This is a genomic window from Actinoplanes oryzae, assembly GCF_030757795.1.
Lineage (GTDB): Bacteria > Actinomycetota > Actinomycetes > Mycobacteriales > Micromonosporaceae > Actinoplanes.
Genome location: NZ_JAUQWH010000027.1, coordinates 1 through 55,285, shown reverse-complemented (window position 1 = coordinate 55,285; position 55,285 = coordinate 1). Strand labels below are relative to the sequence as shown.

Here is a 55,285-nt window from a genome sequence, read left to right as displayed (position 1 = left end):
ATCGCGGCATCCATCAACGCGTCCAGCGACGACTGGCCGATGGCCTTCAGCATCTGGGTCTGCGCCTCGGCATCCGGGCCGATATGGCGATGGGCGAAACTCATGTGGCGGCTCCCGGGGCAGGGGGTCAGCGGTCAACCCTCCCCCTCTGTCATACCCAGCACGCGCACTCCAGAGTCGCCTCACCCCGCGCAGTCCTTTTGCCTGAGAGGTTCCGGGGAGGATTTGCCCCTTCGGCGCCGCTTCGTGACGAGCGGTCTCTCCCGCGTGGGTGGTTCGGCTGACCCCAACCTACCAGTGATCATGACGCGGACCCCTATTCGTAGGCTGTGGTGTGTGACCTACTCCGCGGCCCAGAACCGCTACGACACCATGACCTACCGCCGCGCCGGGCGCAGCGGCCTCCAGCTGCCCGCCCTCTCCCTCGGCCTCTGGCACAACTTCGGCGACAACAAGCCCTTCGACACCCAGCGCGCCATCGTCCGCCGCGCCTTCGACCTCGGCGTCACCCACTTCGACCTGGCCAACAACTACGGCCCGCCCTACGGCAGCGCCGAAACCAACTTCGGCCGTCTCCTGAGCACCGACCTCAAGCCCTACCGCGACGAACTCGTCATCTCCAGCAAGGCCGGCTACGACATGTGGCCCGGCCCCTACGGCGACCGCGGCAGCCGCAAATACCTCATCAGCAGCCTCGACCAGTCCCTGCAGCGCCTCGGCCTCGACTACGTCGACATCTTCTACCACCACCGCCCCGACCCCGACACCCCCGTCGAGGAGACGATGGGCGCCCTCGACGCCATCGTCCGCAGCGGCAAAGCCCTCTACGTCGGCCTCTCCAACTACACCTCCGCACAGACCGCCGAAGCCGCCCGCGTCCTCGCCGAGCTGGGCACCCCCCTGCTCATCCACCAGCCCTCCTACTCGATCCTCAACCGCTGGACCGAACGCGACAACCTCCTCGACACCCTCGAGACCGCCGGCGCCGGCTGCATCGCCTTCAGCCCCCTGCAGCAGGGCCTGCTCACCGACCGCTACCTCAACGGCATCCCCGAAGACAGCCGCATCCGCACCAGCCGCTTCCTCAACGAGGACGCCCTCGACGCCACGACCCTCGCCCGCCTCCACTCGCTCAACGACATCGCCAAGCGCCGCGGTCAGAGCCTCGCCCAGATGGCTCTCGCCTGGGCACTGCGCGACCCCCGCATGACCAGCCTCATCATCGGCGCCAGCAGCGTCGCCCAGCTCGAGAACAACGTCCTCGCCCTGCAGACCCTGCGCCTGTCCCAGAGCGAGCTCGACGAGATCGACGCCACCGTCCTCGACCTGTGACGGAGCTCCTCCCCAGGCACACGATCCTCGCGGTCGCGGTCGGAAGCCGACCACGACCGCGAGGCGTCCACGCCGCGACCGCAACGCCAGCGGATCGAAGCGCTGCTGACCCCCGTACGAGAAAATTGCCGGGCTCGTCGGCGAAGCCGTCGTGTTGAGGAATTGGTGCCGGAGGCACACCCCCTCAGGCATCCTAGGAACCTAGGCGGTGAGACTCCAGGCAGGGTCGCGGTTTACGCTTGTCCCATGTTCACCCGCGAGCGCGAGCTCGACGACGCTCCCGCCGTCCCGCTGAGCCGGCCGCACCGCGCCGTCGTCGTCGCCGGGACGCTCACGGAGCTGGCCGGGCCCGAGAGCGGCCTGGTCGAGCTGCCGTTGCGCCTCTGGTGGAACCCGCAGCGCACCTTCGACCTCGGGCAGCACACCATGCTGCTCTGGATGTACGAGAACGTGCTGCGCGAGGCCATCCGCGTCGGCGAGCTGCGCGACCATCTGCACGGGCCCACGCTCGTGCGGGTGTGGCCCGAGCTGAATCTTCCCCGGGCCGTGCGCCGGGCGTGGGAGGAGCGGCACCCGGCGCTGCGGCGGGCCGTCACCCGGGCCGCGGCCTGACGCCGTAGCCCTCGAGGACAGACCGACCCGCGGGCCGGCGACGATCCTGTCACCCACGTCGAGGTCCTGGTGTATCGCGCGGAACTGGCGACGCCCGACCGCGGCGGAAAGGCCGGCCCGCGCCGGGCGCATCGCGCTGACCAGGGATGAGACCGCCAGATCGGCACCGGCGCCGGCGGCCGCCGCAGACCTCACGGCGGCACTGACATCGATGGACATGGAATGAAACACAGTCTTAACAAATGACCGGCAGAGTCTTGCTCATTGACGGACGCCAATGTCCGTCGCGTGGGGAGGACGCACGTGAGAAGAGCAGTCGCGCTGGCCGGCGCCGCCGCGCTGGCCGCGGGAGGCCTGACGGCCACCGCCACGGCCGCCCAGGCCGCACCGGACCCGTCGCCGAGGGCCGCCGCGGAACGGGCCCTGGACACGCACGCCGCCGCCGTGCGCGGGTCGGCCCGGGACGCGTACCAGGTCTACAGCAGCAAGAAGGACGCGAAGGGCGGCGTCACCCGCTACACGCGCACCTACGACGGCCTGCGGGTGTACGGCGGTGACATCGTCATCCGCACGCGCGCGGACGGCACGTACGCCGGCAGTTCGGTCGGCCTGGCCAAGCCCCTGAGCCTGAACACCACCCCCGCGGTCGGCGCGGCCGCGACTGCCCGCACCGCCACGGCCACCTTCAAGGGCAAGCTCACCTCCACCGGTACGCCGGAGCTGTTCGTCGACGCGAGCAGCGGCACCGGCCGGCTCTCCTGGGAGACGGTCGTCACCGGATGGCAGCCCGACGGGCAGACGCCGTCGCGGTACCACGTCATCACGGACGCGCGCACCGGCACGGTCGTCGGCACCTACGACGAGATCGAGAACATCGCCGGCACGGGCAACAGCATCTACTCGGGTCAGGTGGCCGTCGAGTCGACCACCGCGGCGACGGGCTTCGCACTGGTCGACCCGACGCGCGGCAACGGCACGACCTGCGACCTCAACAACCGCACCTCCGGTACGTGCACCACGTTCACCGACGCCGACAACACCTGGGGCACGGGCGCCCCCTCCGACCGGGCGTCGGCGGCCGTGGACGCGCACTTCGGGGCGGCGGTGACGTTCGACTACTTCAAGAACGTGCACGGGCGCAACGGCATCTTCGGCGACGGGCGGGGCGTGCCGTCGCGGGTGCACTACGGCAACGCGTACGTGAACGCCTTCTGGGACGGCGCCCAGATGACCTACGGCGACGGCAGCGGCAACGCCAAGCCGCTCGTCGCCCTGGACGTCGCCGGGCACGAGATGTCGCACGGCGTCACCGAGAACGTGGTGCCGGGCGGGCTCACGTACTCCGGGGAGTCCGGCGGCCTCAACGAGGCGACCAGCGACATCTTCGGCTCGATGGTCGAGTTCTACGCGGACAGCACCGGCGACCCGGGCGACTACGACATCGGCGAGAAGATCGACATCAACGGCAACGGCACCCCGCTGCGCTACATGTACGACCCGGCGCTCGACGGCGACTCGCACGGCTGCTGGTCGACGAGCACCCGCAGCGTGGACGTGCACTACTCGTCCGGCGTGGCGAACCACTTCTTCTTCGACCTCGCCGAGGGCAGCGGCGCGACGGCGTACGGGACCTCGCCGGTCTGCGGCACCGCCGACCCGGTCACCGGCATCGGCCGCGAGAAGGCCGCGAAGATCTGGTTCCGGGCGCTGGACAGCTACTTCGTGTCGAACACCAGCTACGTCAACACCACGACGCCCGGCAACACGGCCCGCGCCTACACCCTGGCGGCAGCCACCGACCTGTACGGCCTCTGCGGCGCCGAGTACCGCGCGGTGCAGGCCGCGTGGACCGCGGTCAACGTGGCCGGCACGGACGAGAACTGCTCCTCCACCGGCAACGACTTCTCCGTCGCCCTGTCGGAGTCCTCGGTCGCCATCGCCCCGGGCACCTCGGCCACGGTGACGCTGTCCACCGAGCTGACGAGCGGCGAGGCCGAGCCGGTCACCTTCACCGCCACGGGCGTCCCCGCGGGTGTCACTGTCACCTTCGAGCCCTCGACGGTTCCGGCCGGCGAGTCCACAACGGTCACCGTCACCGCGAGCGACACGGCCGGCTCGGGCTCCGCCCAGGTCACGCTCAAAGCCACCACCCCGTCGGTGAGCCACGCCAAGGCGCTGACCGTCGGCGTCAGCAGCGCCCCGGGCTGCTCGGGCAGCGTCAGCCCCGGCCTGGCGATCCTCGACAACACCACCGTCGACAGCGACCTCGTCATCACCGGCTGCGGGGCCACCCCCTCCGCCACGAGCATCGTCGACGTCCAGATCCTCCACACCTACATCGGTGACCTGGTCGTCAGCCTGATCGCCCCGGACGGCACGGCCTACGTGCTGCAGAGCCGCTCGGGCGGCTCGGCCGACAACATCGACAAGGAGTTCCCGCTCAACCTCTCCTCGGAGGCCGCCAACGGCACCTGGAAGCTCCGCGTCCAGGACGCCGCCAACCTCGACACCGGCACGCTGACCAGCTGGTCGCTGACCCTCTGACGAATTCCGGTGGGCCCCGCCGCCCGGTGGGGCCTACCCTCCTGCTGTGGACCAGGCTCTGCTTCTGACGGGTACGGTCGGCGCCGGCAAGACCACCGTCGCGGACGCCCTCGGTGACCTCCTCGCCGACCGCTCCGTCCCGCACGCCGTCCTCGACATCGACCGTCTCCGCCACTCGTGGCCCAGCCCGCCCGGCGACCCCTTCCGCCACGAGCTGGCCGTGGCGAACGTGGCCGCGGTGACCCGCAACTTCGGGACCGCCGACCGGCTCGTGCTGGCCGGGGTGGTCGAGAGCCACGGGGAGCGGGCGGACTACGCGCGGGCTGTGGGCGTACCCCTGCGGGTCTGTCGCCTGGATGTCGATCTTGCCGTGGTGCGGGACCGGCTGACCGCCCGCCACCGCCTCGACGCCGGCCTGCGCCGGCACCTCGCCCGCGCCGCCGAGCTCGACGCCGTCCTGACCCGCGCGGCGGTCGAGGACTTCGTGGTCGAGGCGGGCGACGCGCCGCCGGACGAGATCGCCCGCCGTGTCGCGGCCGCCGCCGGCTGGTGAGGTGACAGGGTGGCCGGATGACTGCCCTGAGCACGGAGACATCGACAGCGATCGGCCGGATGAGCGTGGCGGCGGCGGAGCTCGAGGAGCTGCTGGCCTGGATCGGCGGGACGGCCGCCGGCGATCCGCTGCCGGCCGCCCGTGCGGCCGTCCGCCGTGGCCCGGACGACCTGGTCCACGCCGTCGAGGCCGCCACCACGCAGCTGACGATCGCCCGCTCCTACCTCCGGCGCCTGGTCCGGGACGGCATCGACCCGGGTCCGGCCGCCTTCGCCGACGCCGCCGGCATGCTGGCGCGCTGCCACGGCTGGATGCTCACCCTGATCGAGTCAGTGCACGAAGACGATCTTGCCGCGAGCATGGCGGGTGCCGCTGAGGGCGTGGGCGGCCGCCGCCTCTGACAGCGCACGCCCGCCCGCCTGACGCCCCGCCCCTGAGGCCCGCCCGGCCTGAGGCCCACGTCACCGTGGCCCGCCCGCCTGACGCCCCGCCCCTGAGGCCCGCCCGGCCTGAGGCCCACGTCACCGTGGCCGCCCCTCGGTCTCCCCGCCCTGACGCCTGGCTGCCCTTCTCCAGCTGCCTTGCTGCTTTGCCGCCCTTGTCCGGCCGCAGTCCCGCGCAGCTCCCCTCGCCCACGTCAGACGAAGAGTCCACGCAAAGCTCCAACCCGCGCCCCGCCCGAAGGCGCCAAGCAAAATCGCAGAGCCCCACATCGCACCGGGCGCAACGGTCCCCGCAACTCCTCTGCGCCGCGCCGAGCAACTGGGTAACGACTGCGCCATCTCGGAGCCGCGCCGGGCGAAGTCCCAGGGCCGCGCCGGGCGACATCTCCGAGCGGGCCCGGGCGACATCTCCGAGCCGGCCCGGGCGACATCTCCGAGCCGGCCCGGGCGACATCTCCGAGCGGGCCTGGCAAGGCGAGGCGGCCGGGGCCTCTCGCGGGCCGCGCCGGGCGCCCCGACTACGCCGACCTGGCTCCCGGGGTCAGGGCGTTTCGCGGGCGGCGTCGGGCGGGGGCTGCTGCATCCACCACTCGGTGAACTGCCGGGCCTGGCCGTTGGTGTCGAGGCGCAGCACCCACATGTTGTGGAAGATCTGGGAGAGGTCGGTGTAGACCGTGCGCGCCGCCACGACGGCCACTTCGTCGGTGACGATGACGGGGTGCCAGTCGAAGGTGGTCGAGCCCGGGTCGTCCTTGCGTTGCAGCCAGCACTTGACGATCTCGTCGCGGCCGAGCCACGGCTTGGCCCACGGCTCGGTGAAGTAGGCGGCGTCCTCGGCGAAGAGGCCCCCGATGTCGTCGGGATCGTTGGACTCCCAGGCCGCCCGGTAGCTGGTCACCCAGCCGGTGACCGCATCGAGACTGGTCATGGTTCCTCCTTCGCCGCCCCCATCATGTCACTCCTTCGACCGGCGGGGATCATTCCGCGTGTAGCGCCCCTCCCCCGACGCGCCGGGATCCGGTGCCGTCGCGGGCGCGCGTGTACTCGCTGCTGATCACTGCGCGGCGTAGTGCGCCAGCTCGACCAGGTTGCCGTCCGGGTCGCGCACGTAGACGCCGGCGATCGGGCCCCGCGCGCCCGTGCGCTCCACCGGCCCGGTCGATCGAGGCGACCGCACGGACCGGGCGGCCCGGGACGGCGAGCTCGGTCATGCGTGGGCCTGCCGCTCGAACTCGGTCAGCGTGCCGTTCCAGAGGATGTCGTTGACCTGGGTGAACAGGATGGCGGTCAGGTCCTCGCCGGGGTCGTTGAACCAGGTGGTGCCCGAGCCGCCCGACCACCCATACTGCCCGACGTGGCCGAGGTCACCCGCCGCGATGACGACGGCCAGGCCGAAGCCCCAGCCCGCGCCCGACAGCAGGGCGCCGGCGCCGGTGATCTGGTCGGGCGTCAGCTGGTTGGACGTCATCAGCTCGACGGATTTCTCCGACAGGATGCGGGTGCCGCCGTGCACGCCCTTGCGCAGAAGCATGCGGGCGAACGTGTGGTATTCGTCGACAGTGGACACGAGGCCGCCGGATCCGGACGGGAAGACGGGCGGCTCGGTCCAGGTTTCCGGGGCGGACCCCGGGACCTCGACCATCGTGCCGCTCTCCTGGTCGGTCCCGTAGAGCGGCGGGAGCCCCCGGGCCCGGCCGGCGGGCAGCGTGAAGCCCGTCTCGCGCAGGCCGAGCGGGTCGAGCAGCCACTCGCGGAAGACCTCGCCGAGCGGCTTGCCGGCCGCGCGGGCGAGCAGGACGCCGAGGACGTCGGATCCCGTGTTGTACTGCCACCTCTCCCCCGGCTGGTACATCAGCGGGACGGCACCGAAGCGGCGGATCCACTCGTCGGGCGTCAACGGGCTGGGCGGATAGGGCGGCCCCGAGACGATCTCCCGCTCGCGCAGCTCCGCCAGCACCGGCCACGGCGGGTTGTAGACCGGCTCGGTCACCATGCCGGAGCCCATCCGGAAGGTCAGCAGGTCCGCCACGGTCAGGGGCCGGGCGAGCGGGACCGTGTCGTCGAGCGGCCCGTCGGGGCGGGCGAGGACCCGCTGGCCGGCCAGCTCGGGGAGCAGCTTGTGGACCGGCTCCTCGAGGTCGAGCACGTCGGCCTCGACCAGGGTCATGGTGAGGGCCGCGAGCAGCGGCTTGGTCAGCGACGCGATGCGGAAGACCGTGTCGCGGCGCATCGGCTCGGCGCCGCCGAACGCGGTGGTGCCGACGGCGTCGACCCGGACATCGTCGCCGCGGGCGACGAGCGCGACGGCTCCTGGGAGCTCGCCCCGCTCGACGCGTGCGGTCAGAACCTCGTGCAGCGTCATGGGGACACCTTGCCAGCCCCCACCGACAGAAATCAGAAACCCGCGACGACCGTCTTCCCGATTGCGGACCCCGCCTCCACCACGGCGTGGGCTTTCCGCAGGTTCTCGGCGTTGATGCCGTCGTACCGGGCCGTCAGAGTGGTCCGCAGCACACCCTTGTCGACCAGTGCGGCGACTTCGCCGAGGAGATCGTGCTGGGCGTTGTCCGCCGGGCCGTACAGGGCGGCCGTGAACATCAGCTCCCAGTGGAACGCGATGCTCTTCGACTTCAGGGGCAGCAGTTCGAGACCTTCCGGCTCGTCGATCGCGACGATCGCACCGTACGGGCGGAGGATCTTGGCGTACGTCTCGATCATGTCCCGGGTGTGCGGGGAGAAGACGTAGTCGACGCCGTCCGGCAGCGCCTCGACGAGGTCGTCGTGGCCGATGACCCGGTGCGCACCCTGGTCCAGCGCCCACTGCCGCGACTCGGGGCGCGACGCGGTGGCCACGATCTCCAGCTTCGTCAGCCTCCGGGCGAGCTGGATGAGGATCGAGCCCACGCCGCCGGCGCCGCCCATGACGAGCAGGGTGCCCGTACTCTCCGCAGTCAGCCGGAGGCGGTCGAAGAGCGACTCCCACGCGGTGATCGCCGTCAACGGCAGCGCGGCGGCCTCGGCGAAGTCGAGCGTGACCGGCTTGGGACCCGCGATGCGCTCGTCCACGAGGTGCAACTCGGCGTTGGTGCCGGGGCGGGCGATGCTCCCCGCGTACCAGACCTCGTCGCCGGGACGGAAGAGCGTGACGGCGCTGCCGACCTGCTCCACGACGCCGGCCGCGTCGAACCCGAGGATCCGGGGCTCGTCGCCGGGGTCACCGCCCGCCCGGACCTTGACGTCCACGGGGTTGACGGAGACCGCTTTCACGCGTACGAGCAGATCGTGCTCGCCCGGCGCCGGAACCGGAATCTCGAGGTCGACCAGCGACTCGGGCTCGGCGATCGGGAGGGACTTGCGGTAGCCCACCGCTTTCATGAGTTCAGCCATGCCGGGGACGGTATTTCGGTGACCCTAGTTACCGTCAATGGCCACTGGTTCCCTTTGGGTACTACGGTGCGACCATGACGACCACCTCCTGCGGCCGGGTCCACGACGTCTACGACGCCTCCTGCCCGTGCCGGCAGATGCTGGATCTGCTGGCCAACAAGTGGAGCGCCCTCGCCCTGGGCGCCCTCGAGGACGGCCCGCGCCGCTTCGGCGAGCTGCGCACGCGACTCGACGGGGTGAGCCCGAAAGTGCTCACCGCCACACTCCGGCGCCTGGAGGAGCACGGCCTGATCGACCGTACGGTGTTCCCGGCCGTCCCGCTGCACGTCGAATACTCGCTGACCCCGCTCGGCCGCGACGCCTGCGAGCCGCTCGCCCTGCTGCGCCGGTGGGTCGTCGACAACATCGAGCGGTTCCCTGCGGAGAAAGTGTCGGACCCCGGGGCTAGCGTGCTCGTGTGACCAAGGAATGGCGGCATGTGCCCGCCCCGGCCCGCCCGATCGCGGCGGCCACGGTGGCGGCGGTGGCGGCTGCCCGGCAGCAGGACCGGGCGGCGCTGACCGAGGCGGTGGCCGGGCTCACCGCGCAGGACCAGGCCCCGACCGGCCTGATCCTCGGCACGGCCGTGCGGGTGCTCCTGGAGGCGCGGCATCCCGACGGGCTGGACGCCGACGACGTACGCGAGGTGTTGTCGAGCAGCGTGCGCGCCGCCGCCGCGTGGTGTCCCGAGGTGGACCCGCAGGTGACGCTCTTCCTGCTCGCCAACGCCCTGCAGGTGTGGGACGACGACGGCTCCCCGCCGCCGAAGCCGGACGCGCTGGCGCTGCACGCCGCGCTGCTCATCAACCACCTGACGGTTGGCGAGAAGCCGGAGGAGGTGCTCACCGCGGCCTTGACCGAGATCGAGCGCGCACAACTGAACGACTGACCCGCGGCGGGCGCACGACCGGGCCTCCGGCCGACGCCGACTGCCGACGCCCCCACCAGCCTGCGATGCGCCGCGCGCAGCCGACGCCACGAGCCTGCGATGCGCCGCGCGCAGCCGACGCCACGAGCCTGCGATGCGCCGCGCGTGTCCGGCGCCGACTGCGATGCCCCGCGCGAGCGACACCGCGCGCCGGCGAACTGCGTGCGAGCGGCACCCGCCGACGACCGCCCACCGCCGTCGCCCCTCACCGCCGTCGCCCCTCACCGCCGTCGCCCCTCACCGCCGTCGCCCCTCACCGCCGTCGCCCCTCACCGCCGTCGCCCCTCACTGCCGGCACCACGCGCCGTTTGACGAAAAGCGCGGGGGACACTTCGGGTCAGGCGGGGGTTCGGGTGCGGAAGGCTCGGCGGTAGTCGTGCGGGCTCGTGCCGACGATGCGTTTGAAGCGGTCGCGGAAGGCGGTCGGCGAGCCGAACCCGACCGTGGCGCCGATCCGGTCGACGCCGTCCGCGGTGGTTTCGAGCAGGTGCTGGGCGTGGCGGACGCGGGCGCGGTGCAGCCACTGCAGCGGAGTCGTGCCGGTGTGCTCGCGGAAGCGGCGGTTCAGCGTGCGCGTGCTCATGCCCGCCCGCGCCGCGATCTCCGCCGTGGTCAGGTCGCGGCCGGCGCTCTTGTCGAGCCAGCGCAGCAGCGGTTCGAGTTCGGAGCCGCGCGGGGCGGGCGGGCGTTCCGGCACGATGAACTGCGCCTGGCCGCCGTCGCGTTCCAGCGGCATCACGGACAGCCGGGCGGCGTCCGCGGCGACGGCCGAGCCGAAGTCGCGGCGGATCAGGTGCAGGCACAGGTCGAGGCCGGCGGCGGCGCCGGCCGAGGTCAGGATCTGCCCGGTGTCGACGTAGAGGACGTCCGGGTCGACGTCGATCGCCGGGTAGCGCTCGGCGAGCCCGGCCGCGGCGAGCCAGTGCGTGGTCGCCCGGCGCCCGTCCAGCAGACCGGCGGCGGCGAGGACGAACGCGCCGGCGCAGATGGACGCGATCCGGGTGCCGCGCGCCGCGGCGGCTCGCAGCCCGGCCACGACCTCCCCGGGTACGTCACCACCGACGTCCGCGATCCCCGGCACGATGATCGTGTCCGCCGTCGCCAGCGCGTCGAGGCGCCACCGGGCCCGCACCGTGAAGGCGCCCGCATCGACCTCCCCGGCCGGGGCGCAGACGCGTACCTCGTAAGCGGGTGACCCGTCGGCGAGCCGGGTCCGGCCGAAGACCTCCAGGGGCGTCGACAGGTCGAAGGCGATGACGCCGTCGAGTGCGAGCACGGCCACGATGTGCATGACGTCGCACTGTAGGCCTCCCGGCGTGGCCGTCCGCACGGGGTGGCGGGAATCCGTTGACATGTGGCATTCCGGCCACTGTCCGGTGGCGGCGGACGTCCCTACGGTCGTCAGGCGTGACGAAAGTGCTTCTCTCCCTGCACGTCCTCGCGGCCATCGTGGCGATCGGCCCGGTGACCGTGGCGGCCAGCATGTTCCCGGGCTTGCTCAAGCGCGATCCGGACCGCACGGTGCTGCGGGTGCTGCACCGGATCTGCCGGGTGTACGCGGCGCTCGGCCTGCTGGTGCCTGTTCTGGGGCTCGCGACGGCCAGTGCGCTCGGCGTGCTCACCGACGCATGGCTGCTCGTGTCGGTCGCGCTGACCGGGGTGGCCGCTGTGCTGCTGGTGGGCGTGGTGCTGCCCCGGCAGGCCGCGGCCCTGGTCACACCGGACAGGAACGCGGCGCGCCGGCTGGGCATGGTCACCGGCGTCTTCAATGTGCTGTGGGCTGCGGTCGTCGTCCTGATGATCGTGCGGCCCGGCTCCACGACGGGGGCCTGACGTGCGGGTTCTCCGGAGCGCCGCGGCGGTCGAGCTGGCGTCGCTGGTCCTGCTGCTGCTCAACCTCGCGACCGTGCACTGGCCGGTGGTGGCGACGCTGCTGGGGCCCGTACACGGATGCGCTTATCTGGTCGTGATCGGTGCCACCGTGCGCGAGTCCCGGAGCGTGTCCACCCGGTTGCTCGCCGTCATCCCCGGGGTCGGCGGGTGGCTCGTCGTGCGCCGGACGGGAAAACGGCACACCGCAGATGTATCGACGGACGCCATCAGTCGTTGAGCCCCACGGGTGACGGCACCCGCCGGCGCCCGAGAGCCGCTCGACAGGAGTCCGCCATGGCCAAGCAACGACCGGCGCCGTCCGGAGGCAAGGCGGCGACCCGGGGCCGGCAGAACGCCGCGCCTGCCACCCCGGGGCCGCGCCGTCCCGTCTCCGGCCGCGCCGCCGATCCGCGCCCGATCCCCGCGCCGTTCCTCAACCATCCGTCCGAGACCGAGACCGAGCCTGCACCTGAGGCCGTACCTGAGGCCGCAGTCCGGCCCGTACTTGAGGCCACGCCCGAGCCCGTACTCGAGGCCGCGCCCGAGCCCGTACTCGAGCCCGCACCCGGACCCGAAGCGCCGGAGGACACCGCGCCAGCGCCCGCCGCCACCCCGCCGAAGCCCCGGCCCACGCCGAAGAACCGGGCAGCCGGCTGGCCCGCCTCACCCGGCCGGCGGCCCGCCAACCAGCGCGGCGTCGCCAAGGTTCCCGCCCCGCCCACACCGCGGCCGCAGATCGTCGGCCTCGCGCTGCAGCCGATGGTGCACGTCGCGGAGATGGCCGCGGCCGTCGCCTTCTACGAGGCGTTCGGCGGGGAGCTCGTCCACGGCGACCGCGACGGCGAGTGGGTGCTCATGCAGGTGGGGACGGCCCAGATCGGCCTGGTCGTGCGCCCGCCCGATCCCACCCGCGGCGAGAGCACCGTGGAACTCAACTTCTCGGCGACCATGCCCCTCGACCGCCTGGAGCGCATGCTGCGCGAGCGCAACGTGACGATCGTGGAGACCAAGACCGACCCCGACCTGGGTACGCGGCTGCACGTCGAGACGCCCGACGGGATGCCCGTCAAGATCCACCACGTGGAGCCGGATCCGCTGGTGTGACCGCCAGGCCCGCCCGGTGCGCCGCGGCCGGCACGGCCAGGCGGAGGATCAGCAGTCCGAGCAGGGCGCCGGCCGTGTTCGCGATGAGGTCGTTGACGTCGATCGTGCGCCGGCTGCCCAGCGTCAGGCCCAGCACGAGCTGGGTCAGCTCGATCACCGCGCTGGCCGTCACGGCCCGCCAGGCGATCGCGGCGTACCCGTCGCAGCGGCGCGAGAGCAGCGGGCCGAGCACGCCGAACGGCAGGAACATGATGACGTTGAGCACGAAGCTGGGCGCGTCCACGTCGCCCGGGATCCAGTGGACCATCTCCGAGAAGGGCTCCGCCGCCCAGTAGGACGGCGGGTGCGGGCGGATCGGGAAGATCGTGATCATGATGACCGCCGCCGCGTAGAGCAGGGAGATGGTGCCGAGAACGAGCCGCCGCATGGTGACTCGATTCTGCCCTGCTGTCGCGGGGACCACATACTTGCAGGCAATAAAAGTTTGCACGCCCTGCAAAAATCACCGTACGGTGTGATCGTGTCCCAGCAGACCGCGCCGCCGGGCCGGCGCGACCGGAAGAAGCAGCAGACGCGGCAGGCGCTGATCGCCGCCGCGCTGCGCCTCGTCGACCAGCGCGGGCTCGACCACGTCACCGTCGAGGCCATCGCCGAGGCGGCCGACGTGTCGCCCCGCACGTTCTTCAACTACTTCGCCAGCAAGGACGAGGCGATCACCGGCGACCAGTTCGTCGACGACCAGGAGACCCGCGACCGCTTCCTCGCGGTGCCACGCGAAGTGCCCACGGTGCGAGCGTTGCTGATCGCGGCGGAGCCCGGCCTCGCCGCGATGGAGGCCGACCACGAGCTCTGGCTGCTGCGGTTCCGGGTCATGGAGGCCAACCCGTCGCTGGTCGCCGGGCTGCTGGGCCGGTCCGCGGCGGTGGAGCGCGACCTCGTGACGGCCATCGCGCAGCGGCTCGGCATCAGCCCCGAGGACACGTACCCCCAGTTGACCGCCGCCGTGGCCGGCGCCGCCCTGCGGACCGCGCTCATGCGCTGGGCGGCGTCCGGCGGCGCGCTGCACCTGACCGACCTGGCGCGAGAGGCCTTCGAGGTGCTCGCCCGCGGACTCGCCGACCCCACCCCTACCCCCGAGGAAAACCGATGACCCTGGACGAAACCGCCAAGGTGGACACCGCCGACGCGGCATCCTCCGGCCGCATGACGCCGCGCGAGGTCGTGCAAGCGCTGTCGGGCCTGATGCTCGGCATGTTCGTGAGCATCCTGGCCTCGACGATCGTCTCCAACGCCCTGCCGCGCATCATCGCCGACCTGAACGGCTCGCAGTCCGTCTACACCTGGATCGTCACGACCGAGCTGCTGGCCATGACGGCGACCGTGCCGCTGTGGGGCAAGATGGCCGACCTCTACAGCAAGAAGCTGCTGATCCAGCTCTCGCTCGGCCTCTTCGTCGGCGGCTCGCTCATCGCCGGCTTCGCGCCCAACGTGGAGCTGCTCATCGTCAGCCGCATCCTGCAGGGCGTCGGCGCGGGCGGCATGACGGCCCTGGCGACGATCGTCATGGCCGCGATGATCCCGCCCCGGGAGATGGGCCGCTACTCGGGCATCTTCGGCGCGGTCTTCGGCGTCGCCACGATCGCCGGCCCGCTGATCGGCGGCGTCATCGTGGACACCTCGTGGCTGGGCTGGCGCTGGTGCTTCTTCATCGGCGTGCCGTTCTCGCTGGCCGCGATCCTCCTGCTGCAGCGCACGCTGCACCTCCCCTCCGTACGCAAGGAAGTCAGCATCGACTGGCTCGGCGCCTTCCTCATCACGGCCGGCGTCAGCGACCTGCTGATCTGGTCGACGCTCGCGGGCAACCACTTCGACTGGGCGTCCTGGGAGACGGCGGCCTTCGTGGCCGGCGGCATCGTCCTGCTCGCGCTCGCCGTGCTCGTCGAGTCGAAGGCCAAGGAGCCGATCATCCCGCTCGGCATCTTCCGCAACCGCACGGTCACGCTGACGATCGTCGCCAGCGCCCTGGTCGGCGTGGCGATGTTCGGCGGCACGGTGTTCCTCAGCCAGTACTTCCAGATCGCCCTCGGCAAGTCCCCGACCGTCGCCGGCCTCATGAGCCTGCCGATGATCTTCGGCCTCCTGGTCTCCTCGACCGTCGCCGGCGCGCTGATCACCAAGACCGGCCGCTGGAAGATCTACCTGGTCGCCGGCGCGATCGTGATGACCGCCGGCATGCTGCTGCTGAGCACCATCGGCGCCGGCACGAGCGTGCTGATGCTGTCGATCTGGATGCTGATCCTCGGCGCCGGCGTCGGCATGCTCATGCAGAACCTCGTCCTGGCCGCCCAGAACGACGTTCCCGCCGCCGAGCTGGGCGCCGCCACCTCGACGATCACGTTCTTCCGCAGCATGGGCGGCACGATCGGGGTGAGCGCGCTGGGTGCCGTACTCGCCGGGAAGGTCTCGTCCCTCTTCGCCGAGAAGTTCCCGCAGGCCGCCACCACCGGAGGCACGCAGGAGGTTCCCGACGTCTCCGCCCTGCCGGAGCCGGTGCGCGCCATCGTGGCCGACATCTACGCGCAGGCGACGTCGGAGCTCTTCCTCATCGGCGCGCCGATCGCCGCGCTGGCCGTGATCGCGGTCCTGTTCATCAAGGAGAAGCCGCTGCACACGCTCAGCGGCGAGGAGCGCCGCGCCCGCGAGGCCGCCGCGCCCATGCACTGACCGGTGCCGGCTCGATCGGGCGCTCCCGCCAGGCGGGGGCGCCCGCTCATTTTCCGGTACGGGATCCGCTCGCGGCAACGGCCGGATCCCTGTGCCGGGTGTGTCCTCGTGGCTCGCGGCAACGGGCGCACGAGGGCCGGGTCAGCTGGGGCGAAGGCCCACGGACGTGCGCGGGGCCGGCGGCTCGGCGCAGCCGAGCAGCCCGACGAGTCCCGAGATCCACAGCTGCCGGTAGACGGTCGGGCTGGGGTGACTGACCACCAGCTTGACCCCGGAGGCGGCCGCCGCGTGGAAGCAGGCGACCAGGATGCCGATGCCGATGCTGTCGATCAGCATCACCCGTTGGAGGTCGAGGTCTATCCGCACCGGCGTCTGCGTGGTCAGGACGTCGTTGACGGCGTCGCGCATGACGTGGGCGTTGTCCAGATCGATCTCACCGCTCGGCGCGATCTCGACGGTGCCATCGGCCAATTGGCGAGTGGTGATCGGCAGATACACGGCTGCCCTCTTCCTGGCGTCGTGCGGGCGACGCCGAACGTTCTGCGGGAGTCTGCTGCGCCGCCGGCCATCACCGGCACACCCAGCCCGGAGCCTCACCAAGGCGCCGGCCGACGTCGCGTCCTGACAACATTCCGCTGGTCTGCAAGTTACGCCAGGTAGGCGCGGAACGCCAGAGTAGTTCATATGGCCGGAATGTGCTGGATCGGTCACCGAGAGGCCCGGACATTGACGCGGCCTCCGCCCCTAAGAATACTCAGAGTATGCGCAGGAGTGCCCTAAGAGATGACTGACGTTCACCTGAGAGCGGCGGCAGCACCGGCCGAGGCGAGCATTGCGAGCGTTGATCTCGACGATACGCGGTACTTGCTGAGGAGGTTCTTCTATCCGCTATCCGTGGGCGTACCCGAAGGTGCGCACAATTTCCGGTTCCGGTTCGATGTGATCCAACTCGGACCGCTGACGGTCGGCCAGCTCGGCTTCGGCGCGCCCGTGACGCTCGGCTCGGGCGAACTGCACGCCTACCACCTGACCATTCCGGTGGCCGGGCAGGTCCGCTCGTACCAGTCGGGCAACCGCGTGCTCACCGACGTCGACCAGGCGGCGATCTTCCACCCGGACGCGCCCGTCCACACCCTGCACGACCGGAACTCGTGCGAGCTCGACGTCAAGATCGAACAGGCCGCCCTGGAGAACGAGCTGTCGACCCTTCTCGGTCACCGGATCGAGGGACCCCTCGACCTGCCCGCCTTCACGGATCTCAAGTCCGGTCCGATGCGCAGCTGGATCCGCATGATCCGCCTGCTGCGGGGCGAGATCCGGCACGGCGGCAGCCTCGTGCACGAGCCGCTGATCGCCGAGCAGTTGCGGCGCAGCATCATGAACGGCCTGCTGCTCGCCCTGCCGCACCGTTACACCGATGCCCTGACCGCGCCCGTCACCCCGGGTCCGTCCCGCGCCGTCCAGCGCGCGGTCGACGCCATACACGACGAGCCGGAGCGGCCGTACACAGTGGGCGAGATCGCGGAGATCGCGGGCGTGAGCGTGCGGTCCCTGCAGGAGGGCTTCCGCCGGCACCTGGACTGCGCACCCATGACCTACCTGCAACAGGTACGTCTCACCCGCGCGCACGAGGCCCTCCTGCGCGAGGATCCGGCGCGGACCACCGTGGCGGCCGTCGCGCACCGGTGGGGATTCGCTCACCTGGGACGGTTCGCGTCGGCCTACCGCGCCCGGTACGGAATGTCCCCTTCGGACACCCTGCGCAACCGCTGACCCGGGGACCGTTCCGCAGGGTCAGCGGTTCGCCGTCACATTCCGTTGTCACCGTGGATCGCTCGGCGTCGCCGGGGCGCTCGCTCTCGCCTCGTCATGCGTCTTGGCGCAGCCCGCTCGGTATCGCCGCGTCATGCGCCCTCGCGCAGCCGCCGGCGGCGTTCGCCCTGCTCGTTCGCTCAGGTCAATGCGCCAGCGCGAGCCAATCGCCGGGTTCGCGGCGCCGCTGTCACTCGCCGGAGTCCTGACGCAACCGCTACTCGCCGCGAGCCCCGGCGCGACCGCTACTCGCCGCGGTCGCGGCACAACCGCTACTCGCCGGGGTCGCGGCACATCCGCTACTCGCCGGGGTCGCGGCGCCGCCGTGGGCGCGGGAAGTCGTCGACCGGGGGCGTGCCGGGCGGACCGGCGAAGAGGCTTCCCCGCGGCGGCACCCAGTCCCGCCAGAGGCCGAGCCGCATCGGCACGGAGATCGCCACACCGTCGCCGGCGCCCCGCAGGGCACGCAGGTATTCGAGGACACGTACCGCCGCCACTCCGCCGTCGCGGGCGAGCGCCGACAACACCTCGGTGTCCTCGTCGGGCCCGGCGCCACGCCGTTCCAGCACCATGGCGAGGCCGGTGAGTAGCCGTACCACCTCGCTCGCGTCGCGCTCCGCGTCGGTCAGGTCGCTCATCGTGAACCACCCGGCCCCGCCGGAGTGCCACGCCACACACCGCAGCGATCGCTCATCTCTCGTCACGTTCCCCTCGCCACCGTGTGCGTGATCCCCGCCGGACACCCACACAGGTGACACCGCAGAAATGTATTCGTCCGGCTACTCAGCGTCCATCCGCTGCGCGCGGTGGTTGTCCGAATCGCGCTCGCGCGGCGCCGAACGGCATGAACGCCCGTTTTGCGTACGCGTGGGAAACGGCATGGAGATGGGTTCGCGTTGAGATCCACCCGGACGGGGTAAGCGAGAGAGGAAAGGCACAAGAATCGATCGAAGCCCGCGGGCATCCATCTTGGAGGAGCCATGACCGAGGAGATCCGGCCTCCGCTGGAGGAGTCACAGGAAGTGGCGGACGCCATCGAGGACGATGTGGCGGTCGACGCCTTCATCACCGGCGGCGGTCCCGACTCGGACACCCCGCAGTTCATCGAGCCCGGCGACCGGCCCGAGATCCGCACGGGCGCCGACCAGCCCTGGGAGCCGGTCGACCTGGCGGAGGCCGAGGGCCGGGACCCCACCCCCGAAAACATCGAGCGAGCCCGCGAAGAGCTCGACCGCGACGGCCCCGCCGCCATCGAGCGCACCGTCCCCTGATCCCCCGCGCCCGCTCTCTCCACACCGGCGAGCCGCGCTCACCTTCGAGCACGGCTCGCCGTCGTCGCCCAACGCCCCGATGGCCTGACCGGGCTCCCCCGCTCAGCTCGCCCCGCACGGCCGCGATGCGGCTCCCCCGCTCAGCTCGCCCCGCGCACGGCCGCGATGCGGCTGGTCCGGCTGGTGACGCCGACGGGCCGAACGACGCACACGAGGGTGCGCTATTCGACGGTCGCGGTGATGCTGTGCCAGCCGGTGGCGCCGTCCGGGAAGGGTGTCGCCCGCGTCTCCGTCTGGACCGCCCCGGTGCCATCCGTGGCGCGCACTGTCAGCGTGTGCGGGCCCGGCGCGGCCTGCCACTCCCAGCGCCACTGCACCCAGGTGTCCGAGGACGGCACCGGCAGCAGCTCCGCCTTCTCCCAGGGGCGCTCGTCCACCCGCACCTCGACGGTGCGGATGCCCCGGCCCTGCGCCCAGGCCACCCCGGCGACGGTCACCCGTCCCGCGGTCAGCGTGGCGAAGGGCTGCGGCTTGTCGATGCGCGACGCCGTCTTGACCGGCCCCTGCGCCGCCCAGCCCCGCCGCACCCAGTACGCGTCGAACTCCGCGAACGTGGTCAGCTCCAGCTCGGTCACCCACTTGCACGCGCCGGCGTACCCGTACAGACCCGGCGTGAGCATCCGGACCGGGAAGCCGTGCTCGAGCGGCAGCGGCTCGCCGTTCATGCCGACGCAGAGCATCGCGTCACGCCCGTCGAGCACCGTGGCGACCGGCGTGCCGATCGTCATGCCCTCCGTGGACCGCGCCACGAGCTGATCCGCCGCCGGGTCGAGGCCCGCCTCGCGCAGCAACGACGCCAGCGGCACGCCCAGCCAGCGCGCCGTCCCCGTGTAGGGCCCGCCCACCTCGCTGGACACGCAGTTCAGGGTGATGTCCCGTTCGACGAGCGGCCGGCGCAGCAGGTCGTCGAAGGAGTACGTCGCCTCCCGGTCCACCATGCCGTGCACCCGCAGCCGCCACTCGCCGACGTCGACCCGCGGCACACTCAGCGCCGTGTCGACCCGGTAGAACTGCTCGGAGTAGAACCCGGGTGCCGTCCCCGCGGGCAGCGGCCGGGCCGGATCGGCTGCCGCCGGGAGCTGGATGGCCTCCCGGGACCGGGTCACCGCTCCCCCGCGCGCCCGCCGGACCACCTCGGCGCCCCCGCCGGCGAGCACCGCGCCCCCGCCGACCACCATCGCCGTACGCAAGAACGCCCGCCGATCGAACCCCGCGGGAGCCGAAGCGTCGCCTCGCACGGGTCGCCCGCGCCACCACAGCACCGCACCGGCGACCAGCGCGGCGACCAGGGCGGGCCCGGCGTCGTACCACTCGGCGGCCGGACGCGACAGCGCCGCCGCCGCTCCCACCAGCCCGAGCGCCGCCGCCCCGGCGACGCCGATCCAGCGACGGCGGGCACTTCCCACGCCGGCCGCCGCGGCGACGAGCACCAGGACCACCACGATGCCGGTCAGCAGCACCGGCTTGTCGTGGGTGCCGAAGGTGCGCACCGCGAACTCCTTGACCGGGGTGGGCGCCGCGTCGATGGCCGCGCCACCGACGGCGACCAGCGGTCCCGCCTGGGGCCGGGTGGCCGCCGCGAGCAACTCCGCGACGGCCACCCCGAGCCCGGCGGCCAGGACCCCGGTCAGGGCCGGAACTCCCGCACGCCGTAACACCGTCAGCCCTTCGGCATCAGCACGGAGTCGATGATGTAGACCGTCGCGTTGGCGGTCTGCACGTTGCCGCACACCACGGAAGCGTCGTCCACTTTGAAGTCGGTGCCGCTGCCGGTGACCGTGACCTCGTCACCCTCCAGCGTCTTGTGCGTGCCGGCCAGCTCCGCCGGCGTCAGCTTGCCCGCGACCACGTGGTAGGTCAGGACGCTGGTCAGCGTCTTCTTGTCGGCGAGCACCTTGTCGAGGTCGGCCTTCGGGATCTTGTCGAACGCGGAGTTGGCCGGGGCGAAGACGGTCAGCTCCGGAGCCGTGTTGAGCGAGTCCACGAGACCCGCCTTCTTCACGGCCGTGACCAGCGTGGACAGCACCGGGTTGCCGGACGCCGCCGTCGCCACCGGCACCTGCGCCATGGCGGCGAAGCTGCCCGGGTTGGAGTCGTCCGTCGGAACCGCCGAACAGCCGGCACCGAAGTTGGTCATCGTGTCCGACGGCGCCGCCGAGGACATCATCGGCGCGGCCGAGGTCATGGTGGGAGCCGGCTCGGCGGCCGTGCTGTCCGAGTCGGAGTCGCTGCCGCAGGCGGCGAGGGACACCGAGAACAGAGCGGCCGCCGCAACGGCGGTGATCTTCGAGCTGCGCATTTCGTACCCCTCAGTAGTAGTTCGTGGCTTCACTCCTGATTCGCACCCGATGGCCACCCGGATTGGTCTAGGTCAGAGAAATTTCGGCGACCGGCGGCAGCGACGGCTCGGCCGACCCACCGGCCGGCTCGACGGTCACGCCCAGCGCGTCACTGCCGGGCAGGCCCTCCACGATCTGCACCCCGGACGCGGCCCCGGCCGCCAGCACGCCGGCGTCGGTCATGGTCGTGTCGTGCACGGCCCACAGCTGGAAGGCCTGGTCCCGCGCCGGCGCGGTGACCGCGCCCATCAGCACCACCGCGGCACTGTGCGAGGCCGACGACGCGACGGTCACCGTCCCGCCGCCGCGGATGGCTCCCGACCGCATGACGACGTCGGACGCGGACAGGATCGCCTGCACGCGCGCCTCACGCTGCGCGGCGGCCACGGCAATCCGGCTCTGCTCGTCCACCCGCTGCTCCTGCACGGCCCAGACGCCGACACCGGTGCCGGCGGAAAGGATCACTGCCGCTGCCGCCGCCACGGGCCAGCGCCGTAGCCGCGAGGCCGGACGAAGGCCGACGACCCGGGAGTCGGGGCGCCCGCCGTCGGCCGGCGGCAACTGCCTCGTGCGCTTGATCGCCCCCATGACCTCGGCCCGCAGCCGCGGCGGCGGGATCGACCACGTGCTGTCGGCCATCCGGCTCGCGGTCTCCCGCAGCTCGGCCAGCTCCACCTGGCAGGCCGAGCAGCCGGCCACATGCTGCTCGAAGGCCGCCCGGTCCTCCTCGTCCACGGCATCGAGCACGTAAGCACCGACGAGCGAGTGCACATCGTTCGAGGTCATGCGGGCACCTCCACACCCAGGCAGTCACGCAGGCGGATCAGGCCGTCGCGCATCCGGGTCTTGACCGTCGGCAACGGCGTGCCGAGCAGGTCGGCCACTTCCCGGTACGAGTGGCCCTGGTAATAAGCGAGCGTCACGGCCTGCCGCTGCAGCTCGGTCAGGTCGTCGAGGCAGTGCCGGACCTGCTGGCGCTCCAGCCGCCCCGACACCTCGTCGGCGACCTCGTCGTAAGGCGTGTCCACCGCCGCGGCGCCGGCCTTCATCGTGCGGTCGGCCGAGGCCTGCTCGGAGCGGACCCGGTCGACCGCGCGGCGGTGCGCGATCGTGAACACCCAGGAAGTCGCCGAGCCCTTGGCAGCGTCGAACCGGGCCGCGGTGCGCCACACCTCGACGAGCACCTCCTGCGCGACCTCCTCCGCCTGGGCGGGATCGCGCAGCACGCGCCGGATCAGCCCGTAGACCCGCGGGGCCACGAGGTCGTAGAGCCGGGTGAAGGCCTGCTCGTCGCCGCGGGCCACCGCGCGGAGCAGGTCGCCCACATCCACCGGTGGTGCGGGCACCGCGGACAAATGGTCCGGGCGCCGCGCCGCGCCGTGCTCCGTCATGGGTCCGCCTCTCGCTGCTGGTCATCGTCGGTGGGTGGGTCACCCGGCATTCAACGCGGATTCGGCGCCCGGGGCCACGCGGATGGGTCCGGCCTGTGGATAACCGGCAGCCTGTGGACAACTTCCGATCAGTTCATCGGCGGCGCGTACAACCGACATCCGAGCGGACGGCGTTTACAGGGCGGACAGACAACGGAGGGCGGCCGATGGCGGACGAGGAGTACCTCACCTATGTGCGGGCCCGGGTGCCCGCGCTGCGCAGGCTGGCCCACCAGCTCAGCGGGGACGCGCACGAGGCGGACGACCTGGTGCAGGAGACCGTGACCAAGGTCTACGTGCGGTGGGCGCGCATCCGATCCGTGGAGAGCATCGACGCGTACGTGAACAGGATGCTCATCCGCACCTTCCTCGACTCGCGGCGGCGGGGCTGGTGGAAGGTGCTGCTCGGCACGACACCCGACCGGGTCGCGGCGCCGGAGCCGGCCGTGGAGGAGCGCGATTTCGTGCGCTCGGCCCTCGCGCAGGTGCCGCCACGGCAGCGCGCGGTGCTGGTGCTGCGCTACCTGAACGATCTGCCGGTCGCCGAGACGGCAGCCCTGCTGGGATGCAGCGAGGGCACGGTCAAGAGCCAGACCGCGCACGGCCTCACCGCGCTGCGCCGCATCCTGGCCCACCACGACGACAACGGCAGCCACCCGGCCGGCCACGAGCTGGGCCGCGCGCGATGAGGGAGGAAGACATGATCGACGAGAAGCGGGCGGTGCAGCTGCTCACCACGCTCACCGACGAGCCGGGGACGCCGTCCGGCGTCGACCTGGAGCGCGCGGTCCTGGACGGCCGCAGGCGCCGCGGCCGGCGACGCACGTCGGCTGCTCTTGGCGTCGTCGCGGTGACCGCCGCCGTGGCCGTAGGCACTCCCGTGGCGCTCTCGGCGCTGCGACCGCCGGCGCCGAGGTCCGCCGCCCCGGCCGCGACCGCCGACCCGGCCCCGAGCAGCACACCGGCGGCCCTGACAAGGGTCCGCTCGTGCGAGCGGGTCGCCATGGCCGCCTCGGGCGGCGGTGAGCCCGACGCGGCGATCGAGGCCGTCGACCCGGCAGGCCGGTGGCTCGCGGGCACCGCGGGCGACGACCTGACAGTCTGGCGCGACAGGGCTCTGCAGGATCGGGTCTCCTTCCCGAACGGCAAGCCCATCGTGGCCGAGGTGAACGCCGCGGGGGTCGTGGTCGGGTCGCACGAGCCGGTCGAGGACACGCTGCAGGCCTGGGCGTGGTCGGAGGGCAAGCTCACCATGCTGAAGGCGACCGCCAAGAGCGCCCAGGCCTTCGGCATCAACGACGCGGGCACGATCGCCGGCTGGCAGGGCGACGCGGATCACTGGCGAGCCGTGGCCTGGAAGGACATCGACGCCGAGCCGACCGTCCTGCCGCTGCCCGCCGGCTACACGACGAGCCGCGCGCTGGGGATCTCCTCCGACGGCACGATCCTCGGCGACGTCGGCCGGGGCGGGGAGCACCTGCTCTACCGCTGGGATGCCGACCTCCGGGGCGGAGAGGTCGTCCCCTCGCCGGTCGTGGACGGGACGACCGTGCGCAACCCGACGAACTTCGTGGCCGGCGACGGCTGGCTGGCCGGCGAGGGCTTCCTCGGCGGCAAGCAGATGGGGCTGCGCTACGAGGTCGCCGCCGGCCGGTGGACCGCCGTGCCGGCCGGGATGGACCGGCTCGCCGCCATCAGCGCCCGCGGCTGGGCCGTGGGCGACGACTTGCAGACGGAAACGGCACATCTCTACGACGGCACGAAGCTCCACACGCTGCCCGGCACCGCCCCGGGCCGGCCGGCGAGCGTCCGCGCCATCAGCGACGACGGCCGCGTGCTCGGCGGCCAGGCGAACGGCGCAACGCTGTGGACCTGCTCCTGACCCCGGCGCAGAGGCGAGCCCGCGTCAGGGCCTGCACGCGAGCCGGGACGACGAGTAACGCCCAGCGCGCGAGGCAGAACACGGGTCGACGACCAGCGCGCGAGGCAGAACACGGGTCGACGACCAGCGCGCGAGGAGGGACACAGGGTGGGAGCCCCACGCCGGCCGGGACGGGACGCGGACGAGACGGGGGGCGAGACAGGGCGGGACGCGGGGCGCGGGCGGGGCGGGGCGGGGCGGTCAGAGGGTGATGGTGCGGCCGGTGTCGATGGATTCGGCGGCGGCGGACAGGATGCGGCCGACCTGGGCGCCGAAGCGGATGTCGAGGGGGGATGCCGGGCCGCCGGCTGCCGCGGTGATGAGGGCGTCGACGGCGCGGGCGAAGGCGTCGACCGGTGCCCACTCGACGGCGGGGACCACGGCGATGCCCGACTCGCCGTGGAAGGAGGCGTCCTCGCGCTCCAGTTTTTCCGGGGCGTCGACGGTCAGGGTCAGGGTGGTGATGCCGCCGCTCTCGTGGCGGAGCAGGACGTGGGTCATGTCGCGCGCGCCGGCGAGGGCGGTGACCTGGGTGACCGGGCCGAGGACGGGCAGGACGAGGGCGACCGCGTGCGGGCCGACGTCCCAGAGGCCGCCGCTCTCCTTGCGCCAGACGGACTCGCCGAAGGGATTGCCCTCCTGGAAGATCGAGCCGAGGTGATCGACGCGGGCCTCGAGCCAGCCGCCCGTCGCGGTGACCCGGTCGAGGAAGTCCTGGATGGCCGGCATGAAGCGGCGGGTGAAGAAGACCACACTCGCCACCTCGCGCTCGGCCGACGCGGCGACGATGGCGTCGGTGGCCTCGGTGGTGAAGGCCACCGGCTTGTCGAGGAGCAGGTGCTTGCCGGCCCGGGCGGCGCGCAGGGCGATGTCGGCCTGGATGTCGGGCGGCAGCGCGACGGCCACGGCGTCGACGTCGGCGATCAGGGCGTCGATGTCCGAGTAGGCGGTGGCGCCGTGCTCCTGGGCGAGAGCGGCGGCCTTGTCCGGGTTACGGCCCCAGACGCCGACCAGTTCCACGTCCTGGTGCGCCGCGAGGGCCGGAGCGTGCGCCAGATGGGCCCAGGGCCCCGTGCCGAAGAGTCCGAACCGCATGGCGTCCCGCCTTCCGATCATGGTTCGCCCGGCGCGAGGTGACGGTCCGCCCGGGCGTGCGGATGATGATCCACCCGGGCGAAAGCTAACACGCCCCGGCCGCTCAGTACGCTGTGCCGGTGATGAACGGCCCGCTCTCGCTCGCGACGATCGTGGTGGCCCTGGTGCTGGGCGTCTGGTACCTCGTGCGATGTGCCCTGGACAAGCGCCCGACCAACACCGATCTGTGGGCGATGCTCGGCCTCGGCCTGCTCGTCGTGGTGCTGGTCGTCGTCGCGATCGTCGGCCTGATCACCGGCGACCGCCCGAGCGACACGACCACCTTCGTCGGCTATCTCATCACCACGATCGCCTTCGCGCCGGTCGGCGTCTACCTGGCCCGCCTGGAACCGACCCGCTGGGGCACCCTCATTCTCGGCGTCGCCGCACTGACGCTGCCGGTACTCGTGCTGCGCCTGCAGCAGATCGCGGAGGTGACCAGTGGCTGAGCAGCCCACCCCCACCCCGGCCCGCCCCCGGGACGCGGCCATCGGCTCCGGCCTCGGCCGCGTCCTGCTCCTGGTCTACGGCATCTTCGCCCTCTCGGCGAGCGCCCGCGCCCTGGTCCAGATCACCACGCACTTCTCCGAGGCGCCCCTGGCCTACCTGCTCTCCGCCTTCGCCGGCCTGGTCTACATCGCCGCCACGGCCGGCCTGGCGGTCGGCGGCACCCGCGGCCGGAGCATCGCCCTGGTCAGCTGCTCGATCGAGCTGCTCGGCGTCCTCGTCGTGGGCACGCTGAGCATCGCCGACGCGGTGGCCTTCCCCGACGACACCGTCTGGTCGCACTACGGCAGCGGCTACGGCTACGTCCCGCTCGTGCTGCCCTTCATCGGCCTCTGGTGGCTGTGGCGCAACAGGCCGGCGACTAGCTGACGATGTGCGGCAGGAAGTGGCAGGCGTCCTTGGTCACGAGCCCGTCCTGCCCGATGCCCTCGCGGATGCCCATCCCGGCCGGCTCGCCGTCGATGAGCCACGACCCGATCACCGGGTGGACCGTCCCCTCGAGCCCGTCGAAGGACGGCAGCTCGCACAGCTCCTGCACGACGTAGCGCCCGTCGGACCCGTACTCACTGGGGTTGGCGGTGAGGGTGACCCCGTCCTTGATCAGGGTGACCGACCCGCCCTCGCGACCCCAGACCGGCTTCTTCGCGTACGACGTCAGCGTCGCCGCCCCGGACGACTCGGCGAAGTAGGCCGGCAGCAGGTACTTGCCGCGCTCGGGGTCGTCGCCGAAGAGGTTCCACAGCACCGGCAGCAGCGCCTTGTTGCCGAGCAGCGCCGCCTTGTAGGGCGGCTCGATCCAGACCGTGCCGCGCTTCGCGGGGTCGGCCATGTTGCGGAAGAAGGCCTTGCCGCCCTCCTCGTTCCAGAACCATTCCCACGGGTAGAGCATGAAGATCACGTCGACGGGCTCGGCCTTGTGCTCCTGGCCGGGCGCCGGGACGAAGAGAACGCGGTCGCCGTTGACGTCCCAGCCGATCTGGCTCATCGCGATCAGCTCGACCGGGAAGCCGGCCTCCTCGGCGGTGCTCATGAGGTAGGCCACGTTCATCCGGTCCTCGCCGGTGGGCTCGCTGGTCTCGTACGCGAAGAAGATCTTGGGTTTCTCCGGGAGCCAGGGCCGGGCCTCGCGCAGCTTGGCGATGTTGCGCCGCCACGCGCCCGGGTCGGCGGGCTCGTCCGGGGTGGCCTCCCAGCCGACGAGGCGGTCGTGGATCGAGTTCCACTGGCGCCACGGGTGCTGGGTGAGGTTGGTCTGGTCGGCCCAGTGCCACTGGATGACCGCGGCCTCGACCAGTGACGTCGGGGTCTGCGCGTTGAACTCGAGCAGCCGGGGCACGCTGCCGGCGCCGTTGTACCAGAGGTCGAAGCGGCCGTAGACGGTCGGCGAGAAGTCCGGCGTCTGCAGCGGCACCCGGTTGTCGGGGTCCTTGTCCAGGTGGGTCCAGGTCTCGGCGTCGCCGTCGTACCAGGTGCGGATGATCTGCTCGTGCGTGTACTCGGGGATGCCGATCTTCGTCAGGAAGCACGCGTCGGGCGTGCACACCGACGTGAAGTAGCCGTCGCGGCGGCCCTGCGGGGTGTGCCGGGGACACTGCTTGACCATCCAGTCGCCCGCGTCGAGGCACATCTGGTAGAGCGTCGTGGTCGCCGTCTCCAGTTCCTCGATCTCGGCCTGGGTGAAGTCGTAGTACGGACCCTCCTGCCAGTACGACAGCATCGTGCCGTCGGGCAGTTCGGTGTCGTTGTACGTCAGCCCGAGGCTGTAGTTGGTGAGCTGCCAGCCCTCGCGAACGGGGCCGTAGGGAACGCGGCGCATGTCAGCTGCCCGACTTTCCGCTGGTGCCGCTGCCGCCCTTGCCGACGACGCTGGTCTTCACGGTGCCGTTGCCGATCTTGCCGGTGGACGGCAGGCCGAACGAGCGCCGGGCCGCCGCGTCGTTGTACGCGAACTTCGACCCGCCCGCCGGCAGCCGCGACCCGACCGGATAGCCGGACCGGTAGCCCGAGGAGTGCCAGATGAAGAAGCCACCGCCCCCGCCGCCGCCGTGGTAGTCGTCGTCGCAGTAGTCCTCGTCGACGATGACGCCGTTGGCATCGGCGCAGTAGAAGCCCTCGTCCTGGTATTGATTCCCGTTGTCGCACGCGGCCGCGCCACCGGCGGCCAACAGCAGGAACGTGCTGGTCAACGAGACGCTGCGCGAGGTCATCCGTCGTGTCACTGTCGGCTTCTCCGCCCTTTCGCCGTCCGGGGTCCTCTACTCATGTGTAGCGACCCCGGACAACTTCAGTCACTAGGCGCGAGGACCCCCGGCGACATAGATCACCTGACCGGACACGAATCCGGCGCCCTCACTGACCAGGAAGGATACGGTGTTCGCCACGTCTTCGGGACGGCCCGCCCGGCCGACCGGGATCTGACCGATCGCCGCCTTCTGGAAATCCGCGAAGTCGACGCCGACCCGCGCGGCGGTCGCGGCGGTCATATCGGTCACGATGAACCCCGGGGCGACCGCGTTCGCGGTGATGCCGAAGCGACCGAGCTCGATCGCCAGCGTCTTGGTGAAGCCCTGCAGCCCGGCCTTCGCCGCCGCGTAGTTCGCCTGGCCCCGGTTGCCCAGCGCGGATGTGCTGGAGAGGCTGACGATGCGCCCCCAGCCGGCGTCCACCATGTGCTTCTGCACGGCCCGGCTGAAGAGGAACGCGCCGCGCAGGTGGACCGCCATGACGGTCTCCCAGTCGTCGTCGGTCATCTTGAACAGCAGGTTGTCGCGGAGCACACCGGCGTTGTTGACCAGCACGGTCGGGGCCCCGAGCTCGGCCGTCACCCGCTCGACGGCGGCGGTGACCTGCTTGGCGTCCGAGACGTCGGCGCCCACGGCGAGGGCGGTGCCCCCCGCGTCGTGGATCGCCGTCACCGTGCTGGCGCAGGCACCCTCGTCGAGGTCGACGACGGCAACCGCGAGGCCGTCCCCGGCCAGTTTGCGCGCGGTCGCCTCCCCGATCCCGCGCGCGGCTCCGGTGACGATCGCTACCCGGCTGGGCTGGGTCATTCGTGGCCTCCCGATGGTCGATGTGAGACCGACTCTATCGATGTGTTTCCGGCCGGTGAACAATTGTCAGGCCGAGTGCAAGATCTCACGCGTAGCGGCGCAGCCGGATCCAGCGGTACCCGAAGCCGGCCACCGGCAGGGCGTCGAACTTGTCCGGTTCCGGGTACTCCTGGTCGGCGAGGATGTCGTTGGGGAACTCGGCCTCCTCGGCCAGCGAGCTCAGGTCCACCACGGCGTCGTCCGGGCCGAGGTTGTGCAGGAAGACCATGCACCCGGTGTCGGCGTCGGCGCGGTGCACCAGCACGCCGTGCGGCACCGGCACGTCGACGTGGGTGCAGCTTCCGCTGCCGACCTCCGGCGTCTCCCGGAGCGTACGGATCATCCGCTCGAACCACGACAACAGCGACGTCGGATCGTGGCGCTGCAGCGTGGCGTTGACCGTCTCGTAGCCGTAGTCGCCGCCGGAGATCACCGGCCGCACCAGCTGGTCGGGCGCCGCCGTCGAGAAGCCGCCGTTGGGCAGGGACGACCACTGCATCGGCGTACGGATGGCGTTGCGCCCGTCCAGGGACAGGTCCTCGCCCATCCCCAGCTCCTCGCCGTAGCGGATCACCGGCGTGCCGCGCAGGCTGAACTGCAGCGCGTAGGCCAGCTCGATGCGCCGGCGGTCGCCACCGAGCATCGGGGCGAGGCGGCGGCGGATGCCCCGGCCGTACAGCTGCATGTTCTCGTCCGGCCCGAATTCGGCGAAGACCTCGGCACGCTGCTCGGCGGTGAGCCGGGAGAGGTCGACCTCGTCGTGGTTGCGCAGGAAGGTCGCCCACTGGCCGCCCGCGGGCAGCTTCGGGGCGTCGCGCAGCGCGTCGATGATGCCCTCGGGGTCCTTGCGGGCCAGGCCGAGCATCAGCCGGCCGTTGAGCATGAAGTCGAAGAGCATGTGGATGCGGTTCGACGAGCCGCCGTCGTCGCCGAAGAAGTGCTTCAGCTCGTCGGGCTCGACGTTGGCCTCGGCGAGCAGGACGGCGTCGCCCTTGCGCCACTGGATGTGCTGGCGCAGCTCGCTCAGGAACTCGAGGTCCTTGGGCGGCGCCGGGTTGCCGGGCCGGGTCTCCTCGATGATGAACGGTACGGCGTCCATCCGGAAGCCGGCCACCCCGAGCTGCAGCCAGAACGCACAGATCTTCTTGATCTCCTCGCGGACCTGCGGGTTCTCGATGTTGAGGTCCGGCTGGAACTTGTAGAAGCGGTGGTAGTACCACTGCTTGGCGGTCCGGTCGTAGGTCCAGGTCGTGTCCTGCTCGCCGGGGAAGACCATGCCCTGGTGGCGGTCCGGCGGCTGGGTCTCGCTCCAGACGTACCAGTCCCGGTACGGCGAGTCGGGCGACGACCGCGCCGACTGGAACCACGGGTGCTGGTCCGACGTGTGGTTGACGACCAGGTCGATGATGACCTTGATGCCGCGGTTGCCCGCCTGGTGCAGCAGCTCGGCGAAGTCACCGAGGCTGCCGAAGCGCGGGTCCACGTTGTAGAAGTCCGACACGTCGTAGCCGTCGTCGCGGTCCGGCGTCGGGTGGATGGGGTTGAGCCACAGGGTGTTGACGCCCAGCCGGGCGAGATAGTCCAGCCGCCCGATCAGTCCCCGGATGTCGCCGACCCCGTCGCCGTCCGAGTCGGCGAACGTGTCGATGTCCAGACAGTAGATGACGGCCTTCTCGTACCACCGGTCGCTCATGGCCCTGTTACATCCCCCACCGCCCGCCGCGGGGAAACCAGGGATTCTTTCGGGTCGCCCCGGGTACGCAGAGAGTCATGAGCGTCCCCCAGTTCCTCGCCGCCGAGGCCGACCTGACCCAGTCCGGGGGGCTGACCGGCTGGGTGGCGTCCGTCATCGACTCGCTGGGCGCGCTCGGCGTCGGCCTGCTCGTCGCCCTCGAGAACATCATCCCGCCGATTCCCAGCGAGATCGTGCTGTCCCTGGCCGGATACCTCGCCAGCGAGGGCAAGGGCAACCTGATCCTGATGTGGGCCGCGGCGACCGCCGGCTCGGTGGTCGGTGCCCTGCTGCTCTACTGGCTCGGCCGGGGCGTGGGTGAGGACCGGCTCAAGCGCTGGCTCGACCACATCCCGCTGGTCGACGCGGACGACCTGGAGAAGGCCGACCGGTGGTTCGAGCGCCACGAGAAGGTCGCCGTGCTCTTCGGCCGGATCGCCCCGGTCGTCCGCAGCCTGGTGTCGATCCCGGCCGGCGCCAACCACATGCGGCTCGGCCTCTTCACGCTGCTCACCGCGATCGGCAGCGGCGTCTGGAACGCGCTCTTCGTCGGCGGCGGTTACGCCCTCGGCGAGCGCTGGCAGAACGTCGAGAAGTACAGCCACTGGTTCGACTACGCGATCTGGGCGCTGATCCTCTACATGGTCGTCAGCTGGGTCGTGAAGAAGGTGCGCAAGCGCCGTCGCGCGGCCCCGGAGGACCGCGCGACGGACGAGGAGGAGATCAGAAGCCCGCGCTGATCCGCGTGAAGTCCCAGTCGCCCTGGGCGATGCCGGAGCAGTCGGAGACCACGCCGCCGCCGGCGCAGCCGCGGTCCCGGTTGACGGCCCAGAAGGTGAACCGCGCGAAGTTGTTGGTCTTCGCGTAGTCGCGGATCCGGGTCCAGGTGTCCGTGCTGGTCAGCTCCTGCTGGTCGGACAGGCCGTTCATGCCGGAGATGCCCATGTGGCTGTAGGCCTGCGCGTCGGTGTAGCCGAAGGTCGTCTTGAGCAGGTTCTTCAGACCCTCGGAGGCGCCGACCGTGGCGCCGTACATGTCGCTGCCGCCGCCGAAGTCGAACGGCATCTGGGTGAAGATGTCGATGTTCGCGCCCAGCGCCTTGGCCTGCTGCACGAGCCGGGTGCCGTAGTAGTTCGGGCCGGTCGGCGAGGTGCCGAAGGTGAGGATGGTCTTCACCGACGGGTTCTTCTGCTTGACGATCTTCAGCGCGTTGAGGATGCGGTCCTGGACGACCGTGTTCTCGAACTCGTCGGTGTTCTCGATGTCGATGTCGATCGCCTGCAGGCCGAAGGCGTCGATCACCTTCTGGTACGCGCCGGCGAGCGCCTCGGGCGTCGAGCAGTTCGGGCCCAGCTTGTTGCCGCTCCAGCCGCCGATCGACGGGACGACCGAGCCGCCGGCCGCCTTGATCGCGTTGATCGTGCTGGCGTGCACGCCGCCGGTCAGGCCGCCCTCGCCGTCCCACACCGGGTTGCAGCCGTTGGCCAGCACGAAGGCGATGGTGAAAGCCTTGATGCCCGTGGCGTTCATGACCGTCGAAGGCGCGGGCGGGTTGCCCCAGCCCGGGTAGATGTACGGCGCCGACGCCATCTTGGTGCCGGTCGACGGGGGCTGGGTGGTGGGCGGCGTGGTCGGCGGGGTGGTCGGGTCCGTGGTGCCGCCGCCGCAGGCGCCGTTGTCGGCCCAGACGTCCCACTGACCGCTGTGCGTGGCCGGCGACTCGTTCTGCGTCCACCACTTGGCCGTGTAGTTGTGGCCGGACTGCGAGGCCTGGTTGCTGGCCGTGTAGACGGCACTGGCGGACCAGGCGGGGGCGCAGGCGACGGCCGCGTTCGAGGCCGTCATGGGGATGATCGCCGCGGCGCCGCCGGCGACGGTGACGGCCAGGGCCGCCAGGAGGGACTTCTTCACGTGGGGGATCTCCAGCTTCAGGGAAGAGCGTGGACGTGGGGGGAGACGACGTTCGCCCAGCCGTTGCCGGCGGTGACGTCCCAGTTGATGGACCAGGTCATCGCGCCGCGCAGCCCGGGGTAGGTGCGCGGGGGCTTGAAGGAGCCGCAGTTCGTGCCGCGGGCCAGGCAGTCGAGGGCCTGGTTGACGACGGCGGGCGAGACATAGCCGCCGCCGGCCGCGCTGGTGGTCGCCGGCACGCCGATCCCGACCTGATCGGGCCGCAGACCCGCCTCGAGCTGGATGCAGGCCAGCGCGACGATGAAGTTGACCGAGCCCTGCCCGTACGCGGCGTTCTGGTCGCAGCCGAGCATCGCGCCGGAGTTGTAGAACTGCGTGTTGACGATCGTGAGGATGTCCTTGATGTCCAGCGCGAGCTTGAAGTACGAGCCGGCCGGGTTCTGCATGTCGATCGTCTGCGGGGCCATCGTGATGATCAGCCCCGAACCCGCCCTGGTGCGCAGGCTCCGCAGCGCCTGGGCCATGTAGGTCGGGTTGACGCCGTTCTCCAGGTCGATGTCGACGCCGTCGAAGCCGTACGTCTGCATCAGCGACCAGACGGAGTTGGCGAAGTTGGTCGCGGCGGTCGCGTCGTTGACCGACACCGTGCCGGTCTCGCCGCCGACCGAGATGATGACCTTCTTGCCGCGGCTCTTCAGCGTGGCGACGTCCGCCTTGAACTGCGCGTCGGTGTAGCCGCCCACGCTGGCCGCCAGCCCCGGGTCGACGGCGAAGCTCACCGCGCCGGGCGTGGAGGTCGCGTTCGCGAAGGCGACGGCCACGAGGTCGTACGTGGCCGGGACGGCCGCGAGCTTGATCTCCTGGGCCGGGTTGTCGAAGTTCTGCCAGTAACCCGTGACCACGTGCGCCGGCAACGTCCCGTTGGAGGGAGGCGGCGTGGTCGGCGGCGTGGTCGGCGGTGTCGTGGGCGGCGTGGTCGGCGGCGTGGTCGGGTCGGTCCCGCCGGTGCCGCAGACGCCGTTGTCGGCCCAGACGTCCCACTGGCCGCTGTGCGTGGCCGGCGACTCGTTCTGGGTCCACCACTTGGCCGTGTAGTTGTGGCCGGACTGGGAGGCCTGGTTGCCGCCGGTGTAGACCTGCGACGCGGACCAGGCCGGGGCGCACGCGACTGCCGCGTTCGCCCCGGTGGCGAGGTAGAGGCCGGCGCCGGACGTCAGGACGACGGCGGCGACGGCCAGGGGAAGGGATCGGCGCATGGGGATGGGCCTTCCACCAGGGGGATGGGGGGTGGCCCAATTATTAGGACTCTTAACAAAGCCTGTAAAGGTATTGGCCAACTTAATTTCCAGTTAACGTCCAGATCAAGATCAAAATTCGGATGTCGTAGCTGGGTGGGGCGTACGGACCGCCGCTCACGCCGAGGGCCGCACGTGCGGGGCCAGGGCCGTGACCGGCCCTGAGCGGCCCCGCACGCACGGCTACGTGCGTGAGTGGGGAAGACCCTAGCGGCGGAACTGGAACCAGTTGACGTTGACGAAGTCCGCGGCCTGGCCGCTGGAGAAGGTCAGGAAGACCGTGTGCGCCCCGGTCACCCCGCTCACGTTGCCCGGCACCGAGCGCCACGACTGCCAGCCGCCCGTATTGGACAACGCGAACGACCCGATCGGCGCGTTGGACCGGCTGTCGATGCGCACCACGACCAGTCCGCTGACACTGGCGCCGGCACCGGAGGACACCCGCGCCAGGAAGTCACGCGGCGCCGACGAGCCGAAGTTGACGTTGCTGAACTGCAGCCAGTCGCCGTTCCCGAGGGCGCCGACGTTCTGGCCGCCCTCCGAAGCCGTCTCCTTGATCACAGCGGACGCGGCGTCGTACGACTCGGCCTCGATGGTGCCGTAGGCGTCGCGCGTGCCACCGGACGGCGGCGGCGTGGTCCCTCCCCCGCCCCGGGTGTAGACGGCGACGTAGTCCACCAGCATCGGGCGCCCGGAGACCGTGGCCGCCGTCGGCGTCGCGGAGCCAGCCACCCCGTTCGGGAAGCCGCCGCCCATCGCCACGTTGAGCAGCAGGAAGTAGCCGTTGTGCGAGGTCATGTTGGACCAGTGCGGCTCGCCGACCTGGCTGGACGTGACCGTGTGGAACTGCTGGCCGTCCACGTACCACCGGAGCTGCTCGGGGCTGACGCCGCGGTCCCACTCGAAGGCGTACGTGTGGAAGGCCGACTGGCAGCTCGAGCCGGGGCACGCCCGGCTGGCCCCGATGCCGTTCGTCTCGCCGCACGGACCGCCCGGGTTGACGCCGCAGTGCAGCACGCCCCAGACGGAGTTGATCCCGTTGACGTTCTCCATGACGTCGAACTCGCCGATGGCCGGCCAGTTCTGGTAGTTGCCGCGATAGGGCGCGCCGAGCGCCCAGAAGGCGGGCCAGTAACCGGCCGCCGCCGCGCCGGTGACATTGGGCATCTGGATGCGGCCCTCGATGCGCAGCACCCCGCCGGCCGCGGGCTTGAAGTCGCTGCGCCGGGTCTCGATGCGCGCCGACGTCCACTGGCCCGAACTGCTGCGGACCGGCGTGATCCGCAGGTTGCCGGACCCGTCCTGGCTGATGTTGCTCGTGCTGGTCGTGTAGCTCTGGATCTCCCCGGTGCCCCAGTTGGCGGGACCGCCGGGATAGCTGGTGCCGGTGTCGAAGATCCAGTTGTCGGAGCTGGGCAGGGCGTTCGCCGCTCCGGTGAAGTCGTCCGCCCAGACCTGGGTCCAGCCGGAGGGCGGGGGCGGCAGGGCGGCGTCGGCGGTGGCGGTGAGGACGACGGGGGCAGCGAGGACGGCCGCGCCTGCGACCAGGGCGAAACGGATTCTCATGGACTGCTCCTTGACCGTGAGAGCGCTCTCCCTCAAGTTTCAGAACCATTACGGGCGTGCGTCAATATGCAACACCGTCAATGCACGGTCGGGCGATAAAAGGGGCGAAACGCAACACCGGGGCGCCGGACGCGATAGGCATGGATCGACCTTTCGTTTTCCGGCCGACCCCGGGGGGTACCTTGCGGCGCATGGCGACTTCGGAGACCGCAGCAGGATCGACCACGATCTCCGAGGAGATGCGCGACGAGGCCGAGTCGCAGGGCTTGCTGACCCTCGGCGTCGAGGAGGAGTACCTCCTGGTCGACGCCGTCGAGCCGCGCGCGGTGGAGGCGGTCGAGGAGGTCTTCGACCAGGTTCCCGACGAGCTCGCCGACGCGGTGCAGCACGAGTTCATGCGCAGCCAGATCGAGACGGCCAGCCCGCCGCAGCTCGAACTGCGCGGGCTCTACGAATCGCTGCGGCACCTGCGCTCCGGCATCGCGAGCGCCGCGGAGGCCGCCGGCGTCCGGCTGCTCGCCGTCGGCACCGCCCCCGCGGCCGGGCCGAACGCCCGCGTGGTCGACAAGCCGCGCTACCACCGGATGCGCGAGCGCTTCGGCGAGCTCTCCCCCGGCGGCGGCATGTGCGGCATGCACGTCCACGTCAGCGTCCCCGACCCGGAGACCGGCGTGCAGATCCTCAACCACCTGCGCCCCTGGCTGCCCATCTTCCAGGCGGCAACGGCCAACTCGCCGCTGTGGGCCGGGCATGACACCACGTACGCCAGCTGGCGTTCGATGCAGTGGGAGCGCTGGCCCACGGTCGGCCCGACGCCCTATCTCCAGTCGCACGACCACTACCTGACGATGATCTCCGACCTCATCGCCAGCGGCGCCGCGCTCGACGAGGGCATGCTCTACTGGTACGCCCGCCTCTCCGCCAACTACCCCACGGTCGAGATCCGGATGGGCGACGTCTGCCCCTCGCTCGACGACACGCTGCTGCTGGCCGCGCTCGCCCGGGCGCTCGTGGCGACGATCCTCAGCGACGTGCAGGACGGCAAGCCGGCCCCCGACGTGCCGCACCCGCTGCTCATGGCCGCGCACTGGCGGGCCGCGAAGGACGGGCTCGAGGGCCTCAACATCGACATGGCCACCCGCGAGCCGCGCCCGGCGTGGCGGCTGATGCGCCAGCTCTTCGACTACGTACGCCCCGAGCTCGAGCGCCACGGCGACCTCGAGATGGCGACGATCCTCATGGGGCGGCTGCGCTCGCACGGCACCGGGGCGGCCCGGCAGCGGGCACTGCTCTCCCAGGGCGCCGGCGTCTCGGACCTCGTGGACTGGCTGGCGGCCACCACGAAGGGCGCCCCCGAGCTGTGAGACTGGTGGTCGTCGGCGCCGACGCGGCGGGCATGTCCGCCGCGTCGCAGGCCCGCAAGCGCCGGGGGCCCGACGAGCTGAGCATCGTGGCGTTCGAGCGGGGCCACTTCGCGTCCTATTCGGCGTGCGGGATCCCGTACTGGATCGGCGGAGCCGTCAAGGACCGCGACGCACTGATCGCCCGGACCCCGGCGGAGTTCGCGGCGGCCGGCATCGACGTGCGCCTGCGGCACGAGGTGGTCGGGATCGACCTCGACAAGCGCGAGGTGATCGCGCGGGACCTGGTGGGCGGCGGCGAGCGCCGGGAGGGCTTCGACGAGCTCGTGTACGCGGCCGGAGCCGTCCCCGTGACGCCTTCCTGGGCGCGGCTGGACGCCGGGGGCATCTTCGGGGTGCAGACGCTCGACGACGGCACCGCCATCAACGAGTGGCTCTCGTCGCGGGCGTGCGAGCGGGCGGTCGTGATCGGCGGCGGCTACATCGGCGTGGAGATGGCCGAGGCGATGGTCCGCCGCGGGCTCGACGTGACCCTGGTGGAGAAGTCGCCGCAGCCCATGTCCACGGTCGATCCCGACATGGGCCGCCGGGTCCGCGACGCGATCTGCGGACTGGGCATCGAGGTACGTACGGACACGCACGTCACCGGCCTGGAGACCGCCGGCGGCCGGGTGCGCGCGGTGGTCACGGACGACGGGACGCTGCCGGCCGACATCGTGGTGCTCGGGCTGGGCGTACGGCCGAACACCGCGCTCGCCGCCGAGGCGGGCATCCCGCTGGGCCCGACCGGGGGACTCAAGACCGATCTGCGCATGCGGGTCGTCGGGCCGGAGGGACACGTGCCCGGCGTGTGGGCCGCGGGCGACTGCGTGCAGACCGTGCACCGGATCAGCGGGCGCCCCCTGCACGCCCCGCTCGGCACCCACGCCAACAAGCAGGGCCGGGTGGCGGGCATCAATCTCGGCGGCGGGTACGCGACTTTCCCCGGCGTCATCGGCACGGCCGTCACGAAGGTGTGCGAACTGGAAGTGGCCCGGACCGGGCTCACCGAGAAGGAAGCGGGGCAGGCGGGCTTCGAGTTCGTCACGTCCACCGTGGAGTCGACCAGTCGCGCGGGCTATTACCCCGGGGCGACGGCGATGGTCATCAAGCTGATCGCGGAGCGGCGTACGGGAATGCTGCTCGGCGCGCAGATCGTCGGGCGCGAGGAGGCGGCCAAGCGGATCGACTCGCTGGCCATCGCGATCTGGAACCGGATGACGGTCGAGGAGATGACGGCGCTCGATCTGAGTTATGCGCCGCCGTTCTCCCCGGTGTGGGATCCGGTCCTCATCGCGGCCCGGAAAGCGACCGACGAGGTGCACGCTTCACGCTGAGTCGCCTTGTCGACGGGCATCGATCACACAGGGTTCACCTGCGTCAATGACTCGGGGTAATTGTGCGTACACGATATTGGTATCGTTTTTGATCGAGCGAAACGGTATCCATGACGAATGCCGCCGCAACCCCCCAAACGTACGGCGACCGGAAGCGGGCCGCGTCATGCGGCCGGGCCGGCCCCGCGCGCCCGTGTCAGCGGCGCCCTTTCGCGTGATTCGCGCTCCTCCGGCCGGCCCTCGGCACGCCCGGTCTCGGCCGCGCCCGCCTCAGCCGCGCCCGCCTCAGCCGCGCTCGCCTCAGCCGCGCCCGTCTCCGCTGCGCCCGTCTCCGCTGCGCCCGTCTCCGCTGCGCCCGTCTCCGCTGCGCCCGTCTCCGCCGCACCGGTCTCCGCCGCACCCGGGTCGGCTCTCAGCAGTGACACCGGCGGGTTTTCGCGGGTTCAGCAGCCCGCAGCCGATCGCTCGCAGCCTTCGCTCGGGCGGCACCGGCGGCCCGAGTCTTCGGAGTTCCGCACGTCCGGGTTCGAGCGAATCGCCGGCGGTCGCCGCGCCGCGCTCGGCCCGAGCCCGCGCGCGTCCCGCCGCGCGGACGCCCCCCGCGGCCGCCACTCGCACCCGGACCAGCCCGTCGTCACCGTGCGGGGCCTGCCCGGCGTGCGCTCCGGCGGCGCCCACCGCGCCCCGGGCTCGGGCACGCTGAGCCGCACCCGCCAGTCGCTGCTGCTCGGCTCGCTGGTCGTCGCCGGCCTCGTCGCGGTGATCCTGCCGATGCAGCAGCGCGGCGGCGACACGACGGTCAACCCGATCGCCGCCGACCACGCCGTCACCGCGACCAGCAAGCCGAAGACGAAGCCGCAGGACGCCGCGGACGCCCCCGCCGGCAAGCCGGTCTCCGGCGATTCCGATCAGGCGGCCGGCGCGCAGCAGGGCACCGACCCGGGCCCGTCCGGGAATCCCACGCACGCCGTCCCCGCCGCGTCACCGGGCGCCTCGACCGCCCCGGCCGCCGCGGCGCAGACCGTGCTGGTGCCGCCGGGCGACGGGCCGGGCCAGTCGCTGCGCACCACGGGCTCATCGACGGTCGCGCTGACCTTCGACGACGGCCCCGACCCGCAGCAGACGCCCAAGCTGCTGGCGATGCTGGAGAAGTACCAGGTCAAGGCGACCTTCTGCCTGGTCGGCCAGCAGGTCGCCCGGCACCCCGACATCGTGCGCGACATCGCCGCGGCCGGCCACACGCTGTGCAACCACACGTGGGACCACAGCCTCACGATCGGCAAGGACAAGCCGGCGCAGATCCGGGCCGACCTCGCCCGCACCAACGCCGCCATCCGCGCCGCCGTCCCGGGCGCCGAGATCCCGTTCTTCCGGGCGCCGGGCGGCAACTTCACCGACGCGCTGGTGCAGACGGCCTACGCCGACGGGATGACCTCGCTCTACTGGCAGGTCGACCCGGCGGACTGGGACCATCCCGAGGGCGAGAAGGACGACGAGCACATCGAGCGGGTCGTCAAGAACGTCCAGAAGCACACGACGCCCGGCGCCATCGTGCTGTCGCACGACTTCAACCAGCCCGACACGATCAAGGCGTACGAGACGCTGATCCCGTGGCTGCAGAAGCGCTTCACACTCGGCCTGCCCGGCATCCCGCCGGCGCCGACCGCGCCCGCCGCCCCGGCCTCCTCGGCCCCGCCCGCGGGTGCCGCCGGAGCGGAACGCCCGTCGCCCTCAGCCCCCGCCTCGCCGGACCCCGCCGACTGACGCCTCGCCGGCCCCCGCCTCGCCCGCCCCGCCGGCTGACGCCTCGCCGGCCCCGCCTCGCCCGCCCACGCCGGCTGACGTCTCGCCCGCTCCCGCCCGACCGACTGACGTCTCGCCCTGGTTCCTCGGCTTCCGCGGAGCCGGGGCGTCATGTCGCCGGGCCCGGGCTCACTTCTGGCAGGACGGGCACCAGTAGAGGTTGCGGCCGGCCATCGCGCCCCGGGCGACCGGCGTGCCGCAGACCAGACACGGCTGGCCCGGGCGGCGGTAGACGTACACCTCGCCGCCGTGCCGGTCCACCCGCGGCGCCCGGCGCATCGCCTCGGGGGTGTGCTCGGTGTGCACGGTGTCGATCCGGCCCCGCGCCACGCCCTCCTTCATCAGCGCGCGCAGGTCGTCCCAGAGTTCCTGCCACAGCTCCGCGCTCACCTGGCGGCCCGGCAGCGTGGGGACGAGCCCGGCCCGGAAGAGCACCTCGTTCGCATAGATGAGCCCGCACCCGGCCACCACGGTCTGATCCATGAGCAGCGAGAACAGGGTCTTCGAGCTGCCGCCGATCCGGGCGTACGCCAGCGCCGGCTCGGCGTCGTCGCGCAACGGGTCCTGACCGAGCCGCGCCCGCAGCGCCGCCACCTCGGCCGGGTTGAGAACCTCGCACGCCGTCGGCCCGCGCAGCTCCAGCCAGTGTCGCTCGCCGGCCATGCGCAGCCGGACCTGCCCCACGGGCGCGGGCGCCGGGAGCTCGCCGTCGGCGAACTTGCCGTAGAGCCCGAGGTGGATGTGGACCGTCGCGTCGCCGTCGTAGTGGTGGAGCAGATGTTTCCCGTACGCCTCGGTGTCGGCCAGGCGACGCCCGTCGAGCAGCGCGGCGCCCGCCTCGAAGCGGCCCTGCGGGCTGTCGACGGCGATGGCCTGCCCGGCGAAGAGCTCGCGGTGGCGGGCGGCGAGGCGGTGAATCGTATGTCCCTCAGGCACGTCGGACAACGCTAGCCAGCTGTCCGCTTCTCCGCCATTCGAGACCGTCTGAGATAGATCAACGTTGATATTACGAAACATACCTGCAATGCTGGGAGCGCTCCCACCCCCCTGGAACGGAGGACATCACGTGGACACATCCCGCTCAGCCGTCCGGCGGCCGGTATTCGTGCTGGCTGTGGCGCTGGCCACCATGATCAGCCTGCTGTCGTGGGCCGGGCCGGCCCAGGCACACGGCACGATCGTCAACCCGGCGAGCCGCGCGTACCAGTGCTGGCAGACCTGGGGCAGCCAGCACACCAACCCGGCCATGCAGACGCAGGACCCGATGTGCTGGCAGGCCTTCCAGGCCAACCCGGACACCATGTGGAACTGGATGAGCGCCCTGCGCGACGGCCTCGGCGGCCAGTTCGAGGCCAAGACGCCGAACGGGCAGCTGTGCAGCAACGGCCTCACCCGCAACGACAGCCTGAACAAGCCCGGCGCCTGGAAGACCACGCGGGTCAGCAACAACTTCACCGTGCAGCTCTACGACCAGGCGAGCCACGGCGCCGACTACTTCAAGGTCTACGTCAGCAAGCAGGGGTACAACCCGGCCACCCAGACCCTCGGCTGGAGCAACCTCGACTTCATCACGCAGACCGGCAGGTACGCCCCGGCGCAGAACATCTCGTTCAACATCTCCACCTCCGGCTACACCGGCAACCACATCCTGTTCGTCATCTGGCAGGCCTCGCACCTCGACCAGGCCTACATGTGGTGCAGCGACGTGACGTTCGGCTGATCCACGCCATCCCCTCCCGGCCCGGGGCGTCCGTCCAGCCGCCCCGGGCCGGAACCCCACCGCCGCCCGCCACAACCAGTCCGCCGGCCACGACCCGCGCCGCCCAGCCACCCGTCGCAGCCGGCCACGAGCCATCCGCCGGCCGCGATGCGCAGACAGCCGGCGCCACGGCAGACAACCGGCGCCACCGCAGACGGCCGGCGCCACGGCAGACGGCCTGCGCCACCAGACACAAGCCAACCCCCGGCCGCGATCGGCGACATGCAGACAGCCGTCCGCGAGCGTGACTCCGCGGGACGGCGTGCACCAGCCGCGCTGCCACGTTCGCGGGGCAGCCGGTCGAGCTGCACGTTCGCGGGGCAGCCGGTCGATCAGGGAGGAGCAGCAGCCATGGGCCTGAACCGCTTCGCGGGAGTGGCCGTCATCCTGGCGGTGACGGGCGGCGCGATCGCCCTGGCCCGCACGTCCGGAACGGAGTCGGACCCGGCGCGCGCACAGACCGCCGCGGACCCGGCGCGCGCACAGAGCGCTGGGGACCCGGCGCGCGCACAGAGCGCTGGGGACCCGGCGCGGGCGCAGGCCGCCGCGGAGCCGCCGAGTCTGCAGGACCAGATCATGTCCCGGATGCGCGGCACGCTCGAACAGCAGAGCCCCGAACAGCACCACCACGCCGGGCACAGCGCCCCGGCGGCGGCTCCGGTGGTGTGCGGCGTCCGCGTCTACGGGTACGAGCCGGCCGCGGCCACCACGATCACCGCCGTCCGCACGGTCTACGGCTTCCACTTCTGCGGCGTCGCCGAGCAGAAGCGCCCGTGGGACGTGGCGGTCAAGCTCGCCGGCCCGCTGGTCGTGGACATGGCCACCGAGCCGCCGGGCATCCGGGTGGTCGAGGCCACGCCGCAGGTCAAGTATGTCGACCGGCTGCGCCAGATGTTCCCGCCCCGGTACGCCCAGCTCGCCATGACGGAGGCGCTGTCCGAAGCGGAGATGGCGGACACGCGCCGCCGCTACGAGGCCGCCGCCGGCCTGGGATGAGCGCACGGCCGGGGCTTGCGCGAAAGTGGGCGCCCCTCACGCGGCGCGCACCGTCGTGGGTTCGGGGTGAGCGCGAGGCGGGCAGCTGAGCCCGGCGCTCGCGGCAAAGGCGTGCGGACAACGGCAGGTCGCGGTGTAGCCACGCGACCTGCCGTAGCACGTATTCATAAAAGGCTAGAGAATCTCCCGCAGCTGGACCAGCGCGTGGTCGATCTCCTCCTCGGTGACCACCAGCGGCGGCGCGAGGCGGATCGTAGACCCGTGCGTGTCCTTCGCGAGCACGCCGCGGTGGGCGAGGCGCTCGACGGCCTCGCGACCGGTCATCAGCGCCGGGTCGATGTCGACGCCGGCCCACAGGCCGCGGCCGCGGACGGCGAGGACGCCCTTGCCGATCAGGGCGGTCAGGCCCTCGTGCAGGCGGGCGCCGAGGCGCGCGGAGCGGTCCTGGAACTCGCCGGTGGCCAGCAGCCGCACGACCTCCGCGCCGACCGCGCAGGCCAGCGGGTTGCCGCCGAAGGTCGAGCCGTGCTCGCCGGGCCGGAGCACGCCGAGTACCTCGCGGTCGGCGGCCACCGCGGAGACGGGCACGATGCCGCCGCCGAGCGCCTTGCCCAGCAGGTACATGTCCGGGACCACGCCCTCGTGCTCGATGGCGAAGGTCTTGCCGGTCCGCCCGAGCCCCGACTGGATCTCGTCGGCGATCAGCAGGACGCCGCGCTCGTCGCACAGCCGCCGCACGCCGGCGAAGTAGCCCGCCGGCGGCACGAGGACGCCGGCCTCGCCCTGGATCGGCTCGAGCAGGATCGCGACTGTGTGGTCGGTGACGGCCGCGGCGAGCGCGTCCAGGTCGCCGTATCCGACGATCGTGAAACCAGGGGTGTACGGGCCGAAGTCGTCCCGCGCGTCCGGATCGGTCGAGAAGCTGACGATCGTCGTGGTGCGCCCGTGGAAGTTGTTCGCGGCGACGATGATCTCGGCCCGGCCGTCGGGCACGCCCTTCACCCGGTAGCCCCACTTGCGAGCCACCTTGATGCCGGTCTCGACGGCCTCGGCGCCGGTGTTCATGGGGAGCACGAGATCCTTGCCGCACAGCTCGGCGAGCCCCCGGCAGAAGTCCGCGAACTGGTCGTGCACGAAGGCGCGGCTGGTCAGCGTGAGCCGGTCGAGCTGCGCGTGCGCGGCGGCGATCAGGGCCGGGTGCCGATGCCCGAAGTTCAGCGCCGAGTAGCCGGCGAGGAAGTCCAGGTAGCGCCGCCCGTCCACGTCGGTCACCCAGGCACCCTCGGCCTCGGCGATCACGACGGGCAGCGGGTGGTAGTTGTGCGCGGTCCACCGCTCGGCGTCGGCGAGGGCGCCAGGGGTCCGCATCTCAAGGTCGGTCATGCTGTGCCTCCGGTTGGCATGCGCTCCTGGCCCTCGCCTGCGAGGCCGTCCGACGGTGCGGCCGGGTGCCGCTCGGTGCAGTCGCTCATGCCCTGGCCTCCAGACGGCGCGGCCGGGTGCCGCTCGGTGCAGTCGCTCATGCCCTGACCTCCAGCGTGCAGCACTTCGGTCCGCCGCCGGCCTTGCGGAGCTCGCTCAGGTCGACCCCGATCGTCTCGTACCCGGCCTCGCGCAGGGCCGCGGCCAGGTCGGTGGCTTGCGCCGGCAGGACGACGGTACGGCCGTCGCTCACCGCGTTCAGCCCCAGCACGGCGGCGTCGGCGGGCGTGGCGATCACCGCGTCCGGGAACAGGCGGCGCAGCACGGCCTGCGACCCGGGCGAGAACGCCGACGGAAGGTACGCGATGTTGCGCTCGTCGAGGACGCACAGCGCCGTGTCGAGGTGGTAGTAGGCGGGGTCGACCAGCTGCAACGTGATCACCGGCCGCCCGAACACCTCCTGTGTCTGGGCGTGCGCCGCGTGCGACGTCCGGAAGCCGGTGCCGGCGAGCAGCACCTCACCGGCGAGCAGGATGTCGCCCTCGCCCTCGTTCGTGTGCTTCGGGTCGGTGACGTCGAAGCCGGCGCGCTCGAACCAGGCCTTGTACGCGGGCGCCTCGTCGGCCCGCTCCGCGTCCCGGAACTGCACCCCGAGCACCTTGCCGTCGACCACGGTGGCGCCGTTCGCGGCGAACACCATGTCGGGCAGCCCGGGCACCGGGTCGATCAGCTCGACGGTGTGCCCGAGGTCCAGGAACGTCTGCCGCAGCGTCTCCCACTGGGCGACGGCGAGCGCGTTGTCGTACGGCGCCGTCGGATCCATCCACGGATTGATCCGGTACGTGACAGCGAAGTAGGTGGGCCGGCACATCAGCCAGCGCCGGGCGGCAGCGGTCGTCATGCGCCATACGCTAAGCGCGAAAGCCCTGCTGAGACCCCTGATCACCGTTGCGTCCCCCGGCGGAACGTTGCGTCCTCGGGGCCGCCTGCGACGATTCGTTGCGTACGCCGGGCAAGGGCGAGGGGCGGGACCCCGGTCGCCCGGTGATCCCGCCCCTCCGGGGTGAGCCTTACTTGCCGAGGCTCGTGTACAGCTCCTCCGGCGCCTCGGTGATCTGCGCGGCCGCGGGGCGCTGCGCGTCGACCTTGGTGCCGTAGTCGGTGTAGAGCACCTCGAGCGGCTGGGCCTGCTGGCCGTTGACGGCGGGCAGCTGGATCGTCAGGGCGGAGAGCCGGCCCTGGTCGTCGACGCCCGCGGTGAAGGGCACGTTCTTCGCCTGGGCGCCCCAGGTGGTGACGGCCTTCTGGTCCACGCCGGCGACGTTGGCGGCCTTGGTCAGGTCGAGCGTGCCGGCGTAGCTGCCGGCGCCGGTCTGCCGGACGTCGGTGGTGGAGGTCAGCAGCTGCGAGGTGTTGACCGGGTCGATCTGGCCGGGGCGCAGGCCGACGTTGGCCCCCTCGGGCAGGCGGGACACGTCCACGTGGGTCCAGGTGTCACCCTTGGTGATGCCCGGCACCTTCACGTAGAGGTCCTGACCGACGAGCAGCGACTTGACCTGCACCTCGGTGTTCTGCCCGGTGGCCGTGAGCGTCACGGTGCCGGCGCTGTTCGGCGGGTCCATCAGTCCGACGACCTCGAAGCCGGATCCCGACGTCGCCGTCACCTTGAAGCTCGTGTTGCCCAGCTTGGCCGTGGCGGCGCCCAGCGCCTCGGCGGCGGCGGGGTCGGCGGCGCCCACGCTCGCGGAGGCCCCCGGCGCCGGCGACAGGGACACGCCGCCCGAGACCCCGGCACTCGGCGTCCCGTCACTGTCGGTGGAACATCCGCCCGCGGCGAGCGCAACCGCAGCCATCGAAGCGAGCCCGAGCCCAGCCCATCGTGGCGTCCGCATGTGAGTCCTCCCTGCCTGCCGCGCGCCGGTCTGACGCCGGTCCGCACCGCACATGCCCGATTCCCCCGCCCCGCAAACGACACCACTTAGGACACATCCGCCCCATCACACCCCGTGGCCGTACCCGGGCCGAGCGGTGACCGTCGATCCGGTGGCGCCCCCCGGACCGCGGACACGAGACAGGCACCGCATCCGGAGCGCGGGACCCGGTGCCTGTCTCGAACTGTCCCGCCGTGAGGGGCCCGCGCCGCGAACGACACGGGCCTGCGCGCGGGGCCCTCGGCGTCAGTTGCCGAACATGCTCGTGAGCTGGCTCGGCATCTCCTGCACCTGGGACGCCGGCGGCGCCTTGATGTCGACCTCGGTGCCGAAGTCGTGGTAGGTGGCCTTCATCATGCCGCTGCCCGCGCCCATGCCGCTCAGGTCGATGGCGATCTCGACGAGGCGGCCCTCGCCGTCCTTCTTCGCCGTGAAGGGAACACTGGAGGCCTTGTCGCCGAGGGCGCTCAGGGCTTCCTTGTTGTCCTTGTATCTCTCGGCCTTGGTGAGGTCGAGAGTGCCCTTGAAGCCGTCGGTGCCGACCCGCTCGACGCCGGTGGCGGCCTGCAGGAGGGCCCGGGTGCCGGCCGGGTCGCCCTCGTCGGAGACGCTGAGGCTGCTGTTCGCCACCTTGGCCGCGTCGATGTGCATCCAGTCCTTGCCGGAGCTGCCGCCGAACGCGCTCGCCAGCGAGCCGCCGACCTTCATGTAGATGTCGTCGCCCACCTTGCGCATGACCATCGTGCTGCCCTGGGCGGCCGCGCCCATGTCCATGGTCAGCTCGGCGTCGCCGGTGCGGCCGTCGGCCGAGCCCCGCATGGCGATGGCGCCGGCCATGTCCATGTCGACCTTCATCGTGTTCTCGGCGAGCTTGGCGGTCGCCGCGGCCAGCTCCCGCTCGGGCGACTGCTCCCCACCGGCCTGCCGGGCTCCGACGCCGGCGCCGGCCCCCGTGGTCGCGGTGTCGTTCGTCGCGCAGCCGGTGAGGCCCAGCGCGGCGGCCAGGGCGAGCCCGGCGATCAACGGCCGTCGAGTCCTCATGCGCATTCTTCGTCCCCCCGTGTTCCTCGATGTCGGCGCTCACGGTAGCGAAGAGGTGCGACAGAAACCGACCCCGTTTCGCGCACGCCGACCGCCACATTCGCCGCGTACCAGGACAGGGCCGGGAGCCCTCGTACGGCCGTGAGCAGCACCACACCGCGGCCGGCGCCGTCATCGACCCACATCACCCGATCGGTACTCCGGACCACGCGGGCCGGAGCACAGTGTCGGCAGCACAAGTGCGCAGAGTGACGATCTTCTTCATTCACCGAGGCGGACGACGGGTCCCCGAAGGGACGAAACGGCTTCGTCATGCACCTGATTGGCCGCGGGCCCGGCGCAGACGGCATGATTGGCCCGGTCAGCAGACGGCATGATTGCCCGGTCAGCCACAGCGCCCACGACGGGAGGCCACGTTGAGATTCGAGGTCAGCAAGGTCCTCGACGCCATCGAGCGGCAACTCACGACGGACCCCGCCCTGGCCCGGGCCGTGATCGACCTGGCCGAGATCGTCCGTTACGCGGACTTCGACGGCGGCCGCCCCGCGAGCATGCTCCGCCTCGGCCTGGTGATCGACGCGCTCAGCCGGCACGTGGCGGAGGAGAACGTCCCCGTCTACGCCGTCGTCCCGCGCGGCCTGCTCTCCGACGCCGACCTGACGTCCAACGAACGCATGGTGGTCCGCCGCTGGGCCGACGACGGCGTGGTCGAGGTCGTCCCCCAGGTCGACAACCGCGTCCTCGAGGTCGCCGAGCTGCTCGGCCTGCCGGTCATCACGCGCACCCGCGCCGAGCGCTTCGCCGACCGGCACCCCTGGGTGCAGGAGCCCGGCCGCATCCTCGCCGCGGTCCCCGGCAACGGCGGCCCGGTCCTGACCGCACGCGTCGGCCACGGCACCCCCGCCCCGGTGGCGGAGCCCTCCCCGCTCGGCCGCAAGCTGCTGTCCCGCGTCTGGGGCTGCCCCGAGACCTGCACCGCCTATGGTGGCGGCGGCGACCCGGACAGCCCCTTCGCCGACATGCGCAAGACGACCAGCCCGGTCTCCCAGCCGCCGCCCGCCCTGCGCGCCGGCGTGCCCACCTGCCCCCGCCACGGCACCCGCCTGCGCGACGCCGGCCCGCGCCCGCCCGTCGAGGTGCTGTCGGTGCGCATCGACGGCGTCGTCCGCCAGCGCTTCGTCGTCTCGACGGAGAATCCCGTCGTGGTCGGCCGCGCCCCCGAGGGCGGTGGCGTCATGCTCGGCCAGTGGCTGACCGACGACGCCCGCAAGTGGATCAGCCGGGGCCACGTGCGCTTCGCCCTGCGCGGCGGCGAGCTGAGCGCGCAGGACGTCAGCACCAACGGCACGGGCATCCGCCCCGGCGGCTCCCCGGACGACGACGACCGCATCACGCTCAACCGCGACGAGACCCGCACCCTGGCGCCCAACGACGTGGTCGAGCTCTACGCCCAGGTGCACGTCGGCCGCGCCAAGCTGTGGGCCACGGGCGGCGTCGTCCAGCCGCACTCGGTCATGGCGGAGGCCCCCACGATGGCGATGCGCCGCTTCGAGCGCTGACCCGGCATCCGCTTCGAGCGCTGACCCGGCATCCGCTTCGAGCGCCGACCCGGCCATCCGCTTCGAGCGCTGACCCGGCCATTGCGGCGGGCCGACCGGAAAAGCGAAACCGCGAGCCGGAGGAAGCAGAAGCGAACTGCCGGCCGGACGGAAAGCACGGGCCGAGCGGACACGCGAAAGGGCCCGCTGAGCAGGCCCGGGAGTCGCGTCGGGGGCGGCGAACCGCCGCCCCCGCACAACGAATGCGGTTCCAGCCCCGAGTCGGCCGACGATGATCGCCGATCGGCGTGTTCCGCGCAGTCCAGCGCACCGCCGGACGGTTTCGGGGCGGACCGGCTCTTGGCCGGCCCGGTTCCGAGGGGTTCACCGGGGCGCATCGCCACCGGCAAATGTCTGATACCCGTCAGAAGCGATTCACAAACTGTGTGTCGAGCCACTCTCGCAGCGAGGTGACCGGCTGCAGGTCGGTGCCGAGCCAGGACAGCGACCCAGTCAGGGCGAGCACGCCCACCACGATCGCGCCGAGGGCGAGCACCATGCCGATCAGGGCGTCGGTCTTGCCCGCGATGTGCCGCTTGCGGGTCGCGCGGATGCCGGCCACCGACAGCACCAGGGCCAGCCCCGCCACGCCGATGCCGTAGCCGAGCAGCGGGCCGGAGAGCACGAGCAGCGCGCCCGCCACCCCGGTGATCAGGCCGAGCGTGGCGAGCAGGCTGGCCCGCGGCTTCGGCCCGGCCGCCACGGGAGCCGGCGCCGGCCGCTCATCGGGCCGCACGCCAGGCCGCGAGTCGGTCCGCGCGTCGGGCGCAGTGCCGGGCCGCGAGTTGGTCCGGACGTCGGTCAGCGTGTCGCGCTCCCGCACCGGATCCATCCGGACGGTCGTCGGGTCGTCGTCGCGGCGGTCCGCGGCGTGCGCGGGAGAGTGCGAGTGCGACGGACGCGAGAGGTCACGGGAAGCGGCAGCATGGTCGGCGGACGTCGCCGCGGGGGCGTCGGATCGCGCGCCGACGGGGGCTCGGTCGTCGGTCTCGGTCGTGGTGCCGGTCTGGCGGGAGAACGTCGGGATCCTCACGTCAGCACCTCCTTCGAACCTTCGGGGGAATGCCATGGCTATACCCCGACGGCTCGGCAAGAACACCCGAGGGCGCGCGGTCACCCGCGCGCCCTCGGCGCACAACACGTGCTGACCTGCGAAGAAGCCAGGTCCGAAGAAGACTGTCCGTCAGACCAGCGCGGACGAGTTCGGCACGTCGGCCGCCTTCGAGATGACGTGGTCGACCAGGCCGTAGTCCTTGGCCTCGGTCGCCGTGAACCAGCGGTCGCGGTCCGAGTCGCGCTCGATCTCCTCGGGGGTGTGGCCCGAGTGGAAGGCGATGCGCTCGTTCATGACCTTCTTGATGTGCAGCATGCTCTCGGCCTGGATGGCGATGTCGGCCGCGGTGCCGCCGATGCCGCCGGAGAGCTGGTGCATCATGATGCGCGCGTGCGGCAGCGCGTAGCGCTTGCCCGGCGTGCCGGCGCAGAGCAGGAACTGCCCCATCGAGGCCGCCATGCCCATCGCGATCGTGGCCACGTCGTTCTTGATGTACTGCATCGTGTCGTAGACAGCCATGCCGGCGCTGATCGAGCCGCCCGGCGAGTTGATGTAAAGAGCGATGTCCTTCTCGCTGTCCGCGGAGGCCAGGAGCAGCATCTGGGCGCAGATGCGGTTGGTCACCTCGTCGTTGACCTCACTGCCGAGGAAGATGATGCGCTCCCGCAGCAGCCGATCGAAGACCTGGTCGTCGAAGGAGGCGCCGCCCCCACGCATCGTCAGCTCGTCAAGACTCATGGACCCACCCTCTCGCACCTGCCGGGCCGCGGTCGCACCGGCCCGGCTCAAGACTCTCCTACCTTCCCCCGCCGGGGTCACCGGCGCCCACTGATTCCCCTCAGGGCGAAAGCCGGGAAGCCTTTCGCGCACCCCAGTCGGTGCTCAGCGGCCGGGGCGCGGGCCTGTTCTCCTCGATCCACGTGTCGATCCGCGCCCACCAGTCGTAGAGCCACTCGACGCGCTCCTTCTCCCCCGCCGGGATGTCCGCCGGCGGGACGCTCCAGAAGCGCATGATCAGCTGCTTGTCCATCGGCAGCTCGCGCCACACGTCCGCCACGGTGATCATCTTGTCGAGGCCGGTGTGCGCCACGAAGATCACGCCGGAGTCCGGGGCCGCGTCGATCGCCGCGAGCAGGCCGCCCGGCTTCGGGGGCAAGAGGTTCTGCATCTTCTCCGCGCGGACGGCCATGTCCTCCATGCCGCGCTTGCGCAGCCAGGCGATGGCCCTGGTCCGGCGCTGCGGGGTGAAGTTGCCGCCCTCCGGGAAGATCACGAAGGCATCGTTGTCATCGAGCCCGTGCGCGAGGCTGCCGACCACCTGCTCGAGGTCGCCGTTGCCGGGGCGGCCGGGCGAGATGAAGCGGTTGGGCAGCCGGTTGAGCAGGATGTCGATCGCCGGGTCCCACTGCAGGGTGGCCTTGAGCACGATGCGCGGCTCGCGGTCGAACCAGTTGACCAGGGCGTGGATGAGGATGAAGGAGTCGCCCGGGCCCGCGTGCCGGCTGACCACGATCTCGGGGCGGCCCGGCATGCCCGTGTCCGGGTCGGTGCCGACCACGTCGATCGACAGGTGCAGCGACCACTTGGCGATCCAGAAGAGCGCCCCGAGGAACTTGCCGGTCAGCACGTAGTGGGCGCGCTGGAAGGGGGGCGAGCGCTTCTTCCAGCCGAAGCCCGACGCCAGCCACAGCGCGGCGAGGCTCACCAGGGCGGCGGCGTCCCAGACGACGTACACGATGGCGAGAAAGATCAGGCGGGGCACCCGCAGGTGGCCGGGCACCAGGGGGGAGGCCGCCAGGGCGAGCAGGAGCCAGATCGGCAGGGTGGTGAGCAGGAGGACGGCGAGGACGACGACGACCGGTGCGAAGAGATAGTGCCGGAGCCAGCGCGGCGGCATCATGCGGAGGCCGGCGGCGTGACATTGGCCGCCAGATAGCGGCGGGAGGCGGTGTAGGCCCGGCTGATGCGCCGGCCCACCGCCGACATGTCCCTGTACGCCCACGGCGAGTCGTCGCGACGATCGCCGCCCCCGGTCGGAAGCACGTGCACCTGTACATCGTCGGGGAGCGACGCAACATCCCGGGCGAACCGGTGGCGCCGCGCGATCTCGAAAGCCACCTGGGCAACCTCCCACGGCCGGCGCGGGACCGCCAGGGGGCGCTCGATCCTTCCGACCTGCAGGACAAAGATCAACTTCGCCCCCACCCGTACGGCCTCCCCGACCGGGATGGAATTGACGATGCCCCCGTCGACGAAGTGCTCCCCGTCGATCTCCATCGGGGGCAGCAACCCGGGCACGGACGACGAGGCGAGCACCGCGTCGATCAGCGGACCGCTGTCGAACCAGTGCTCGGCCGCGCGCTCGATGCTCGCGGCGCAGCACCGGAACGGGATCTTCAGGTCGCCGAACGTCGCCTGCTCGCCCATCTCCGAGGCGAGCAGGCGGCGCAGCGGGAGCGGCGAGTGCAGGTGGGTCCGCGCCGCGAACCTGCGGACCTGGCGCGCGATGCTGTCCCCGTACACGTCGGCGGCCTCGGGGGACGACCAGAGCCGCACCAGGCGGTCCGTCACGGCCTCGTTCGGATCGGCGGCGACCAGCACGCCGTTGACCGCGCCGATCGAGGTGCCGATCACGACGTCGGGCCGGTAGCCCGCGCGGAACAGCGCCCTCAGCATGCCCACCTGCACAGCACCGAGGACGCCGCCACCGCCGAGTACGAATGCCACCTCACCCATGCGGTCATCGTCGCACCGCCGGCGAGGGGACGAACGATCAGCCCAGCCCGTTGAGGAAGGGCTCGTGCGCGTTCTTGAACTCCCAGCTGTAGAACTTGTCCCAGTTGATCGACCACGTCATGAGCCCGCGGAAGCTCGGGTTCGTCCCGCTGCGCACCGTGTAGCCGCCGCAGTTGGTTCCCTTCACCAGGCAGGTGACCGCCTGCTGGATCGCCGCCGGCGCCACGTACCCGTTGCCGGCGCTCACCGAGGACGGCGCCCCGAAGGCGACCTGGTCCTCGCGCAGCGCGGGGAACATGTTCGCCGTGTTGCCCGCCACCGGGAAGCCCGCGAGCAGCATGTCGGTCATGGCGATGTGGAAGTCCGCGCCACCCATCGAGTGGTACTGGTTGTCGAGGCCCATGATCGAGCCGCTGTTGTAGTCCTGGACGTGCAGGACCGTCAGGTCGTTGCGCATCGCGTAGATGACCGGCAGATAGGCGCCCGCGCGCGGGTCCTGGCCGCCCCACGGGCCCGAGCCGTAGTACTGGTAGCCCAGCTGGACGAAGAAGGTCTCCGGCGCCATGGTCAGCACGAAGCCGGCCCCGTAGCGGGCCTTGAGCGACTTGAGGGCGCTGATCAGGTTGACGATCGCCGGGGTGGTGGGGTTCTTGAAGTCGGTGTCGCCGGTGTTGAGCGACAGGGAGTGGCCCTCGAAGTCGATGTCCACGCCGTCGAGGCCGAACTTGTCGATGATCGCGCTGACCGACGTGACGAACGCGTCCCGGGCCTGCGTGGTCGTCAGCTGGACCTGACCCTTCTCGCCGCCGATCGACAGCAGGACCTTCTTGCCCGCCGCCCGCTTGGCCCGGATCGCCGCGATGAAGTCGGCCTCGCTCTCGACCCCGGCGCACTCCGAGGCGGGGCAGAGGCTGAACCGGATGTCGCCGGAGGTGGGGGACGTCGGCTCACCGAACGCGAGGTTGATGATGTCCCAGTCGGCCGGCACGTCCGCCATCCGCAGGTAGCCCGAGCCGTTGAGGAAGCTCGCGTGCAGGTAGCCGATCAGCGCGTGCTTCGGCAGGGTCCCACCGGAAGGAGGCGGAGTGGTGGGTGGTGTGGTGGGTGGAGTGGTCGGCGGAGTCGTGGGAGGTGTCGTCGGCGGAGTGGTCGGATCCGTAGTGCCGCCGCCGCAGGCACCGTTGTCGGCCCAGACGTCCCACTGGGCGCTGTGGGTGGCCGGGCTCTCGTTCTGGGTCCACCACTTGGCGGTGTAGTTGTGGCCGGACTGCGAGGCCTGGTTGCCGCCGGTGTAGACCTGCGCTGCGGACCACGCGGGCGCGCAGGCCACAGCGGCGCTGGCGGACGAGGAGACATAGACGGCGGCACCGCCCGCCGCGAGCACCGCGGCGAGGGCGAGGGGGATGGTTCGGCGCATGGGGGATGGCCTCCGAGTCTATATAGACCGATGGCCAATTATTAGGTTTGTTAACTGCTCTGTCCAGAGGCGGACGCCGAGGCCGCCGCGGAGGCGGAGGCGCTCGACTCCGTCGGCGGGGACGACGTCGCCGGCGTCGTGGTCGGCGCGGGCGCGGGCGTCGTCCGGCTCGGCGTCGGCCGGGACGTGGGACGGGTGAAGGTCGGCCGCGGCGAGCTGGTCGTCCGGGACGGCTCGGGCTCGGGCTCGGGGTCGTCGGCGGGGGCCGTCGTCGTCGGGTCCGCGGTCGGCGCGACCGGCTCGTCGTCCTCTTCCGTCGGGCTCGGGGAGGCCGGCGCCGAGGGAGAGCCGGAGGGCGTGGGCGGCACCGACGTGGGCGGCACCGAGGGCTGGTCGCTGGGGGCCGCGCTCGGCGTCCCCGCCGGCGGCTCCACCGGTACGCCGTCCGAGCACGACAACGACGTGACGTTCGCCATCGTCGGGGTGCCGTCGACGTACACGCGGCCGGCGGCGATGGCGACCGTCTCGGGATCGACGGCGAACCAGGCCGCCCCGAGGTTGGTCACCACGTCGGCCGGCCGGGTCACGTCGAGCACCAGGGGCTCGTACGCCCCGCTCGTGCTCGCCGTGTCGGCCAGCACCCGCCCGCCGCGCACGGTGAGCGACCCGTGCGGAGTCAGGTCCCGGTCGCCGTCGACGCGCAGGTCACCCAGCTTCGCCTTGCTCCCGCCGCAGAAGACCACCGCGCCGCCGCCGGAGAACGTGACCCGCGCCGTGGCCCCCTTCGGCACCTCGATCAGCGCGCCCTCGTCGACATAGCGCCGATCGCCCGCGGCCAGGTCCACGCCGACGCCGTCCACCGTCGCCGTCAGCGTCCCCTCGTCGGCCACCAGCATCGCGCGGTCGGTGGGCATCTCCGCCCACGCCGGGGCGGGCGCGAAGCTGACCGCGGTGATGCCCACCGCGCCCAGGGCGACGAGCAGGGCGGCCGACCACATGCGGCGCTCGAAGCGGCGGTCGGTGTCGTGGTCCTCGCCGTGCTCGGGCGGGCCGGGCGGCGCGGCGAGCGGCGGGTAGGCCTCGCCGGTGGCCATGCCGGACACGGGCACTCCCCCGCCGGCGATCCGGCGCGGGTCGCCGACCAGCGGCGGCAGGCCGGCGGCCACGGCTACTTCGTGGAGGTCGA

The 55,285-nt window shown here is 71.8% G+C and carries 55 protein-coding genes, 2 pseudogenes and 1 riboswitch (1 of these 58 cut by a window edge); of the genes and pseudogenes, 26 read left to right on the top strand and 31 right to left on the bottom strand.

Annotated features, from left to right (window positions below):
* Positions 1-104: the 5' end (the start) of an aminomethyl-transferring glycine dehydrogenase gene (gene gcvP, locus RBH18_RS12270; protein WP_306207033.1), read on the bottom strand. The gene continues 2,707 nt to the left of window position 1, outside the view; only the first 104 of its 2,811 coding nucleotides appear in the window; its start codon is at positions 102-104; the stop codon falls past the left edge of the window.
* Between the two features lie 78 nt (positions 105-182).
* Positions 183-276, bottom strand: a riboswitch (glycine riboswitch).
* Between the two features lie 60 nt (positions 277-336).
* Here gcvP and mgrA point away from each other — a divergent pair.
* From mgrA to RBH18_RS12245, 5 genes are all read left to right on the top strand, one after another.
* Complete coding sequence (mgrA, locus tag RBH18_RS12265) at positions 337-1,332, top strand: L-glyceraldehyde 3-phosphate reductase (protein ID WP_306207031.1); 996 nt, start codon at positions 337-339, stop codon at positions 1,330-1,332.
* A 246-nt stretch (positions 1,333-1,578) separates the two neighbouring features.
* A complete protein-coding gene (locus RBH18_RS12260) occupies positions 1,579-1,944 on the top strand; it encodes a hypothetical protein (protein WP_306207029.1) in 366 nt (121 codons plus the stop codon).
* A gap of 303 nt (positions 1,945-2,247) precedes the next feature.
* A complete protein-coding gene (locus tag RBH18_RS12255; protein WP_306207027.1) occupies positions 2,248-4,488 on the top strand; it encodes a M4 family metallopeptidase in 2,241 nt (746 codons plus the stop codon).
* Between the two features lie 46 nt (positions 4,489-4,534).
* A complete protein-coding gene (locus RBH18_RS12250) occupies positions 4,535-5,041 on the top strand; it encodes an adenylyl-sulfate kinase (protein ID WP_306207025.1) in 507 nt (168 codons plus the stop codon).
* A gap of 17 nt (positions 5,042-5,058) precedes the next feature.
* Positions 5,059-5,442, top strand: coding sequence for a hypothetical protein (locus RBH18_RS12245; RefSeq protein ID WP_306207023.1), 384 nt, complete (start codon positions 5,059-5,061; stop codon positions 5,440-5,442).
* A gap of 583 nt (positions 5,443-6,025) precedes the next feature.
* On the opposite strand, the gene RBH18_RS12240 is transcribed toward RBH18_RS12245, so the two are convergent.
* From RBH18_RS12240 to RBH18_RS12230, 3 genes are all read right to left on the bottom strand, one after another.
* Positions 6,026-6,412, bottom strand: a complete 387-nt coding sequence (locus tag RBH18_RS12240; protein ID WP_306207021.1) for a nuclear transport factor 2 family protein — start codon at positions 6,410-6,412, stop codon at positions 6,026-6,028.
* A 279-nt stretch (positions 6,413-6,691) separates the two neighbouring features.
* The gene (locus tag RBH18_RS12235) at positions 6,692-7,846 is read right to left on the bottom strand and encodes a serine hydrolase domain-containing protein (RefSeq protein ID WP_306207019.1); all 1,155 of its coding nucleotides are present in this window, start codon (positions 7,844-7,846) and stop codon (positions 6,692-6,694) included.
* 32 nt (positions 7,847-7,878) lie between these two features.
* Complete coding sequence (locus RBH18_RS12230; RefSeq protein ID WP_306207017.1) at positions 7,879-8,871, bottom strand: zinc-binding alcohol dehydrogenase family protein; 993 nt, start codon at positions 8,869-8,871, stop codon at positions 7,879-7,881.
* A 74-nt stretch (positions 8,872-8,945) separates the two neighbouring features.
* On the opposite strand from RBH18_RS12230, the gene RBH18_RS12225 reads away from it, so the two are divergent.
* Both RBH18_RS12225 and RBH18_RS12220 read left to right on the top strand, forming a co-directional pair.
* Positions 8,946-9,332: a winged helix-turn-helix transcriptional regulator gene (locus tag RBH18_RS12225; protein ID WP_305789493.1), complete on the top strand. Its 387-nt coding sequence runs from the start codon at positions 8,946-8,948 to the stop codon at positions 9,330-9,332.
* On the top strand, positions 9,329-9,799 hold the full coding sequence (locus RBH18_RS12220) for a hypothetical protein (RefSeq protein WP_306207014.1): 471 nt from the start codon (positions 9,329-9,331) through the stop codon (positions 9,797-9,799). The genes RBH18_RS12225 and RBH18_RS12220 overlap by 4 nt, the downstream gene beginning before the upstream one ends.
* 376 nt (positions 9,800-10,175) lie before the next feature.
* On the opposite strand, the gene RBH18_RS12215 is transcribed toward RBH18_RS12220, so the two are convergent.
* On the bottom strand, positions 10,176-11,129 hold the full coding sequence (locus RBH18_RS12215) for a GlxA family transcriptional regulator (protein WP_306207012.1): 954 nt from the start codon (positions 11,127-11,129) through the stop codon (positions 10,176-10,178).
* A 116-nt stretch (positions 11,130-11,245) separates the two neighbouring features.
* On the opposite strand from RBH18_RS12215, the gene RBH18_RS12210 reads away from it, so the two are divergent.
* Genes RBH18_RS12210 through RBH18_RS12200 form a run of 3 tightly spaced genes read left to right on the top strand, consistent with a single transcriptional unit; the run spans position 11,246 to position 12,814 of the window.
* A complete protein-coding gene (locus RBH18_RS12210) occupies positions 11,246-11,671 on the top strand; it encodes a hypothetical protein (RefSeq protein WP_306207010.1) in 426 nt (141 codons plus the stop codon).
* A gap of 1 nt (position 11,672) precedes the next feature.
* Positions 11,673-11,948: a DUF3817 domain-containing protein gene (locus RBH18_RS12205; RefSeq protein ID WP_306207008.1), complete on the top strand. Its 276-nt coding sequence runs from the start codon at positions 11,673-11,675 to the stop codon at positions 11,946-11,948.
* Between the two features lie 56 nt (positions 11,949-12,004).
* Entirely contained in the window at positions 12,005-12,814 is an 810-nt protein-coding gene (locus tag RBH18_RS12200; RefSeq protein WP_306207006.1) for a hypothetical protein, read from the top strand.
* Here RBH18_RS12200 and RBH18_RS12195 read toward each other — a convergent pair.
* The gene (locus RBH18_RS12195) at positions 12,777-13,241 is read right to left on the bottom strand and encodes a VanZ family protein (protein WP_306207004.1); all 465 of its coding nucleotides are present in this window, start codon (positions 13,239-13,241) and stop codon (positions 12,777-12,779) included. The genes RBH18_RS12200 and RBH18_RS12195 overlap by 38 nt on opposite strands.
* 93 nt (positions 13,242-13,334) lie before the next feature.
* On the opposite strand from RBH18_RS12195, the gene RBH18_RS12190 reads away from it, so the two are divergent.
* Both RBH18_RS12190 and RBH18_RS12185 read left to right on the top strand, forming a co-directional pair.
* Entirely contained in the window at positions 13,335-13,964 is a 630-nt protein-coding gene (locus RBH18_RS12190) for a TetR/AcrR family transcriptional regulator (RefSeq protein WP_306207002.1), read from the top strand.
* A complete protein-coding gene (locus RBH18_RS12185) occupies positions 13,961-15,538 on the top strand; it encodes an MDR family MFS transporter (protein ID WP_306207000.1) in 1,578 nt (525 codons plus the stop codon). Before RBH18_RS12190 ends, RBH18_RS12185 begins: the two co-directional genes overlap by 4 nt.
* 141 nt (positions 15,539-15,679) lie before the next feature.
* On the opposite strand, the gene RBH18_RS12180 is transcribed toward RBH18_RS12185, so the two are convergent.
* Complete coding sequence (locus RBH18_RS12180; protein WP_306206998.1) at positions 15,680-16,036, bottom strand: STAS domain-containing protein; 357 nt, start codon at positions 16,034-16,036, stop codon at positions 15,680-15,682.
* 285 nt (positions 16,037-16,321) lie between these two features.
* On the opposite strand from RBH18_RS12180, the gene RBH18_RS12175 reads away from it, so the two are divergent.
* On the top strand, positions 16,322-17,311 hold the full coding sequence (locus RBH18_RS12175; RefSeq protein ID WP_306206996.1) for an AraC family transcriptional regulator: 990 nt from the start codon (positions 16,322-16,324) through the stop codon (positions 17,309-17,311).
* A gap of 338 nt (positions 17,312-17,649) precedes the next feature.
* Here the strand turns inward: RBH18_RS12175 and RBH18_RS12170 are convergent, their stop codons facing one another.
* A complete protein-coding gene (locus tag RBH18_RS12170) occupies positions 17,650-17,988 on the bottom strand; it encodes a hypothetical protein (RefSeq protein WP_306206994.1) in 339 nt (112 codons plus the stop codon).
* Positions 17,989-18,330: 342 nt separating this feature from the next.
* Here RBH18_RS12170 and RBH18_RS12165 point away from each other — a divergent pair, with 342 nt between their 5' ends.
* Positions 18,331-18,621: a hypothetical protein gene (locus RBH18_RS12165; RefSeq protein ID WP_306206992.1), complete on the top strand. Its 291-nt coding sequence runs from the start codon at positions 18,331-18,333 to the stop codon at positions 18,619-18,621.
* 221 nt (positions 18,622-18,842) lie between these two features.
* Here the strand turns inward: RBH18_RS12165 and RBH18_RS12160 are convergent, their stop codons facing one another.
* From RBH18_RS12160 to RBH18_RS12145, 4 genes are all read right to left on the bottom strand, one after another.
* Entirely contained in the window at positions 18,843-20,339 is a 1,497-nt protein-coding gene (locus tag RBH18_RS12160; protein WP_306206990.1) for a molybdopterin-dependent oxidoreductase, read from the bottom strand.
* Positions 20,340-20,341: 2 nt separating this feature from the next.
* Positions 20,342-20,980 (bottom strand): fasciclin domain-containing protein, encoded by a 639-nt coding sequence (locus tag RBH18_RS12155; protein WP_306206988.1) that lies wholly within the window; start codon positions 20,978-20,980, stop codon positions 20,342-20,344.
* 67 nt (positions 20,981-21,047) lie between these two features.
* Entirely contained in the window at positions 21,048-21,806 is a 759-nt protein-coding gene (locus RBH18_RS12150; RefSeq protein ID WP_306206986.1) for an anti-sigma factor, read from the bottom strand.
* Positions 21,803-22,411 carry a sigma-70 family RNA polymerase sigma factor gene (locus RBH18_RS12145; RefSeq protein ID WP_306206984.1) on the bottom strand — a complete coding sequence of 203 codons (609 nt, stop codon included), beginning with the start codon at positions 22,409-22,411 and terminating at the stop codon, positions 21,803-21,805. Before RBH18_RS12145 ends, RBH18_RS12150 begins: the two co-directional genes overlap by 4 nt.
* Before the next feature lie 206 nt (positions 22,412-22,617).
* On the opposite strand from RBH18_RS12145, the gene RBH18_RS12140 reads away from it, so the two are divergent.
* Together RBH18_RS12140 and RBH18_RS12135 are read left to right on the top strand one after the other, a co-directional pair.
* Positions 22,618-23,139 carry a SigE family RNA polymerase sigma factor gene (locus RBH18_RS12140; protein WP_306206982.1) on the top strand — a complete coding sequence of 174 codons (522 nt, stop codon included), beginning with the start codon at positions 22,618-22,620 and terminating at the stop codon, positions 23,137-23,139.
* Positions 23,140-23,150: 11 nt separating this feature from the next.
* Positions 23,151-24,332 (top strand): hypothetical protein, encoded by a 1,182-nt coding sequence (locus RBH18_RS12135; protein WP_306206981.1) that lies wholly within the window; start codon positions 23,151-23,153, stop codon positions 24,330-24,332.
* Positions 24,333-24,572: 240 nt separating this feature from the next.
* On the opposite strand, the gene RBH18_RS12130 is transcribed toward RBH18_RS12135, so the two are convergent.
* On the bottom strand, positions 24,573-25,466 hold the full coding sequence (locus RBH18_RS12130) for a Gfo/Idh/MocA family protein (RefSeq protein ID WP_306206979.1): 894 nt from the start codon (positions 25,464-25,466) through the stop codon (positions 24,573-24,575).
* Between the two features lie 122 nt (positions 25,467-25,588).
* Between RBH18_RS12130 and RBH18_RS12125 the strand changes: the two genes are divergently transcribed.
* Both RBH18_RS12125 and RBH18_RS12120 read left to right on the top strand, forming a co-directional pair.
* The gene (locus RBH18_RS12125) at positions 25,589-25,954 is read left to right on the top strand and encodes a hypothetical protein (protein ID WP_306207049.1); all 366 of its coding nucleotides are present in this window, start codon (positions 25,589-25,591) and stop codon (positions 25,952-25,954) included.
* Positions 25,947-26,381 carry a hypothetical protein gene (locus tag RBH18_RS12120; RefSeq protein ID WP_306206977.1) on the top strand — a complete coding sequence of 145 codons (435 nt, stop codon included), beginning with the start codon at positions 25,947-25,949 and terminating at the stop codon, positions 26,379-26,381. The genes RBH18_RS12125 and RBH18_RS12120 overlap by 8 nt, the downstream gene beginning before the upstream one ends.
* Here the strand turns inward: RBH18_RS12120 and RBH18_RS12115 are convergent.
* From RBH18_RS12115 to RBH18_RS12100, 4 genes are all read right to left on the bottom strand, one after another.
* Positions 26,374-27,828 carry a glutathionylspermidine synthase family protein gene (locus tag RBH18_RS12115; RefSeq protein ID WP_306206975.1) on the bottom strand — a complete coding sequence of 485 codons (1,455 nt, stop codon included), beginning with the start codon at positions 27,826-27,828 and terminating at the stop codon, positions 26,374-26,376. The genes RBH18_RS12120 and RBH18_RS12115 overlap by 8 nt on opposite strands.
* 1 nt (position 27,829) lies before the next feature.
* A complete protein-coding gene (locus RBH18_RS12110; protein ID WP_306206973.1) occupies positions 27,830-28,231 on the bottom strand; it encodes a hypothetical protein in 402 nt (133 codons plus the stop codon).
* Positions 28,232-28,303: 72 nt separating this feature from the next.
* A complete protein-coding gene (fabG, locus tag RBH18_RS12105) occupies positions 28,304-29,062 on the bottom strand; it encodes a 3-oxoacyl-ACP reductase FabG (RefSeq protein ID WP_306206971.1) in 759 nt (252 codons plus the stop codon).
* An 85-nt stretch (positions 29,063-29,147) separates the two neighbouring features.
* On the bottom strand, positions 29,148-30,794 hold the full coding sequence (locus RBH18_RS12100; protein ID WP_306206969.1) for an alpha-amylase family protein: 1,647 nt from the start codon (positions 30,792-30,794) through the stop codon (positions 29,148-29,150).
* A gap of 77 nt (positions 30,795-30,871) precedes the next feature.
* On the opposite strand from RBH18_RS12100, the gene RBH18_RS12095 reads away from it, so the two are divergent.
* The gene (locus RBH18_RS12095) at positions 30,872-31,573 is read left to right on the top strand and encodes a DedA family protein (protein ID WP_306206967.1); all 702 of its coding nucleotides are present in this window, start codon (positions 30,872-30,874) and stop codon (positions 31,571-31,573) included.
* Here RBH18_RS12095 and RBH18_RS12090 read toward each other — a convergent pair.
* The 3 genes from RBH18_RS12090 to RBH18_RS12080 all read right to left on the bottom strand — a co-directional run bounded on the left by RBH18_RS12090 (position 31,557) and on the right by RBH18_RS12080 (position 35,605).
* Positions 31,557-32,678 carry a chitinase gene (locus tag RBH18_RS12090; RefSeq protein ID WP_456237627.1) on the bottom strand — a complete coding sequence of 374 codons (1,122 nt, stop codon included), beginning with the start codon at positions 32,676-32,678 and terminating at the stop codon, positions 31,557-31,559. The genes RBH18_RS12095 and RBH18_RS12090 overlap by 17 nt on opposite strands.
* A gap of 83 nt (positions 32,679-32,761) precedes the next feature.
* On the bottom strand, positions 32,762-34,000 hold the full coding sequence (locus RBH18_RS12085) for a chitinase (RefSeq protein ID WP_306206963.1): 1,239 nt from the start codon (positions 33,998-34,000) through the stop codon (positions 32,762-32,764).
* 246 nt (positions 34,001-34,246) lie between these two features.
* Positions 34,247-35,605: a carbohydrate-binding protein gene (locus RBH18_RS12080; protein WP_306206961.1), complete on the bottom strand. Its 1,359-nt coding sequence runs from the start codon at positions 35,603-35,605 to the stop codon at positions 34,247-34,249.
* Positions 35,606-35,844: 239 nt separating this feature from the next.
* Here RBH18_RS12080 and RBH18_RS12075 point away from each other — a divergent pair, with 239 nt between their 5' ends.
* The 4 genes and pseudogenes from RBH18_RS12075 (at position 35,845) to RBH18_RS12065 (ending at position 40,106) form a co-directional block, all read left to right on the top strand.
* Positions 35,845-36,969: a carboxylate-amine ligase gene (locus tag RBH18_RS12075; RefSeq protein ID WP_306207047.1), complete on the top strand. Its 1,125-nt coding sequence runs from the start codon at positions 35,845-35,847 to the stop codon at positions 36,967-36,969.
* Positions 36,966-38,342, top strand: a complete 1,377-nt coding sequence (locus tag RBH18_RS12070; RefSeq protein ID WP_306206959.1) for an FAD-dependent oxidoreductase — start codon at positions 36,966-36,968, stop codon at positions 38,340-38,342. The genes RBH18_RS12075 and RBH18_RS12070 overlap by 4 nt, the downstream gene beginning before the upstream one ends.
* A gap of 272 nt (positions 38,343-38,614) precedes the next feature.
* Positions 38,615-38,764, top strand: a pseudogene (locus RBH18_RS44105) (pentapeptide repeat-containing protein); the annotation flags it as partial.
* Positions 38,765-38,981: 217 nt separating this feature from the next.
* Complete coding sequence (locus tag RBH18_RS12065) at positions 38,982-40,106, top strand: polysaccharide deacetylase family protein (protein WP_306206957.1); 1,125 nt, start codon at positions 38,982-38,984, stop codon at positions 40,104-40,106.
* A 168-nt stretch (positions 40,107-40,274) separates the two neighbouring features.
* On the opposite strand, the gene RBH18_RS12060 is transcribed toward RBH18_RS12065, so the two are convergent.
* Positions 40,275-41,081: an Fpg/Nei family DNA glycosylase gene (locus RBH18_RS12060; RefSeq protein ID WP_306206955.1), complete on the bottom strand. Its 807-nt coding sequence runs from the start codon at positions 41,079-41,081 to the stop codon at positions 40,275-40,277.
* A 130-nt stretch (positions 41,082-41,211) separates the two neighbouring features.
* Here RBH18_RS12060 and RBH18_RS12055 point away from each other — a divergent pair, with 130 nt between their 5' ends.
* Positions 41,212-41,865 carry a lytic polysaccharide monooxygenase auxiliary activity family 9 protein gene (locus RBH18_RS12055; protein WP_306206952.1) on the top strand — a complete coding sequence of 218 codons (654 nt, stop codon included), beginning with the start codon at positions 41,212-41,214 and terminating at the stop codon, positions 41,863-41,865.
* A gap of 390 nt (positions 41,866-42,255) precedes the next feature.
* Positions 42,256-42,900, top strand: coding sequence for a hypothetical protein (locus tag RBH18_RS12050; RefSeq protein WP_306206950.1), 645 nt, complete (start codon positions 42,256-42,258; stop codon positions 42,898-42,900).
* Positions 42,901-43,074: 174 nt separating this feature from the next.
* Here RBH18_RS12050 and rocD read toward each other — a convergent pair whose 3' ends face one another.
* The 4 genes from rocD to RBH18_RS12030 form a co-directional block, all read right to left on the bottom strand.
* Positions 43,075-44,283, bottom strand: coding sequence for an ornithine--oxo-acid transaminase (gene rocD / locus RBH18_RS12045; RefSeq protein ID WP_306206948.1), 1,209 nt, complete (start codon positions 44,281-44,283; stop codon positions 43,075-43,077).
* 136 nt (positions 44,284-44,419) lie between these two features.
* Positions 44,420-45,223 (bottom strand): dimethylargininase, encoded by an 804-nt coding sequence (gene ddaH / locus RBH18_RS12040; RefSeq protein ID WP_306206947.1) that lies wholly within the window; start codon positions 45,221-45,223, stop codon positions 44,420-44,422.
* Between the two features lie 169 nt (positions 45,224-45,392).
* The gene (locus tag RBH18_RS12035; protein WP_306206945.1) at positions 45,393-46,175 is read right to left on the bottom strand and encodes a hypothetical protein; all 783 of its coding nucleotides are present in this window, start codon (positions 46,173-46,175) and stop codon (positions 45,393-45,395) included.
* 324 nt (positions 46,176-46,499) lie between these two features.
* Positions 46,500-47,294, bottom strand: a complete 795-nt coding sequence (locus RBH18_RS12030) for a hypothetical protein (protein ID WP_306206943.1) — start codon at positions 47,292-47,294, stop codon at positions 46,500-46,502.
* Between the two features lie 416 nt (positions 47,295-47,710).
* On the opposite strand from RBH18_RS12030, the gene RBH18_RS12025 reads away from it, so the two are divergent.
* Positions 47,711-48,853, top strand: coding sequence for an FHA domain-containing protein (locus RBH18_RS12025; RefSeq protein WP_306206941.1), 1,143 nt, complete (start codon positions 47,711-47,713; stop codon positions 48,851-48,853).
* Between the two features lie 403 nt (positions 48,854-49,256).
* Here the strand turns inward: RBH18_RS12025 and RBH18_RS12020 are convergent, their stop codons facing one another.
* The 6 genes and pseudogenes from RBH18_RS12020 to RBH18_RS11995 form a co-directional block, all read right to left on the bottom strand.
* Positions 49,257-49,925: a thrombospondin gene (locus RBH18_RS12020; RefSeq protein ID WP_306206939.1), complete on the bottom strand. Its 669-nt coding sequence runs from the start codon at positions 49,923-49,925 to the stop codon at positions 49,257-49,259.
* 150 nt (positions 49,926-50,075) lie between these two features.
* On the bottom strand, positions 50,076-50,684 hold the full coding sequence (locus RBH18_RS12015) for an ATP-dependent Clp protease proteolytic subunit (protein WP_306206937.1): 609 nt from the start codon (positions 50,682-50,684) through the stop codon (positions 50,076-50,078).
* A gap of 100 nt (positions 50,685-50,784) precedes the next feature.
* Positions 50,785-51,846, bottom strand: coding sequence for a 1-acyl-sn-glycerol-3-phosphate acyltransferase (locus tag RBH18_RS12010; RefSeq protein ID WP_306206935.1), 1,062 nt, complete (start codon positions 51,844-51,846; stop codon positions 50,785-50,787).
* Positions 51,843-52,682 carry a patatin-like phospholipase family protein gene (locus tag RBH18_RS12005; RefSeq protein ID WP_306206933.1) on the bottom strand — a complete coding sequence of 280 codons (840 nt, stop codon included), beginning with the start codon at positions 52,680-52,682 and terminating at the stop codon, positions 51,843-51,845. Before RBH18_RS12005 ends, RBH18_RS12010 begins: the two co-directional genes overlap by 4 nt.
* A gap of 37 nt (positions 52,683-52,719) precedes the next feature.
* Positions 52,720-54,099 carry a chitinase gene (locus tag RBH18_RS12000; RefSeq protein ID WP_306206931.1) on the bottom strand — a complete coding sequence of 460 codons (1,380 nt, stop codon included), beginning with the start codon at positions 54,097-54,099 and terminating at the stop codon, positions 52,720-52,722.
* A 50-nt stretch (positions 54,100-54,149) separates the two neighbouring features.
* A pseudogene (locus RBH18_RS11995) lies at positions 54,150-55,285 on the bottom strand (cyclic nucleotide-binding protein); the annotation flags it as partial.

What these genes read in the sequence shown, in the direction of transcription:
- RBH18_RS12085 (WP_306206963.1), bottom strand. Translation starts at nt 34,000, where the DNA reads ATGCGCCGATCCCTTCCCCTGGCCGTCGCCGCCGTCGTCCTGACGTCC.
- RBH18_RS12165 (WP_306206992.1), top strand. Translation starts at nt 18,331, where the DNA reads ATGACCGAGGAGATCCGGCCTCCGCTGGAGGAGTCACAGGAAGTGGCG.
- RBH18_RS12125 (WP_306207049.1), top strand. Translation starts at nt 25,589, where the DNA reads ATGAACGGCCCGCTCTCGCTCGCGACGATCGTGGTGGCCCTGGTGCTG.
- RBH18_RS12215 (WP_306207012.1), bottom strand. Translation starts at nt 11,129, where the DNA reads ATGCACATCGTGGCCGTGCTCGCACTCGACGGCGTCATCGCCTTCGAC.
- RBH18_RS12090 (WP_456237627.1), bottom strand. Translation starts at nt 32,678, where the DNA reads ATGACGGCCTCGAACGCGGCCGTCGCCTGCGCCCCCGCCTGGTCCGCC.
- RBH18_RS12145 (WP_306206984.1), bottom strand. Translation starts at nt 22,411, where the DNA reads ATGACGGAGCACGGCGCGGCGCGGCGCCCGGACCATTTGTCCGCGGTG.
- rocD (WP_306206948.1), bottom strand. Translation starts at nt 44,283, where the DNA reads ATGACCGACCTTGAGATGCGGACCCCTGGCGCCCTCGCCGACGCCGAG.
- RBH18_RS12095 (WP_306206967.1), top strand. Translation starts at nt 30,872, where the DNA reads ATGAGCGTCCCCCAGTTCCTCGCCGCCGAGGCCGACCTGACCCAGTCC.
- RBH18_RS12170 (WP_306206994.1), bottom strand. Translation starts at nt 17,988, where the DNA reads ATGAGCGACCTGACCGACGCGGAGCGCGACGCGAGCGAGGTGGTACGG.
- RBH18_RS12075 (WP_306207047.1), top strand. Translation starts at nt 35,845, where the DNA reads ATGCGCGACGAGGCCGAGTCGCAGGGCTTGCTGACCCTCGGCGTCGAG.
- RBH18_RS12175 (WP_306206996.1), top strand. Translation starts at nt 16,322, where the DNA reads ATGACTGACGTTCACCTGAGAGCGGCGGCAGCACCGGCCGAGGCGAGC.
- RBH18_RS12260 (WP_306207029.1), top strand. Translation starts at nt 1,579, where the DNA reads ATGTTCACCCGCGAGCGCGAGCTCGACGACGCTCCCGCCGTCCCGCTG.
- RBH18_RS12200 (WP_306207006.1), top strand. Translation starts at nt 12,005, where the DNA reads ATGGCCAAGCAACGACCGGCGCCGTCCGGAGGCAAGGCGGCGACCCGG.
- RBH18_RS12235 (WP_306207019.1), bottom strand. Translation starts at nt 7,846, where the DNA reads ATGACGCTGCACGAGGTTCTGACCGCACGCGTCGAGCGGGGCGAGCTC.
- RBH18_RS12240 (WP_306207021.1), bottom strand. Translation starts at nt 6,412, where the DNA reads ATGACCAGTCTCGATGCGGTCACCGGCTGGGTGACCAGCTACCGGGCG.
- RBH18_RS12050 (WP_306206950.1), top strand. Translation starts at nt 42,256, where the DNA reads ATGGGCCTGAACCGCTTCGCGGGAGTGGCCGTCATCCTGGCGGTGACG.
- RBH18_RS12150 (WP_306206986.1), bottom strand. Translation starts at nt 21,806, where the DNA reads ATGACCTCGAACGATGTGCACTCGCTCGTCGGTGCTTACGTGCTCGAT.
- RBH18_RS12115 (WP_306206975.1), bottom strand. Translation starts at nt 27,828, where the DNA reads ATGCGCCGCGTTCCCTACGGCCCCGTTCGCGAGGGCTGGCAGCTCACC.
- RBH18_RS12155 (WP_306206988.1), bottom strand. Translation starts at nt 20,980, where the DNA reads ATGCGCAGCTCGAAGATCACCGCCGTTGCGGCGGCCGCTCTGTTCTCG.
- RBH18_RS12100 (WP_306206969.1), bottom strand. Translation starts at nt 30,794, where the DNA reads ATGAGCGACCGGTGGTACGAGAAGGCCGTCATCTACTGTCTGGACATC.
- RBH18_RS12015 (WP_306206937.1), bottom strand. Translation starts at nt 50,684, where the DNA reads ATGAGTCTTGACGAGCTGACGATGCGTGGGGGCGGCGCCTCCTTCGAC.
- RBH18_RS12230 (WP_306207017.1), bottom strand. Translation starts at nt 8,871, where the DNA reads ATGGCTGAACTCATGAAAGCGGTGGGCTACCGCAAGTCCCTCCCGATC.
- RBH18_RS12030 (WP_306206943.1), bottom strand. Translation starts at nt 47,294, where the DNA reads ATGAGGACTCGACGGCCGTTGATCGCCGGGCTCGCCCTGGCCGCCGCG.
- RBH18_RS12005 (WP_306206933.1), bottom strand. Translation starts at nt 52,682, where the DNA reads ATGGGTGAGGTGGCATTCGTACTCGGCGGTGGCGGCGTCCTCGGTGCT.
- RBH18_RS12225 (WP_305789493.1), top strand. Translation starts at nt 8,946, where the DNA reads ATGACGACCACCTCCTGCGGCCGGGTCCACGACGTCTACGACGCCTCC.
- RBH18_RS12000 (WP_306206931.1), bottom strand. Translation starts at nt 54,099, where the DNA reads ATGCGCCGAACCATCCCCCTCGCCCTCGCCGCGGTGCTCGCGGCGGGC.
- fabG (WP_306206971.1), bottom strand. Translation starts at nt 29,062, where the DNA reads ATGACCCAGCCCAGCCGGGTAGCGATCGTCACCGGAGCCGCGCGCGGG.
- RBH18_RS12135 (WP_306206981.1), top strand. Translation starts at nt 23,151, where the DNA reads ATGATCGACGAGAAGCGGGCGGTGCAGCTGCTCACCACGCTCACCGAC.
- RBH18_RS12080 (WP_306206961.1), bottom strand. Translation starts at nt 35,605, where the DNA reads ATGAGAATCCGTTTCGCCCTGGTCGCAGGCGCGGCCGTCCTCGCTGCC.
- RBH18_RS12245 (WP_306207023.1), top strand. Translation starts at nt 5,059, where the DNA reads ATGACTGCCCTGAGCACGGAGACATCGACAGCGATCGGCCGGATGAGC.
- RBH18_RS12130 (WP_306206979.1), bottom strand. Translation starts at nt 25,466, where the DNA reads ATGCGGTTCGGACTCTTCGGCACGGGGCCCTGGGCCCATCTGGCGCAC.
- RBH18_RS12185 (WP_306207000.1), top strand. Translation starts at nt 13,961, where the DNA reads ATGACCCTGGACGAAACCGCCAAGGTGGACACCGCCGACGCGGCATCC.
- RBH18_RS12140 (WP_306206982.1), top strand. Translation starts at nt 22,618, where the DNA reads ATGGCGGACGAGGAGTACCTCACCTATGTGCGGGCCCGGGTGCCCGCG.
- RBH18_RS12195 (WP_306207004.1), bottom strand. Translation starts at nt 13,241, where the DNA reads ATGCGGCGGCTCGTTCTCGGCACCATCTCCCTGCTCTACGCGGCGGCG.
- ddaH (WP_306206947.1), bottom strand. Translation starts at nt 45,223, where the DNA reads ATGACGACCGCTGCCGCCCGGCGCTGGCTGATGTGCCGGCCCACCTAC.
- RBH18_RS12010 (WP_306206935.1), bottom strand. Translation starts at nt 51,846, where the DNA reads ATGATGCCGCCGCGCTGGCTCCGGCACTATCTCTTCGCACCGGTCGTC.
- RBH18_RS12035 (WP_306206945.1), bottom strand. Translation starts at nt 46,175, where the DNA reads ATGGCTGCGGTTGCGCTCGCCGCGGGCGGATGTTCCACCGACAGTGAC.